Source organism: Vibrio sp. CB1-5 (assembly GCF_059412285.1).
Window position 1 is genome coordinate 1 of sequence record NZ_JBJHPB010000029.1, and the last position, 57,671, is coordinate 57,671.

The following is a 57,671-nucleotide window of genomic DNA, read 5'->3' on the forward strand; positions in this document are numbered from 1 at the left end:
TACGTACGGTTCTGTAAGAGGGATGAGGCGGTAACGCCTCACCCTACTTGATATGACTAACGTTCTATATCCTTCTAAACGTTTAATTTTTGTAAACTCCAACATAGAGTATTCAATCATTGGCTGATATAATGTTGTGATGCACATCAAATAATGATGGCGTGCAAAGTAGTGTGGGAAGCCCTACTTTCCCATATCGTCATGTCTCTTAGAGACTCTTTGTTTACCAATACAAACGGAAAAGTAATGAAAAGCAAATTGTATGCAGGCGCACTATGTGCGGCGACTCTCTTCACTACCCCGGCGTTTGCAGCCAACGAAGAACTTTACTTCTACAACTGGTCTGAATACATTCCTAGCGAAGTACTAGAAGACTTTACGAAAGAAACCGGCATTAAAGTCATCTATTCTACTTACGAATCCAATGAGAGCATGTATGCGAAATTAAAAACGCAAGGCTCTGGCTACGATCTCGTAGTTCCTTCTACCTATTTCGTGTCTAAGATGCGTAAAGAAGGCATGCTTCAAGAGATCGACAAAGAAAAGCTAGCTCACTACCAAGATCTGGATCCAAACTATCTAGACAAGCCTTTTGACCCAGACAACAAATTCTCGATTCCTTATATCTGGGGCGCAACCGGTATTGGTATCAATACAGACATGCTAGACCGCTCAGCAGTTAGTTCATGGGGTGACCTATGGGATCCTCAATGGGACGGTCAGTTGATGATGATGGATGACTCCCGTGAAGTATTCCATATCGCCCTAACCAAGCTTGGCTACTCGCCAAACACCACTAATCCAGACGAAATCAAAGCTGCATACGAAGAGCTTAGAAAGTTAGTTCCAAACGTATTGGTGTTCAACTCAGATTTCCCAGCTAACCCATACCTAGCAGGCGAAGTATCACTGGGTATGCTTTGGAATGGCTCAGCTTACATGGCTCGCCAAGAAGGCGCTTCTATCGAGATCGTATGGCCTGAAAAAGGCACGATCTTTTGGATGGATAGCCTAGCGATCCCTTCAGGTGCGAAAAATACAGAAGCCGCTCACAAGATGATTGACTTCCTACTTCGCCCAGAAAATGCTGCGAAAATTGCGGTGGAAATTGGTTACCCAACACCAGTGAAAACAGCTTATCCGCTACTGCCAAAAGAATTTGCCGAAGATCCAAACGTGTTCCCACCTCAAAAAGTGATGGACTCGGGTACTTGGCAAGATGAAGTTGGTGAAGCTGGCGCGCTTTACGAAGAATACTTCCAGAAGCTAAAAGTCGATAACTAATTTCTAGTATTGACTAAAGACAAAGCCCTCCTACTGGAGGGCTTTGTTATATCTAGTTTTCCTAAAAGTCGTCATCCCCTTGAAAAAGGGGATCTTCTATAGCGCGCTTTAGCCAACTTCAATGACTGTTACCACCCTGCACGCTTCGGGAGATCCTCGATGTCTCGAGGATGACGTAATGGTGGTATAGCACAATACACTACAGGTAATACGTAGTAGGTTTGGTTTTAAGCAGTATTACCTTGAGTCTGCAACTCTAAAATCTCTTTGACCAATTTCGGTACTTCAATACTCGCCTTTCCATAGCGCTTCTCTTCAAATTCACTCTGTACTGCGCTTGGCTCAAGATTAATCTCTATGGTATGAGCGCCATGCATTTTAGCGTCATGAACAAATCCCGCTGCTGGATATACAACACCAGATGTGCCAATGGAAATAAACAGATCAGCTTTCTCAATAGCAGCGTAGATATCCCCCATTCGAAGTGGCATCTCACCGAACCAGACAATATGCGGTCTCATTTGAGATGGAATTTGGCAGCAGTGGCACAAGTCGCCAGTCAGGATATCTTCTTTGGTGTCAATAACCTGCCCTGACTCCTCACAGCGTGATTTGAGCAGTTCACCGTGCATGTGAATGATGTTTTCGCTTCCGCCTCGCTCATGAAGGTTGTCAATATTTTGAGTGATAACAGTAACTGTGCCATCTAACTCTTTTTCAAGATTTCCTAACGCGATATGAGCGGCGTTAGGCAAGATGGACTCCTGTTGGAGCTTTCGGCGACGTTGATTATAAAAATTTTGAACAAGTTCTGGATTACGTACAAAACCTTCAGGAGTGGCCACGTCTTCAATTCGGTGGTTTTCCCAAAGTCCGTCTTGTGCACGGAATGTTTGAATACCTGATTCCGCAGAAATACCCGCACCGGTCAAAACAACGACATTTTTATAGGGAAACTTCATAGACCTTCCTTGTGCTGACTTATTGTTGTACCAATAAGAGTAACATGGAACGAATAACATCAATAGTTTTAGGGATTAGACCATGGTCTAATCCCTGCGTTATTTCAGTTACTTAGAAGTATTGGGATAAGACTAGTCTTCGTTTGTGGCTGAGATCTTATGAATCGCCAAGTCTGCGCCTTTGTATTCATCTTCTTCAGATAGACGCAAGCCTGTGACCTTATCAAGAATGCCATATACCAGACCGGCTCCAATCACAGCAACAACGATACCAGCAGCTGTGCCAACCAGTTGGGAGGCGAAGCTCACACCACCCAGACCGCCAAACGCCTGCTGACCAAATATGCCTGCTGCGATACCGCCCCAAGCGCCACAGAGCCCGTGTAAGGGCCATACACCCAATACATCATCGATTTGTGTTTTATTCTGTAGATAGGTGAATACCCAAACGAACAATGCGCCTGCAACACCACCAGTAATTAGAGCACCAATAGGATGCATCAAATCCGAACCAGCACAAACCGCCACTAAACCCGCTAACGGTCCATTATGGATAAAACCAGGGTCATTTCTGCCCGCAAACAGAGAAGCTAAGATGCCACCTACCATCGCCATCAGTGAATTCATTGCAACAAGACCACTAATGCCTTCGAGCGTTTGCGCAGACATCACGTTAAATCCAAACCAGCCAACACTTAGGATCCACGCCCCCAAAGCCAAGAAAGGAATATTAGAAGGCGCAAAGTTGGTGTGTTTACCAGCGCGAATACGTCCTTTTCGCATGCCAAGGAATATCACTGCAACCAAAGCAATCCATCCACCAACACCATGAACCACCACTGAACCAGCAAAATCATGGAAACCTACACCGAACGTTGACTCTAAAAGGTTCTGAAAACCAAAGTTACCATTCCAAATCATGCCTTCGAATAGCGGGTAGACAAGACCCACGGTAAAAAATGTCGCTAGCAGCACAGGGTAGAACCTTGCACGTTCTGCAATACCTCCGGAAACAATTGCGGGAATCGCCGCTGCAAACGTCAATAAGAAGAAGAATTTCACGAGCTCATAGCCATTTCCCTGCGACAAGGTTTCCGCATCCGCGAAAAATGTACCGCCGTAAGCAACCCAATAGCCAATAAAGAAATAGGCAATCGCAGAAACGCCAAAATCCGCTAGGATTTTCACTAGCGCGTTTACTTGGTTTTTATGCCTTACCGTCCCCACTTCTAAAAATGCAAACCCAGCGTGCATTAAGAACACCATAATGGCACCCAATAGTAAGAAAAGCGTATCAGAACTCTGAGTGAGTGTTTGTACTGCACCATGTACGTGCTCTACAGAGGGGGTCATAAGTCGATTACTCCTTTATCGTTTAGTTATGACACGCACCAAAAACGTGCCACATCTTCTTGCCTTACACCATTTTGGTGAGGGCGATTTTTACTGAACGACAGATACAGCAAAGAACGTTCCAAATTAACAGAAATAACAGAACTAAATTTAAGCCATTGATTAATAACAAACAATAATGGCGTTAATTTTGAAAAATTACGACGTAGAGCGCCTTTGTTGCACCACAGGAGGGAAGACGCACCAATTTGGAGTGCACTAATAAGTTGCAATTATGTTGCGAAAAATTTATCAGTCAATAAAAAAGGAGTTGTAGCTAACTACAACTCCTTTTCGATAGACCTACCAATATTTAAGGTAGATGCTTAATAGGCTCAGCGCTTTCACCAAACGTCATTGGTACGTTTTGCTTCAGTTTGTTCATGCCCGCAAACATACGAATAATCCAAACAACAATAGCGACTGACGCAAACAGCATACCTACATAAGGAATGAAATTAGCGATTTGATCGAGCCAAGTTGCCTGATACCAATAATGCGTAACGCCTTTGAGCAAGCCGTTAGAGGTTGCTACGGTGACGATTAACACGACAAAGAAGGTTAGATTGAGAAAGAAAGTTCTAATCAACCCATAGTAATGAGAGTTAATCACATCACTATCCTCACCTTTGTCCAAACGATAACCCGCATAGACAATAGCAATAACGCCTGAGATTAATAACGTAAAAGGCGTAAAGAGGCTAAGAATGTAAGCTATCCAAATACCTTTGTGTTGTTGGTGCATATCTTAGTGCTCTCCTTTAGCTTAGATCGCTTCGCGTCTTGCCATCAACGCCAGATGAAACGGACTCTTCTTTTGGCTTGGGGTTGTCCAACTCATGTTTGACTTCCTCATACCAAAGATCGTGATGCTCTTTTGCCCAGGTTTCATCAACTTCACCTGTTACCATACCTTCTAACGCCCCTTCCATCCCGAACAAGCCGATGTAAATATGGAAAATGAAACCACAGATCAGTATCAGTGCCGCCAGCATATGGATTAGGTTCGACCATTCCATATCGCGACGTGTTTGACCAAAAATAGGGAAATCAAGAATAAGACCACTGGCGGCGACAACAGCACCAACAATGATCAGCATCCAAAACAGAACCTTCTCACCCGCATTGGAGAAGCCAGCAGAGGGGTGACTGCCTTTGTGCTTGCCTGCCATACCGCCAAGTTTCATAAACCACTGTACATCCACCTTAGTGAAAATCGATTTACTCCACCACTTAAACAGCAAGGCAACCAGTAGCACTAAGAACATTGGCCCCATATAGTTATGATACTGCTTCGCCAAATAAACAGTCCAGCCCCATAAGTCTGTCGGCACATAAGGCTTCATAAAGTGCTTACCGTAGACCAGCATCAGGCCACTAAAAGCAAGCGTTAGAAAGACAAACGCCATACTCCAGTGAAGCGCTCTGTCCATTCGGCTCCATCTTTGCAGTTTACGCCCAGTTCTCGCGCCAGATAGCTTCATTGGACCACCAATGAAATACGCGAGCATCACTAGCGTAATACTGCCGAAAATGGCCACTGCACCCGCAGGAGACATCCACTTTTCTTTCAAGATATACCACGTTTCACCAGGCGTACTGATCAACACACCGTGTTCAGGAGACGCAGAGGTGGTTGTCCCCTCTACCCCTTCTTTCACCATGCGCCAATAGTCAGCACCAGCAAGCTGTGTCATCTCACCTTGAACAACTTTATTGCTTTTACTTTCTTCAGCATGAACGCCAAACGACATCACAAGAACCACTGCTGCCAACACTGGCAGCAGTAATTGGAAGACAGAGCCAAGCAAACCTTGTTGTTTAGACAAAATAGCCATCGCTCTCTCCATTAGCTTTTAGTCGCATCGTAAGCTAGGTCATTACCATCGGTCCAACCTGCATCTTTCGCACCGCGTTCAACCACACGTTGACGGAAGATATCCGATACTTTCGCTGCATCACCAGCGAGTAGAGCTTTGGTTGAACATAGCTCTGCACACATCGGTAGCTTACCTTCAGCAATACGGTTTGCGCCGTACTTAGCGCGTTCTTCTTCTGAATTGTCTTCAGTTTCAGGGCCGCCAGCACAGAACGTACATTTATCCATTTTACCGCGTTCACCGAATGCCGCTTGTTTCGGGAACTGAGGCGCACCAAACGGACACGCAAACAAGCAGTAGCCACAACCGATACAGAGATCTTTGTTGTGAAGCACAATGCCATCTTCTGTACGCTCAAAACAGTCCGCAGGACATACCGCCATACATGGCGCGTCGGTACAGTGCATACAAGCCACAGAGATCGAGTTTTCACCTGGAAGACCATCGTTCAAAGTAACCACACGACGACGCTGGATGCCCCATTGAAGCGCATCGTCATTTTCGTTTTTACATGCCGTGACACAGCCGTTACATTCAATACAACGTTTGGTGTCACATAGGAATTTCATATTAGCCATTAGGTGACTCCTTACGCTTTCTTGATGTTACAGAGAGTGACTTTGGTTTCCTGCATTTGAGTCACTGGGTCATAACCATAGGTGGTTGCCGTGTTAGCCGCTTCACCGATGACGTAAGGCACGGTACCCTCTGGATACTTATTGGTGAGGTCTTCACCTTGGAACTTACCGCCAAAATGGAATGGAATGAACGCCAAACCCGGTTTCACGCGAGGTGTCACCATTGCTTTCACCTTAATACGGCCTTTCTCTGCACCTTCAACCCAAACCATGTCCCCGTCTTTGAAGCCAATGTCATTCGCATCTTTCGGGTTCACCTCAACAAACATTTCACGTTGAAGTTCAGCTAGCCACGGGTTAGAACGAGTTTCTTCACCACCACCTTCGTACTCAACCAATCGACCTGACGTTAGAACGATTGGATATTCGCCGGAAACGTCTTTGTCTTGAATGGATTTGTACATGGTAGGAAGACGGTAGATCGACTCTTTGTCATCCCATGTTGGGTAATCTGCGACTAGATCACGTCTTGGCGTGTAAAGTGGCTCACGGTGCAAAGGCACTCGGTCTGGGAATGTCCAAACAATCGCACGCGCTTTGGCATTACCAAAAGGCATACAGCCATGCTTAATCGCTACGCGCTGAATACCGCCAGATAAGTCCGTCTTCCAGTTTTTACCTTCTGCAGCTGCTTTTTCTTCCGCAGTTAAGTCATCCCACCAACCCAATTGTTTGATGAGTTTATCGGTAAACTCTGGATAGCCATCTTCTAGTTCACAACCCAAGGAATAGCTATCTTCAGCAAGCAGACTATTGCCTTCGAACTCAACACCAAAACGAGCACGGAAGTTACCACCACCGTCAGCGACTGCTTTCGATGTATCATAAAGAATGTGAGTACCAGGGTGCTTCATCTCTGGTGTGCCCCAGCATGGCCAAGGTAGACCGTAGGTTTCACCATTGATTGGGCCACCTTCCGCTACTAGTGAAGTCTTGTGGAACGTATGCCAGTTTTGTTGGTGCGCTTTAATACGCTCTGGACTTTGGCCTGTGTAACCAATCGTCCACATGCCTTTGTTAAACTCACGAGTAATGTCTTCGATATTTGGCTGATTGTTTTCAACCGCAACATTTTTGAATAGCTCTTTCTCGAAACCTAACTTCTTAGTTAGAAGGTACATGATTTCGTGGTCAGGCTTAGAGTCGAACAGAGGCTCAACTACCTTGTCTCGCCATTGAAGCGAACGGTTCGATGCCGTAACAGAGCCGTAAGTTTCGAATTGCGTTGTTGCCGGAAGCAAATAGACGCCATCAGTACGGTTGTTCATTACCGCGGCATGTGTTGGATACGGGTCAACGATCACCATCATATCCAGCTTCTGCATGGCTTTTTGCATCTCTACGCCACGCGTTTGCGAGTTAACTGCGTGACCCCAGTAGAACATGGCACGAATGTTATCGTTCTGCTCGATGTTGTCTTTGTTCTCAAGAACACCATCTATCCAACGAGACACTGGAATGCCCATATTGTTCATTGGTTTTTTGCCACGATATTCATTTTGGTCAAAACGAGCTTTCACCCACTCGTAATCAAGATCCCACACCTTTGCCCAGTGTTTCCATGAGCCTTCCGCAAGACCATAGTAGCCAGGTAGAGTATGTGATAAAACGCCTAGGTCTGTTGCACCTTGAACGTTGTCGTGACCACGGAAGATGTTAGCACCACCGCCAGACTTACCGATGTTGCCCAGAGCAAGCTCGAGTACGCAGTAAGCACGTGTATTGTTGTTACCAGTGGTGTGCTGAGTACCACCCATACACCAAATAATACTGCCAGGTCGGTTTTCAGAAAGGATTTTCGCCGCTTTATAAACATCTGCTTCGCTAACGCCAGTGACGCGCTCCACTTCTTCTGGATTCCATTTCGCCACTTCAGCACGGATCTCATCCATACCGTAAACACGTTGGCGGATGAACTCTTGATCTTCCCATTTGTTTGCGAAGATATGCCACAACAAACCCCAGATAAACGCCACATCGGTACCAGGGCGCAGCGAGCAATAGTGGTTGGCTTTTGCAGCGGTGCGAGTACGACGAGGATCGGCTACAACAATCTGACAGCGGTTTTTCTCTTTTGCGATTAGGATGTGCTGCATAGCCACCGGGTGTGCTTCCGCGGGGTTTGAACCAATGAACAGCATCGACTTACAGTTGTGCATGTCATTGAACGAGTTAGTCATCGCTCCGTAACCCCAAGTGTTAGCAACACCGGATACTGTGGTCGAGTGACAAATACGTGCTTGGTGGTCAACGTTGTTCGTGCCCCAAAGCGATGCCATTTTACGGAACATATACGCTTGTTCGTTGTTGTGCTTCGCACTACCCAGCCAGTACACAGAATCTGGACCGGATTCTTTGCGGATCTCTAAAACCTTGTTACCAATCTCTTCAATCGCATCTTCCCAGCTAAGCTTCTTCCACTTACCGCCTTCGAGTTTCATTGGGTACTTAAGACGACGTTCACCATGACCATGCTCACGCAAGGCTGCGCCTTTCGCACAGTGACCACCAGCATTAAATGGATGGTCAAACGCTGGTTCTTGGCCAGTCCACACACCATTTTGTACTTCAGCATAAACGCCACAGCCCACTGAACAGTGAGAACAGATGGTGCGCTTAACTTCGGTCTTTGCATCCACAGGAACCGATTCAGCCTGTGCTTTTCTGATCATACCTGGTGCGAACGTATAGGCACCCGCAGCCAAACCACCAGCAGCGATGGATGAGTTACGCATAAATGCACGGCGGCTAAGGCCTAGCTTGTTTTCATTTTTGCTCACATTGTCGGAGCGTTTCGTTAATTTCATGCTTTGCTCCTACAGTGTGTCGTAATAGTCTTTAACGTGCTGCGTTTCACGATAACCGGTTTTCTTCTCGTTATCGGGTTTGGCTTCAACTAACTCAGTATTAGTCGTGGCATGCGCAGTACCTGAAATTACAGCGCCGGCGACAGCCGCAGTAGTCAGGCCTTTTAGTAGGTTTCGACGATTTTCGTTAAATTCACTTTTATCGTCACGTTTGGTTTGTTTACTCATAGTTTGCTCCCTGAGTGGATACCTATCCTTTGTGATGGCATCTCTCGTTAGCTGACATTACTTAGTGGTTATATTTTTTACATCTATCTTCATTTTCGTCTGCGTAGTGCCCGGGTTTTGCGCATAGCTCACCTGCTCTACATCGAAAAATGCTTGCATCAGTACCGCAACAGATGGATAAAACTGACCACTTAGTGCAGTTTCAATCTGACGGCACAAATCTGTGTACCAAGGGGAAAGATGATGGTTAAAGAAGGCTTTCGCTTCTTGCTCTTTCTGTTGGTCAATCAAGTGTGCTAACACTTCGCACACGGCTGAAATATGATCTTCTGGCTCTTTGACGGATTCTTCACGCTCTAGGCCTAAAAGACTAAGATCCTGTCGAAGTGCCGCCAGCGGCTTATCCATCAGAGAGCCCGTAAGATGCCAAGAAGCAAAAGGAATCACCTCGCCTTTGCCGACACCAATGAACAAATCTTGATACTCGTCTTCAAGCGCACTGACTTCAGCGACTTTTGCGGCTTCCGTTAAGCCTTGCCATGCACTGGTCATTTGATTGATGCCCGACTCGATCTCTAACGTTGATAGAAAATCAAGTAACTCACGCTCAGGCGCTCCGCGGCATAGCGTTGAAATGAGTAGGTAGATGTCACTTCTTAGCTGATTGTTATCGTTATCCATTGACATACTTTCCTAGTATTTAAGTTGTTGTTCTGGGTTTTCAGCCATGTTTTCAAACATGTCCACGACTCGACAATCTTCACACATCGCAATACGGCGCAGTGCTGCTTCATTGTCGAAGTGAGAGTGACCACGTAACTTATCTTGTAGCATAGTAATCATAGATTGCGGTGCAAATGGCTTACCACAGCTTAAACATTCCGCCGCTTTCTCTTCATGAAGCGCGACGACTTTAGTGCGTGCTTCTTTATCCCAGTTAATTTGTTGAGTCAGCGATAACGCAGATTCTGGACACGCTTTTTCACACATTCCGCACTGAACACAATCTTGCTCAACAAAATCTAGTGCAGGCCTATCACCTTTGTTGTAAAGCGCTTTAGTAGGGCAAACCGCTACACAGCCCATACACAAAGTACATTTGTCCGTATCACATTGAACCGTGCCATAAGGCGCTGTAGTTGGAAGTGGCTGAATGGTGTCGGTCACGCCTTGCTTGGCAGACAACACATCTAGAGAGTGGAACAGTCGTTGACGTTTGTTGCCCTCAACATCGCCAATACGAAGCTCAAGGTCGAGCTCAACTAATGTCGGCAACCCTTCGCGCAATGACTCAAGGTACAAGATATCGATGGTCTCACGTGCTAAACCTAGGTTTTCAAGAAGCTGCTGCGCCATGCCTACTTCACGATTAAGTACCGTTTGAATGGTTTCTGGCATATGACGACTTGCTGCGAACATGATTTGAGTCGCACCATTGGCCAACGCAGCGAACCAAGTATCAATGCCTACCGATGGTAGCTCTTCGACCACTACTGGAATCACATTGTCTGGCAACACCTTCAGCGCCATCACGTTGTAGCTTTCATGACGTGAGCTACAGATCAGAACAATGGCATTCTCCCCACCCTGCTGGTGATAATTTGCCAACGTACGTTCAATGAACTTTTGAGTTTCTTGTGGTGTTGGAAGCGCGTAGTGAATTGCCTCTGTAGGACATGCTGTCGCGCAAGTACCGACACCTTGGCAAAGGTAAGGGTTGATTTCGATCTTATGACCGATTTTGTCATTGCCTTGACTACTTAGCGCTCCAGCAGGACAAGCGTCTACACAGCGCTCACAACCCTTTACACCTCGTGAACTGTGGGCACACAAATCGGTATCGAGTCGAAAATACTTTGGTTTGTCGAACGTCCCCATTAAGCCCGGAATTTCTTCCAGTGCATCGGCTAGGGTTGGGTAACCACGACCAACTGGGTAGTAACCAGGTACAGGCACTTCTTCAGACATACAGCCGTTAAGAGAGTGATCCAAAACAATGTCGAAACAGTCTCGACCGATAGACACTTCCGCTAAATTGCTGTGCGTGTGTTTATTTTGGATGTGAACGCTAAAAGTACCTAAGAATCCTGTGATTTCGATGCTATCAGCATAGTAGAGGTTACTATGCTCAGAAGGCTCACCGTCAGTTGACAGTAGTGTGACCGAATGCATCGTCGTCAACTGCTCTGCGGTGCTGGTAATAATCGCCGTAGGCCCAACGATTAACGTGTCACCGTGGCTTTCGTAACTCACCGTTGGTGGTATTAAGTTTGATAACTCAACGGTGTTTTCAAAAGCAAAGCTTCGCGCGCGTCCGTTTTTAGATGTCGCTTGTTGTAATAGTTGTTTTATCATCGCTTGTTTCCAGTGTTGGAGTCTTTGCGCTCCGTTTTTTGGTTTTATATGAACCAATTACACTGGGTTGCAATTACTGTTCCAACTATAAATACGATAAAAACATCCTATTTATTAATATATTACCTCTCTTTTCCCTCAGATCTTTGAGGCTATTTGTCGCGTGAGACATTTTGTCTCATTCATTGAGAAACTAAAATGAGACAAAATGTACCTACTTTCTATGTGGTAAATTCTGTCTCAATATCAGCTTGTTAGGTAGGCTTTGTGTCAGGTTTTATCTCAGAAGTAGTTTCGTCGTCCGATTTGGTTTGGTGCTCTGTCCGAGAGCTTTCCACGGACGCGCTCGCAGCAGACTCACTAGCGTCGGACTCAACACCTTTGGTGCTATGCTCGGTATCACTCGATGCCAGTGCCGTTGGTTCCTGGAACTCTTCTCCAGTTTCCAACTTCTCATCAATATCTTTCACCCATCCCCTAAGCGTCTCCGCTACCTCTGTAGCGAGAGGTTTAACGGCTGAGTAGTCATGGTCATAATCATTTAAACCATCGACAACATTGAACTCTGGCTGCATAAAGAGCTTTCTAAGCGCGGCTTTTTTAACCGCTTTATCTACTTCAGTATTAGCAAGAAGCTGAGATATAGAGAGCTCGACCTCCTCTGACTCGACTGCGGTTTCTGTCTCGGCTTTAACCTCGGACTCTGATTCCAGCGAGTCTGTTGGAGCGTCGAGTACACAGTCATCTTCAGCGCCTGAGAGCTCTGCTTGCTCACCGTCAACAGACAAGATTTCTGTCTCAGTCTGCTGCTCAGACTGCTCCTCTAATTTACGCTGTGACCAACGTGATAGAAAACTATTTGCCACTTGAACGCCCCGCGCCTTTGCGTTTTTTACGTCTTACTTCGAGCAGTTCACCATGCCGACCTATGAACGCTTCCATCCACGCTTGAATTGGCAATGGAATGGGCTTAGATAGCACCAAGTAGTCACCGTCCATAAATGAACCAGCCACAGCCTGTGACGCTGTCACCACAATCGGCTTAAGACTAAGCTCATCGTGACTATCCAGCACAACGAATAGCATTGGATTCTGAGAGCTAAGGTTAAACCGGTAGTCAGTACGCTCATCTCGATAGAGCTCTAAGATGGCATGAGGTTTGCTGTTATCCGTGACTTCTAATTGAAAACCTTCAAGCTCGCGCTGGGTGCTTGTCCAGCGTCCTACTTGCTTTTCAACAATAGACAAGTCGATTTGTATCGGCCATTGATGCTCGTTTTTTTCAATAAGCTGAACATCAAAAGTAGAAGATTGGTTAGGAATGGATTCAGGAGTTTCTGACTGCATTTCATATCCCTAAATTAGCGTAAGTTATTTGCGCGCCAAAACTTTATTGGTAATAATCGTTTAAGCATTAGTGAAAACTAAGCAAATATCAAGCCAATAGCCAAGTGCTACTGCCAGACCAAAAGGATATACGCGTGGTTAAACCCAACATTATTAGAACAAGCGAAAATCCCCTTCAAACCATCGAAGTCGACGTGTACGACGAATATGGTGAAAAGCTTACTAAGCAGATCGCCTGCGAGCGCCCTCTTACCGTCATGCTGAACTGGAAAGAGATCGTGACCTTGATGACACTCGGCTCAAGGCCCGACTCTCTCGTATTGGGCTACTTAAAGAACCAAGGTTTTCTGTCTGACCCAGCAGCCATTGAATCATTAATTATCGACTGGGAAACCCATTCAGCGGCCGTGGTCACCCAAGAAAATACGGACTTTCTTGAAGAAGCCTTGAAGAAGAAAACCGTCACCTCAGGCTGCGGTCAAGGCACCATGTATGGCAACGTTATGAAGCAACTTGAAGGCTATCAAGTACCACAAACACCACTCAAGCAATCTCAAATTTACGCGACGCTCGAAGCCCTGACACATTACAACGACACTTACAAAAAAGCCGGAGCGGTTCATGGCTGCGCTATTTGTAAAGGTGACGAAGTCTTATCGTTTGTTGAAGATGTAGGCCGTCACAACGCGGTCGACACCCTTGCTGGTGAAATGTGGATCAATGAAGAAACGGGAGATGACAAAATCTTCTACACTACGGGACGATTAACCTCAGAGATGGTGATTAAAGTCGCACAGATGGGGATCCCAGTGTTGTTGTCTCGTTCTGGTGTGACTCAAATGGGGCTAGATCTCGCCAAACAGTTTGGGATTACGACTATCGCGCGTGCTAAAGGCTTACGCTTCCAAGTCTTTACCGGCGGTGAAAAAGTCGACTTTGATGTGAAAGGCAACAGCTAAGCTTGGTGCAAATCCATTTAACCAAACAGCCTCCTAATTTAGGAGGCTTTTTTAATAGGATTGTCATCCAATAAGAATCGCCTCACAGCCTTCACTCGTCTCCCCCAAACATTCAAATTACTCTGTGACGAAATACTCAACCATTACAGAGTCAACATGAATCTTATCGTCAATGTTCATAAAGGGGTCCGTAAGCTCGGATTTGAATGGGCAACACGCCAAGCATGGAAATGCGGCATGAAAGCCAACTTAGTCACACGTGTCGTAGGTGTTGCCAAAGGACAAGTCGTTTGTGTGATTGAAGGTGTGCGCGCTGAACTCTCTACCGAGATCAACAACCCACATCACAATGATGAAAAGCAAGGTCGATACGTATTTGTTGGTGGCGAACTGTGGGAGCCCAACAACCTACTTGCCCCAGCGTTTCCAAGTTTTATGTTTATGCATGTACGCAATCTAGGTAGCAAGCATAAGTATATGACGGATGATGAACTGCTGTTTAACTTAGCGTAATCCGAAAAATGGTCGCTCTATTTCTCAAATGTTTGATTGGTGCAGCGGCTGTCATGCTGATTGCCATCCTATCTAAAAGTAAGAACTTCTTTATTGCAGGGCTAGTACCTCTGTTTCCAAGTTTTGCTTTGATCGCCCATTACATCGTTGCAACCGAGCGAAATATGGAAGCACTTCGTATGACGGCGCTGTTTGGGCTTTATTCGCTTATGCCTTATGCGGCTTATTTGATTGCGGTTTATTACTTTAGTTATCACTTGTCGGTGTTGGGGACGCTGTTATTTGCGGTGTTGGTTTGGGTGATGTTTGCGTATTTGTTGTTGATGGTTTGGGTTCGGGGTGTGGCTGTGGGTTGATTTTAGTATACAAAAAAGCCCCGCTTCCGCGAGGCTTTCATCAAAGCAATCTTACCAATTACCCGTCAATCCCTTTCGATCTCAAGAACTCAGCATACGTGCCGCGGAAGTCATTGATCTTCCCGTCTTTGATCTCAAGAATACGAGTCGCTAGCGAGTCTACAAACACGCGGTCATGAGATACGAAGAATAACGTACCTTTGTACTGCTCAAGTGCATTATTTAGCGATTCGATAGACTCCATATCCATGTGGTTGGTTGGTTCATCCATCAGTAGCATGTTTGGCTTGTGCATCATGATCTTACCGAGAAGCATACGACCTTGCTCACCACCTGATAGCACTTTTACAGATTTTTTAATGTCATCTTGACCAAATAGCATACGACCTAGGAAGCTACGGATAACTTGCTCGTCATCGCCTTCTTGACGCCATTGACCCATCCAGTCCATTAAGTTCATGTCTTCTTCGAAGTCATGAGCATGATCCTGTGCGTAGTAACCGATGTTGCTGTTTTCAGACCACTTGTACTCACCAGTACGAGGTTCGAGTACACCAGCAAGTGTGTTTAGCAAAGTCGTTTTACCCACACCGTTTTCACCGATGATAGCAACACGCTCACCCACTTCGAAGATTGCGTTGAAGCCAGCAAACAGATCATTTTCGAAACCTTGGCTTAGGTTCTCAACGTTAAGTGCGTTACGGAATAGCTCTTTCTCTTGGTCAAAACGAATAAATGGGTTTTGACGGCTTGAAGGTTTCACTTCTTCTAGCTGGATCTTATCAATCTGTTTAGCACGAGATGTTGCCTGCTTCGCTTTAGATGCGTTTGCAGAGAAACGCGCTACGAAGGTGTTTAGCTCAGCAATCTGCGCTTTCTTCTTCGCATTGTCCGCCAATAGACGTTCACGGGCTTGTGAAGCCGCAACCATGTATTCATCATAGTTACCAGTAAACAGACGAAGCTCACCGTAATCCAAGTCAGCCATGTGCGTACACACTGAGTTTAGGAAGTGACGGTCGTGCGAGATGATGATCATGGTGCAGTTGCGTTGGTTTAGCGTTTCTTCTAGCCAACGAATCGTGTCCATATCCAAGTTGTTGGTTGGTTCGTCTAGCAGCATGATGTGCGGGTCAGCAAAAAGTACCTGAGCCAATAGCACACGCAGTTTCCAACCTGGAGCCACTTCGCTCATTAGACCAAAGTGCTGCTCTTCTGGAATACCTACTGCCAATAGTAGCTCGCCAGCTTTCGCTTCTGCCATGTATCCATCAAGTTCAGCAAACTGAACTTCTAGGTCTGCTACTTTCATGCCGTCTTCTTCGCTCATCTCTGCTAGCGAGTAAATACGGTCACGCTCTTGCTTGATTGCCCAAAGTTCTTTGTGACCCATGATAACAGTGTCAACAACCGTGAACTCTTCGTAAGCGAACTGGTCCTGATTTAGCTTAGCTACGCGTTCGTTCGGATCATAAGAGACGTTTCCGCTCGTAGGTTCCAACTCGCCGCTCAAAATCTTCATGAAAGTTGATTTACCACAGCCGTTTGCGCCGATAAGGCCATAACGGTTGCCTTCGCCAAACTTAATAGAGATGTTTTCAAACAGTGGTTTAGCACCAAACTGTTGAGTGATATTTGCGGTCGATAGCACGAGCGTTACCTATGTGAATGAACAAAACTGCGCAACCCTACAGTCTCTTGCTCCGAGATGCAAGTAAGAACCGCTTTATGGATAAAAACAGACGGTTTTTTCTGTTCTCTAGAGCAGAGCGCTAAGAGTCAAACTACACTAATAACAAATCAATAAGACTCAATCAGTTACGGGTGGGAAGCTGACAATGATAAAACAGACATTCTGGTTTTGGTTGATGGTGATAACGCTGAGCTTCCCGAGTCACGCGCGCTGGGATTATCAGGACGATACGCTACCCACAGCGTCGGAAGGTGCACTCTCTTTAGAGCAAGAAATTACAACCTTCCCAAAAGCGCTGTTTATGACGCCATCGGATATCAACAAAGTGCGGCGCCTACTCTCCTACACCTTAGATCAACAAGATCGCAGCATCATTGAGTTTAATGAAGCACTTGCGGTCTACAGAGATGAGCCAAGTGATGACCATTGGTTTAACGTTCAAAGTGATTATTTGACTTTAAACAGTTTAAGTTTGAGCAAACAGTCTCTATTAGAATTTGCCTCAGAAAAGACCTTTGCTCAACTAACTGGTTTTGGTCCTGATGGCGTCACACAGTTCAAACAGGAGTGGCTAATTACGCAGCTCAACGCAGAATACTTCCTGTTCTTTCAGCTTCGCAGTCTAAAAACTCTGATAAAAGAGATATTTATCTCCCCTGTCCCGGTCATTTGGGTTGGCGTGCAGGTCTTTGTCATCTATTCACTACTCATGTGGTGGTTAGCCAACCAACGTAGATTGTTTGATCAATTCAAAGCACATGTCTCAACCTCAATGAACAAGCCTCCTATATGGGTGCGCGTGATCTGGTATATAGGGCGTGCAAGCAACGCGATCGCCTGGTTAATTGCTATTACCGTCTCTTTGCGAGTACTCAGCAGTATCGAGGCGCTTTCTCAGCTTTACTACATAGAACTGTTTACCTGGTGGATATTAGGTGGCTCCATTGCCATCTCCTTTATCCTTGAGTTTGTGCAGCGCAATAGTCTTGCCACCAATAAAACCGTGGCTGCTCTGAGGTTGTCTACGGTTAGGCGCTATGTATGGAGCTTTATTGTCGTTGGCCTAGTTCTTCAAATTGCTTCACAGACACTTGGCAAAGGCACTATCTATTATTGGATAACCAGCGCTTTTTCTTTCTGGTTTGCACTTATTACCCTAAGCGTCATCATCATGTGGAAACAGGTGGTGTTCGAATCGTTAGATAAGATCTCTGAGAAACCGATTATTGTTGTCTGGGCTGCAGCGAGAAAAGATGTATTTATTCTCGGATGGATTGCTACCGCCATTGCGACTTTGTGGATCGCTTTGCATCATTTAAAAAATCGTCTCATTGGACTTTTGTCCCAGAACACAATGTTTAATCAAGCGCTCACCTATCTGTTCAAGATTGAAGTGGCAAAACAAACCAGCAACAGCGCCGACGAAAATCTTGTGCGCATTAAAGGGGATGCTGCTTTTGAATATGTCCTCCCTGGAGATGACAGTAGCCCTTTGGTTGACTATGCAAAACAAGAAATACAACAACTTTCCAAATACCTGCTCACCAACAGTCCAGCGATTTGTATTGTCACCGGAGAGCGCGGTATCGGTGCTACTCGTTTGCTTACTCAAATTCTTAGCAAAGTAAAGAACGCCGAGCCGGTTTACATCAATTGTCCAAGTTCCGGTTACAACGATTTGCTAATGCATTTGGCGGTAAGCCTAGGGTTAGAAGAAGAAACCAGCGAAGTGAAAATTCTTAGCCACCTCAGAAAAAGCAACACGCACTACTTAATCGCGATTGATAACTGCCAACGAATGGTGAAGCCTAAGGTGGGCGGATTAAACGACTTAATCCGATTCACCAATCTACTTCGCCGTTCCAAGCAAAGTCATCGCGCGGTATTTTCGATTGAAAAAGCCAGTTGGCGCTTTATCGACAGAGCGCGCGGAGAACGTTTGCTTTTCGACTGGGTGGCCTTTCTACCAAGGTGGAGCGAGGAACAAGTGTCGTCGCTTCTCGACAGTCGTATTAATCCCAATGTTAGCCACTCAGTGAGCTTTGAAGGGCTTGTCGTGCCAAAGCAGTGGGACAACGACAGTGAATCAGAAGAAGATCGCGCGAAACAAGGCTTCTATCGAATCTTGTGGCATTACTCAGATGGCAATCCAACGGTAGCGCTACGATTTTTCCGTTTCTCGTTGAATCGAAACAAAGAAACGAAGCAAGTTGCGGTGCGACTCTTCCACGCTCCCGAATCCGAGGAACTCGATAAAATGCCCAAACCTATGTTGGCTATATTGCGCTCCATCGTCCAGCTTGAATCCGCTTCGCCAGAAGATGTCTCGGATTGTACACAGCTCACTATCTCTGAAGTCATTGGTTCTCTCAGGTATTTCCAGAGCAGAGGCTATATTGAATGGCGCGAAGATAAGGCAAGGATTTCCGACCATTGGTTTAGACATATCACCAACGTATTAGACCGTCAGCATTTACTGGTTAAGTGAGCCGTTTAGTGATGAACAGAATGATAATAAAGCGTTTACTCTTGCTGCCTTTGGCTTTGGTTGCATCCTTAACTTGGGCAAGTGAAGAGATCCCATCAGTGGATAGTATTACTCAATTTGCCTCGCTCATTCGCTGGTCGGGTGTGCTGGCGAGTATTCTTATCGTAATGGCGACATGGCTACTGATTAAGTTCATGAACTCTATGGTAGAGAGCATTGGAGGCCAGTTTGTTCAATATCGAATGCTACTGCAAAAGCTTCAATCCTTCCTACAGTTCTTCATTTATATGACAGCGGGCATTGTCGTTTTCATGCTCAGCTTTCGAATAAACGACCACATACTCGCCCTGATTGGTGGGACACTGGCAGTGTCTGTTGGTTTCGCGATGAAAGATCTCGCCGCCTCTTTTATTGCCGGACTAACGGTCATGATAGACAGGCCATTCCAAGTTGGTGACCGCGTCACATTCGAAGGCAATTATGGTGATATATTGACGATAGGTCTGCGCTCCGTACGGATGAGAACTCTAAATGATGACATCATCACCATCCCAAACAACAAGTTCTTAAACGAAGTTACCGTCAGTGGTAACTATGGCGCACTAGACATGCAGGTTGTGATTCCATTTTATGTAGGAATGAACGAAGACATCGTGCTGGCACGTAACTTAATTCAAGAAGCCGCGTCATCAAGTCGTTATATTCACCTCCCCAAACCCGTCACTGTGCTCGTCAAACAGACCATTACCGATAACTATCTGGCGATCCAGCTAACTTGCAAAGCCTATGTGGTGGATACCGCGTATGAAAAGTTATTCGAAACCGATATCACGCTTCGAGTTATGAGCGAATTTCAAAAGCATGGTATCCATCCGCCCCAAATAGCTGTTAAGAATGGTTAATCGTTTTATAGACAAATGCGCAGATCAGCGCCCCCTCATGTAAACACTTTAGTGTCAAAATGAGGGTTCGCGGTTAATACTTCTATACTCGCGATCTGATCGAGTTCAACTAATCGCTCACCGCTTTGCTGGCTAAGCTTAATGCACTCGGCCTTAACGTCATTGCGAGCGGTATCGAGCGCTGTACCCTCTATTTTCTCACCATTTTTCATCAACAACCTTATCGGATATCGATGCATGCAAGCGATTTCTACATAGTCGTAATCACTACAGCGAATCATTAAAACTCCTTGTTTAAGAGAAACTGACTTAGTCATTGCTTCAAAAGGCTTGGCCAGTTTTGATCGGCGCTAGCAATGTTGCCTGGAATATCCTGCTGCCATGTGCTTTGCACTGACTTACTATAATTAAGATACAGCTTATCGTCGTGAATATACCACGCATTAGGGTCGATTTTCGCCGTATAGCCTTTACTCACTGCCCAGGCGCGGTAACCACCGTACTGAGGTGCGTAGCGGTCTGGATTGGCAGTGAACAGTTCTTGGTTTTGCTTGGATGAGAAGTACCAGGTCGCGTCATCCCATTCATAGGTATAGTCATTATCACCTTTGACAGGTTTGCCTTGTGTAAAGTAAGCCACCGGATCATAACCGCGAATCGCTTTACCAAATAAGTCGCTATATACAGGCTCGAGAGCATACGCATTAGTGGCCAATGTCAGCCAAAGACATAGAGAAGCAAACAGTTTGAATAGTGGCATAGTCTCTCCTTGTTTTGAATACGTAACAGCATAAGTAGACAGGACGAGATAGGATTATCTTTCAGCCAAAACGGAATTTCTCTGCGTACTGTTAAGTCGAGAATAAGGGCCCATCTCAGGAGGTAGTTATGAATTGGTTTTATATACTCGCGCTCACCATATCGAGCACTGCATTTGCAGGCGGCAACACAGGCGGCACCCCAACCGTTCCCTGCTGGGTGAATGGAGATTATCAAGGCAATATGTTGATCACCAAATGCTGGGATATGGGTGGTTTACCTAATAAAAAGCGGTCAACGGAAAACTAAGTCACGCTCTTTGTGGCAATGACTCGTGGTGCTCACGCTCCAAGCGGCCCAGTTAAAAACAATAAAATTTGTCGTTTTCACAAAAACATCAAGTTGATACCTAGTGGTGCGCTACCTACTATTCCACGCACGTAACGCTGCAATCATTACCCTTGCATTCAGCGTCGTTATAAAACTTTGGAGTAGTTGACTTGAACAAGTTATCACACATGAATGTCGAAAAACTGGGTAAAGAACGTTTTAAGCGTGAGCACGATCTGTTGATGCTAAACCGTGTTACCGACCGCGAATTCGAATCTAGAATGGCCATCTGGGATGCGCTTTCTCTCGCGAGCGCACCACTTGGTGAAGCCAAGCAGTTTATCGAAAATACCTTCAATAAACTTCAAAATGACATTATCCAAGCGCGCAAAGAATTCACTATGAGCTTCAGTGATTTTGAAGTCATGGCGACTGAGGAGATTAACTACATTCGCGTCAATGTCGCTGATACCAAGTCTCAGAAAATTTGGTATGCCCTAATTACAGTAATGGTGCTTGGCACCGTTGCTATTTGTATGCAGTAAGCTATTAGTATTAATCTATTGCTACAGATAAAAAACGCGAGGCTCACCTCGCGTTTTCTTTATGCACTCACCAACAGGTGATGGTCAGTTTTGTTCGGCAAATACAAAGTAAACTGACTGCCTTCCCCTTCCACTGACTGTACCTTTATCTCACCGCCGGTTTGACTCAAGATACTTTGCGATACAGATAACCCAAGTCCGGTGCCGTCACGTTTTGTAGTAAAAAATGGGTCAAAAATACGCTTTAGATTTCGCTTCGAGATACCACAGCCCTCATCAATCACATGAATCAGCGCACCCACGCTCTCATTGCCTTCTATCCAATCTTCGGTGAGTACAGTAAGGCGGCCCTTACCATTCATTGCATGGATCGCGTTCATTTGTAAGTTCACCAATATTTGCAGCAGTTGATGACGATTCACCTCAACTGGGGTTTTGGCGTGCAAATCCACCACAAACTCTACATCGCGCTTTTTTGAACCCGTTCGAACTAAGGTTACACTTTCATCTACGATGGGATTGACATGCTGCCAAGTAATTTCATCTTGAACGCCACCCTGACGGCTGTATTGCAAAAGGCTTCTTGTGATATTTCTGATGCGGTCAATCTGCGCCAAAATGGCGTCAACTTCTTCTTCGACACGATCAATATCTGAGCCAAGCTCAAACTTGATAAGTTCGACGTTACCTAAAATAACGGCAGTCGGATTATTGATCTCATGCGCAATACCCGCGGTCAGTTCACCTAGCGCCGCCAACTTCTCATTGATTACGAGCTTATCCCGAGTTTGGTTAAGAAGTTGAATGTGCAGCTCTAACTGCTCGGTTTTCTCTTTGAGACTAGCAGTACGAGAGTGAACCTTACCCTCAAGCTCATGAGCGGCTTCTTGGATTTGTTCATTTCGATATTGAAGCTGATTGAGCATATTGTCGAACTGAGTTGCAAGCTGACTTAGCTCGTGCTTTGAGTTCAAGCCCAGCTCACCAATACGTTCTTCATCCTTGCCAAGCTGCACCATTTTTACAACACGGTGAATTTGCTCAATAGGTCGGAAGAGATCTCTTGCACCTCGATACACAATGAACCCAGAAATGAGCAATAACGACAAAATGATGGCGGTAATTTCACCTAAATTGGTGATATAGGTTTTAATCAAAGGCCATACCAAATATCCGGTGTAGGTTATACCTACTGTGTCGCCATGCCAATCCACGATTGGATTGTAACCTGCGATATACCAAGCGTCGTAAACGAACGCTTTATCAATCCAAACCTCACCACGTTCAAGTACGGCCTCCCTGACCTCCTCTGACACAACCGTACCTAACGCTCGCCGGCCTTCGTAGGAGTCTTCCATAATAACGTTGGTCGCAATCCGCAGGTCATCAAGAAATAGCGTCACCGTACCTTTGTAGCTATTGCTAGAGTAAATCGTGCTCTTTATCTCATCGACGAGCACCAAGTTATTATTCATTAGCACGCCACCATCAAGATAACCTAGCAATTTGCTGTTGGCGTCATACACAGCGGTGACAGTCCGACTTATCAAAGACCGAGTCTCATTAATATGCTTAGATTGATGCCATACTTCAGCATGATCAGACAAAATCGGGTCTATAGTATTGGCTTGCGTTCGGGTGAGTACATCAAAGAAACTCTTTTGACTCGCCATCTGAGAGTAATCTTTTGGATTATCGACTTGTTGCTCAGATATCCAACGTAAATAATCAAGGCCATAACGCTCTCGCTGGGAACTGACCCACGAATCAAACTCATCATGGGTTTGGAGATAGTCTAAACGGGTACGAAACTCATAAGAAGAAGCAAACGCGTCTAGATGGTCGTACTGCCGTGTCTGCAAGTTTTGAATCTTGTCCTCAACAATATTTAGGCGCTCCGCTACATCAACCAACGCGCTTTGCCACGTGTAATGCACAGACCAATAAGCGGTGATGCCAAACAGAGCAATCAAGGTCAAAAATATTGGCGCTGACGTGAGAAACAACAAGCGATATCGCACCATAGAAGTGATACGGTAACGCCACTTGCTGATAAAGCGGTTTTCTCTATTCATCTAGGTCGTTCTCGTCCCACTCTTTGTACTTGCGCTCCAAGGTCTTGCGTGCGACGCCAAGATCGCGCGAAGCCGCTGATTTGTTACCCGAATGAAAATCCACCACCTGTTGAATATGAGACTTCTCAACATCTTTTAATGACCAAGAGTTTGGATAACCAAAATCGCCTTCAACAACCTCGTTGGTGCTTGGCATGGTGGTGAGGTCATTGACCGACATCGTGATTGAAGTATTCACTGAGCCACCTTTCATTTCGGTGAAATGATGGGCTGGCGGTTTGTTTAGCAAAATACAGCGCTCTAGCATATTTTTAAGCTCTCGCACGTTGCCGGGCCAGTCGTAGTCCTGCATCGCATGCATATCTTCGTGCGCCCATTTCGGTTCAACAACACCCAGCTCTCGCGACAATTGGCGAGTAAAAAATGGGACAAGATCAGATAGATCGGCAAGACGCTGTCTTAGTGCTGGCACATCGATCTTAAGTACGTTTAGTCGATAGAAAAGGTCTTCACGAAACTCTCCGCTGGCCACTTGCTCACGTAAGTTTCGGTTAGTTGCTGCAACAACGCGAACATCAATACTGATCTCTTTCTCAGTACCAACGGGTCTGACGGTGCGCTGCTCCAACACCCTCAGTAGTGATGCCTGCATTGCCAATGGCATCTCTCCAATCTCATCAAGGAATAGTGTCCCCCCACTTGCCACGCGAAACAGACCCTCTCGGCTTTTTTTCGCGCCAGTAAAAGCGCCCGCTGCATGCCCAAACAACTCACTTTCCAATAGCTCGGGCGCTAAAGCTCCGCAGTTCACAGCGACAAATGGCCCCTGCCTTTGACTGGCAGTATGAATGCCTCTTGCGACAAGCTCCTTACCCGTACCCGACTCCCCTTCAATCAATACTGACGCACGTGATGGGGCATATTGGGTAATTAGTTGCTTTAGCTGTTTGGTTTTCTCTGAGCTACCAATTAAGTCTTTGCTAACACGGCGGCTAATATCATGGCTAAGTGCCAAATTCATTCTTTCCGTCAAACGCTTATCCATACAGCGTTTAACCGCTTGTAGCATTTGCTCCAGATTGAAAGGCTTTAATATAAAATCAGACGCCCCAAGCTTTAACGCGCTAATCGCGACGTCTAAGTCAGCATAGCCCGTCATAAATATCACATCCGCTTTTCGCTCTTGATCGCTAAACGCTTCTTTCCACTCAATACCGGAGCGGCCAGGAAGATTGATATCAAGGATGATCAGATCATAGTGATTCTGGATACGAAGGTTTTCTGCTTCTTCCACACTATTCGCAGTGTCAACATGGCCAAAGCCTTTACTAAGCGCCTTTTTAAGTACGGTTTGCATGCCAACTTCATCATCGACAACAAGCACCGAGAAAGCCAAATAAGGCGAAGATTGTTGGTTGGGGACATCAGAGGTTTGAAATAAAGTCATAAAGCGTTGTTATTGTTCCTATTTGAGACAGAGTGTACCAATCTATTGCAAAACATCATGGGTAAAAGTGCGACATTTTGTCCCAGCTCAAATTAATTGTAGTTTACCCTATGAAATTTTTAGCAAAATGTCGCACTTTGCCTCTTTTTTCCTATGGAAATTGTGGCATTGTCTTTGCTTAAGGATAGGGCTCGCAAAGAGCACATGGTTTTACGATAAAAACAACAATGGACAACACTATGACCACCTCTCTATCAATTGCCTCTCGTTTTAAGGCTCCACAATTAATAGTAACTGCAGTATCTATGGCAACACTGTCTGTTTCGGCTTATGCAGACAATGGCGAACAATCCCGAGTTCGCCTAGCTACCACCACAAGTACGTATCACTCAGGACTTCTCGACTACCTATTGCCGGAATTTACCCAAGAGACCGGCTACCAAGTGGATATCATCGCTGCGGGTACAGGAAAATCGCTCAAAATGGGTGAAAATGGTGATGTGGATGTCGTGATGACCCACGCTCCCAAAGCAGAAGCGAGCTTTGTCGAGTCAGGCTTTGGCATTGAACCTCGCAGCGTGATGTATAACGATTTTGTTATTGTAGGTCCAGAGAAAGATCCAGCAGACGTTCACGACCAAAAAAGCATTGAAGAAGTCTTTGATCATATTGCCAAAACCAATGCCATTTTCATTTCACGCGGTGATGACTCAGGCACACACAAAAAAGAGCTGCAGATTTGGAAGCAAACGAAGATTCAACCAGACTTTGGCGGCTATCGCTCTGTAGGTCAAGGAATGGGGCCAACACTTAATATGGCGTCAGAAATGCAAGGCTACACTATGACCGACCGTGGTACTTGGCTCGCTTATCAAGCTAAACTTGATTTAACCGTCCTCTTCCAAGGTGATAAGCAATTGTTCAACCCTTACCAGGTTATCGTCGTCAACCCAGAGCGTTACCCTGCCCTCAATACTAAGGGTGCTCGTGCACTCAGCGATTGGTTAGTGTCAGAAAAGGGCCAAACGATGATCAACAACTACCGAAAAATGGGCGAGCAGCTGTTTGTCGCTGATGCTGAGAAAAACAACAGTTAATGAGCATTACCGAAACAACAATGGAGGCGCTGAGCCTCCTATTTAGCCTAGACAGAGACCTGTGGCGCATTGTGGCCGTCTCGTTTAGTGTATCCATCTCTGCAGTGTCTCTCGTCGTGCTGCCTGCGATAATTGCTTCTTACTTTTTGGCTTACACCAACTTTCCGGGTAAGTGGTTTTTGTTATCTCTGGTTAATACCATGCAAGCCATCCCAACGGTGGTGATCGGTCTTTTACTGTACATGCTGCTATCACGTTCAGGGCCACTGGGTGATTGGGAAATGCTGTTTACGCAGCGAGCTATGATCGTTGGACAGATCTTAATTTGTTTCCCTGTTTTGGTCTCTATGATGCACGGCGCCCTGCAAAGTACTGACAAACGCGCACTTGAAACGTCCGTCACGCTTGGCGTATCACGTTTTCGCACCCTCATGACCTTGATTTGGGAATCGCGTTTTCCACTTATGGCTGCGGTCGTTGCCGGATTTTCACGCATCGTGACCGAAGTGGGCTGCTCAATGATGGTAGGCGGCAATATTATGGGACTCACAAGAAACATCCCAACGGCTATCGCGATGGAAAGTCATAAAGGCGCATTTGCTCAAGGTGTTGCTCTTGGCATCGTCCTTCTCGTATTGGCTCTAGTACTCAACTTCCTACTGTCTTCGATGCGAGGTAAAGGCGTACTTCGAACCTAGACAATTCTATACATATACATGCCTGAATTTGCCTCTCAGGAAAAGCGTCAGTTTTTGATACCCAAACTATAATTAACCCAAGACACTGCTTAAGGGACAACAATGACAATACAAATAAAAGCAAAGCAGGTTTCGATGCGGTTTAAAGACCGTGTTCTTTTTCATATTCCTAGCCTCACTATTGGTCCTAATGAAGCTTTGTACCTTAAAGGTGATAACGGCGTTGGTAAAACCACTTTACTAAAAATTCTTGCCGGACTTCTTAAGCCGACTTCCGGAACTATTGAACCACGCAGTCAGTCAATGGTTTCACGACTTTTTAGTGGCTCAGGCCGCAAGGATGTCATCTACCTTCATCAGTCTCCCTACTTATTTGATGGTACCGTCTATCAGAACGTTGTCTATGGTATCAAGCACAAACGCATCGACATTCACGATAAGCGCGCTGAAGTCATTTCCGCGTTGCGACTCGTTGGTTTAGAGACGCTAGCGGATGAGCATGTATCTGTATTGTCTGGCGGCGAAAAACAGCGAGTTGCTATGGCAAGGGCGTGGGTATTAAAACCGTCTATATTATTGATGGATGAACCTAGCGCCTCTCTCGATCAGGAGTCTATTGAGCGCTTAGTTTTTATGGCGCAAGACCTATTAGAACACGGTTCAAGCATTGTGGTGACCAGCCATCAAACCAACGCCCTCACCCGCTTGTGTCGAAAACAATGGTGGATTAAAGACTGCACCTTGATAGAATCACCGCTGCTTCAAATCATCGATAAAAAACAAAAAGATAAAGAGAGTATTTATGTTGCATCCAACTCAGACTAGTTGGGTTATTCTTGCTGGTGGACAAGCTTCTCGCATGGGAGGCAATGACAAAGGGTTAATTGAGTTCAATGGGAAGCCACTTATTGAACATGTGATCGAACGCCTTAGCGCGCAAACCGATGACATCACAATCAATGCCAACCGCAACCAAGAGCGTTATCAACAATACGCACCAGTTATCAGCGACTCGTATCCTGATTATCCCGGTCCTTTAGGTGGCATTCATGCCGGACTGAAAGATTCGAATTCAGATTGGGTTGGTTTTGTACCTTGTGACAGTCCATTTATTGATGCTACGGTCGTCGAGCGATTTTGCCAATCCGTGACAGAGCAATCCGACATCCTAGTTGCTCACGACGGCGATTTTCATCAACCTGTTTTCACTATGTTTCATAAGCGGGTGCTTCCAAAACTAGAGGCCTTTTTGGAACGTGGCGATCGCAAAATTATCTTGCTCTATAAAGAGTGCCACACCGACTATGTCGATTTCTCAGACAGTCCCGAGTGTTTTGTGAACCTCAATACGCCAGAAGAATTGGCGAATCTTGCGACATCAAACGATCATCATTAAAGAGCGCACTATGACCATTAAGTCTATCAACAATGTTCCCCTTCTCGGTTTTGCAGCCTACAGTGGTACCGGTAAAACCACGTTACTTGAAGCCTTGTTGCCAAAGCTAACAGAAACTGGCCTGCGCATCGGTGTGTTAAAACACGCTCACCACAATTTTGATGTCGATAAGCCAGGTAAAGACAGTTACCGCTTGAGAAAAGCAGGGGCGAACCAGATGCTGATTTCATCTCGCTACCGTCACGCACTTATGACTGAAACACCGGACTCTGAAGCGGGTTTTGAACACTTACTATCGCGATTTGACCATCAAGCTCTCGATCTTATTTTGGTCGAAGGCTGTAAAAATATCGCTTTTCCAAAGATTGAGTTGAACCGCCAGGAAGTTGGAAAACCTTGGCTACATCCAAGTGATGACAATATTATCGCAATAGCGTCTGATAGTGAGCTTGATGTAACGATCCCAACCATGAGCATCAATGATCTCGATGCCATCAAACAGTTCATCTTAGATTATGTGACATCGCGGAATGCTAGTTCACCGGCCGCTGCCTGCTGCGATACACTCTCTCCTGCATTTCTATCTGTTGTGCAAGGACAGCAAAAGATACTAGAAGCCATTTCTCCTATTGATGCGACGGAAACTATCGTACTGGAACGCGCCTACGGTCGCGTACTGGCGGAAGATATCAGCTCACCTATCAATGTTCCGGCTTACACCAACTCGGCAATGGATGGTTACGCTATTCGTGGCGAAGACATAGCTCATGAGCAGTTTCATGTGGTCGCGAGCATTATGGCTGGACACGGTTACGACAAAACTCTGACTCAAGGCCAAGCCGCCCAAATTATGACAGGCGCACCTATGCCAGAAGGCGCTGATACCGTGGTCATGCGCGAGCAGGCGATTGTAGATGGTGAACGTGTTGGTTTCGCGAATGCCTCAATTAAACAGGGGCAAAATGTCCGTCAAGCAGGTGAAGATTTGGCGGAAGGCCAGTCTGTGTTTACCAGCGGAACATTGGTTCAATCTCCAGAGATGGGTATGATTGCTTCTTTAGGTATGAATACCGTAAGCGTAAGACGTTCACTTCGCGTTGCCGTGTTCTCGACCGGCGATGAAGTACAAGCGCCAGGCACGCCGCTTAACGCTAATTCCATTTATGACTCGAACCGCTACACCATTATGGCCATGCTTCAAAAGCTTGGTTGTGAGATTGTTGATCTGGGTATCTTAGAAGATAACGAAGCCATTATGGAGCAGGCCATTGTTGAAGCGAGCAAAAGTGCTGATCTTATTATCACATCTGGTGGCGTCTCGGTGGGTGATGCCGACTTCATCAAAAATGTTTTAGAGAAACGTGGCAGTGTTGATTTCTGGCGTATTAATATGCGTCCGGGCCGCCCGCTTGCATTTGGTGACATCAGCGACGTGCCATTCTTTGGCCTTCCCGGTAATCCTGTTGCGGTCATGGTCTCGTTCATCAACTTTGTAGAGCCAGCCATTAAGAAAATGCAAGGTACACTGAACTTTGAACCACTCAAGGTGCCAGCTATCGCAACAGAATCGCTACGTTCACGTCAGGGTCGTACAGAATTCAGCCGTGGTGTCTACGAAGTTGATAGCCTGACTGGGCAATTGAGCGTTAAAACGACAGGCAAGCAAGGCTCTGGAATTCTGCGTTCAATGAGTGAAGCAAACTGTCTGATCGAAATCGCTCCGCATATCGATACAGTAAAACCCGGTGAAAGCGTGACAATCATCCCGCTTCAAGGCAGAATCTAGCGCTTAGATTTGTCAGGCATCAAATACAATAGGTAATACCATGGCTCGTACCATCATCTACGAATACAAAAACGAAGAGAAAACACTCACGTTTTCTTATCAGCAGCACCGTAATATCCATGAAGCGGTAGCAGAAGCAGAAGGGATCGACCTGACAGAGTTCCTTAAAATGGAACAGCAAATCGAAGCCATTTCTGACACCAAGGCGGTTCGCAACTATCGCGACAATCACTTTAAAAAGCTCGGTTTTGGCAAGATCACGCTCAAACCAAAAGAGAATTTTGGTGTTGGCAAAAAGCCGATGTAAACGCCCCCTAATCGAACATACCCAAACACCGAGCTTTCGCTCGGTGTTTTTTCACTCGTCATAAATCCTTCACGACACGTTCAGTTTCACCACCGCTAACAGGCTAACGAGGTGTTCGATTCTAGCCAACCTCCACCCAACCCACCTTTAAGCATGACAAGTTAGTAAGTCGCTCTCAGATTATTTGTGTCAATAGCTAAAAAACTGTAGATCTAATGGAACTTGTGGCGCAAAAAGGCAACTAAGTTCTCATTGAATCGCTACTATGCGTTAAATGTTGAACGACTACCGGACCACGATGATTAGAAACTCTGTTACTTTCGCTCTAGCTGCAAGTTTACTTTTAACTATGTCTGGCTGCGCCACTCATAACGAGTTCGCGTCGGAAGCAGATCTTCACTACCATAACCAGCAAGCGCGTGATTTTTGCAAACAACTTAACGACGGAGCGGAGTATTATCAGTGCTTTGATCGATACATATTAAAAGCGTCATCAGTCACCGTACACAAGTTGAATGCCACCCAGCGCTCACTGCAAAGAGCAATTGAAACCCGTTCAAGTTAATATTTAGAGCCTGGTTAGACCGCAGGCTCCTCCATCAACAACTTCACGCCCAGCCCAATCAAAACGACGCCCGTCGTCGCCTCCATCCATTTCGTAAATTTCGAGTTTTTTAACAGAGACTTAGCCGAATTTAACATCCCAGACAAACCGCACTGCCAAATCATCGCTATGACAAAATGGATTGCCGCCATCAACATCGACTGTGCAAATGGAGAGTATTCCGGGTTAATGAATTGTGGGAGAAAAGCAAGATAAAACACGGCGGTTTTGGGATTCAGAACATTAGAGAGAAAGCCCTCTCGTAGAGAACGTTTACCGGAAATTTTATTCACGACCGACTGCTCGACGGCCATTGCAGATGCCTTCCTAAGTGAGCGTAAACTAGAAAGCCCCAGCCAAATTAGATAGGCCGCACCAATTGCTTTAACGACGGAAAACAGCTCTGCAGATTGAGTTAAAACAACTGAAATACCGAGTGCGGAAAAGGTTGCGTGGACAAATAATCCTAAGCAAATCCCTAAGCTCGTTACAGCGCCATCTTGGAATCCACCACGTGTTGTGTTTCGAATCACCAGCGCAGTGTCCAGCCCGGGTGTTAATGTGAGGATCGTGATCGCGACAATAAACGCTTCGAAGTTTTGAATGTGCATAGTAAACAGCTGTGTTCTAGGGCAATCCTCTGATTCTGCTTCAAATCACCGTAAAAAGCGAATGTCTTTTGAGCGTCGTATAGCATTAACCTTTTCGCAACCCATTGTTAATGTTAACGTATAGCCTTCGTTCACACGATAGGTCACAGACATGGAATACTACAATAAACTGGTTGAACACTATAATACGATTGCTAATTTTGGGCACCTTTCGGCTATTTGTGGCTGGGATGCCGCGGCGATGATGCCCTCAGGTGGTAATCAAGCTCGCTCGGAAGCGATGGCTCAGCTTTCGTTGCACATTCACCAACTCTCTACCGCACCACAGCTCGGTGAATGGTTTGACAAAGCCGAATCCGACTCCCTTGATGACATGCAACGAGCCAGTCTTTCTGAAATGAAACGACAATGGCGTTTGACAACCGTAGTGCCTGAAGATCTTGTTAAAGCGAAGTCACTAGCTGGCTCTAAGTGTGAGCACGCATGGCGCACTCAGCGGGGTGAAAATGACTGGAACGGCTTTTGTGCGAACTTCGAAGAAGTTGTGAACCTATCTCAGCAAGAAGCTCAAATTCGGGCAGAACAAGGCGGTCTAACGCCTTATGATGCAATGCTTGATATTTATGAGCCTGGGGTGAACTCTGCCCAGCTTGACACTCTGTTCGGTGATCTTATCTCCTGGCTACCTGAGCTCACCCAGCAAGTCATTGAAAAGCAAAACACAGAGTCGGTTTACGTGACGGACGAACGCTACGCCACCTCAGAGCAAAATGCACTCGGATTAGAGGTCATGAAACTGCTCAAGTTTGATTTTGATCATGGTCGTCTAGATATCAGCTCACACCCATTCTGTGGAGGTGTACCGCAAGATGTGCGCATTACGACTCGGTACGATGAAACTGACTTTGTTCAATCGCTAATGGGTATTGTTCACGAAACTGGCCACGCTCGCTACGAACAAGGCTTACCAACGGCTTTCTCTGGCTTGCCAGTTGGTGAAGCGCGCTCAATGGGCATTCATGAATCTCAATCACTGTTTTTTGAAATGCAGTTAGGTCGAAGTGACGGTTTTATTCACCATCTGTCACCTTTGGCACAAAAGCATTTTGCTTCCAATGACGCAAAGGTATTTGAAGCAAGTAACTTGCAAAAAATCTACACTCGAGTTCAGCCGGGCTATATCCGCGTTGATGCTGATGAGCTAACCTACCCTGCTCACGTGATCCTACGCTATGAAATTGAACGTGATCTTATGAACGGCAAGATTTCATACAAAGATATCCCTGAACTATGGGATCAAAAAATGCAGCAATACCTGGGTTTGTCGACGAAAGGCAACTACAAAGATGGCTGTATGCAAGACATTCACTGGACAGATGGCGCCTTCGGTTACTTCCCGTCTTACACGCTTGGCGCGATGTATGCGGCTCAGTTTATGGCTGCGATGAAGCAAACCGTTAATGTCGATGAAGCGATTAACAGCGGTAACCTAAACCCAATTTTCACCTGGTTAAGTGACAATATTTGGTCAAAGGGCAGCTCACTGTCGACTGAAGAGCTTGTTAAACAAGCAACGGGAGAGACGTTAAATGCACAGCACTTTCAGTCTCACTTAATCAATCGATATTTATAGTAGAAACGATACGCAGGTGTCGAAATACGTCTGCGTATAAATCTCTTTAACACCACGGCAAGTATTACCAATACCAATAACTAAAGCCTCTATATTCCTAGTATTTATTGTTTCGCACAACAATTAAGCTATCGATTAATAAAACCCATTAAAGGGTTGGATCAATTGATGACAAGTATATGATTTACCTGAACCTTTAATTTATATGGAAATATTCCCGTGCGAAAACTTCTTATTATATTAGCAGCGTCGTGTGCTAGTTTTCAGTCTCATGGATTTTGGAGTCTTGGTCTAAATGGTAGCATGACAGATGTAAATGGTGTCGCCAGCCACGGCTATGGTATTCATGGTGGCTTTCACATCTCCCCATACTTAGGATTTGAGCTTGGTTACAAAAAACTAGGTGAAGACCACTCCTCCGGGGTTGAGGTTTCCTATGACTCACTTTCTTTTCTCGTACAGCCTAACTATCGGCTGTCTCTGTTTAATGTATATGCTAATTTGGGTACACATGTTTATGAGGGAGAGTCAGACCTTCAAGCTCAGTTTGTCTATGGTATTGGAGCAGAATTACCCATCTCAAATCAATTTACGTTGAGCACTGAATACAACTTCTATAATGTTGGTGCAACAGATATTGAAGCTTTAACTTTTAAAGCAAACTATTACTTTTAGGGTGTATGTTCGATGAAGATTAAAACACAACATAAACACCTATTCGGTAGTGCAATCGTATTATCTTTTTCCACTACGATGCTGCTTGGATGCTTGGGTATTACTGAGGAGACAGAAGGCGTTGTAGAACCAGAAGAGTTGGTGAATTTACTCACTAGCTCAAATAAAGCAGTCAATGGAAATCCGGGGTTGTGGGGTAACGATGCAAATACAACAGTGCGTTTTGATACCAGCTCGGATATTCCTGTCTACTTCGTCAGCAATGGTGGAGGAATGGTACCGGATGTTATTCAAGAATCAGTTAACGTAATGAGTAATCAACTTGGTGTTCGATTTTCAGAATTTGTTGTTCTTGATGAAGATCTAAGTCAGTATCGAGACAACAACTATCCAAACCAAAACGTCGGAAACTACCGTTTTAGCAAAGGCGCATTTCAATCAAAACATGGCATCAATGGAGGTATCGTATTTGCTATCGATACAGCATTCTATTCTCACCAATATTCGTTCAGTCCATCGACTATGTGTGCTAACGCAAGTCATGCGCCCTATGATGGTGGGATGGCTATCGACATCGACTACAATACGCAAACCTACCAGTCAGCTACATTGCTGTGGGTAAACCTGGGTAACCGCCAATGTAGCTGGGATAAAGCCATTGTACTGCATGAAATGGCGCACGTTTTGGGACTGTTCCAACACTTTGAATACTATGGCTCTTGGAATACGACCTCCATGGCTGTACTAAAACTCCTTTATAGAAACCACCCTGGTACACCTTTCCATTCCTTATCCATGTAGGTCGATATTTACAACAAAGGCGACATTTCTGTCGCCTTTGTACATCTTAACCACGTTAGGTAGCGCTTAGAAAATATGAAGCGTTGCGTTAATGGTAAAGCTGTCTAAATCTTTATCGTTTGAGAACGACGTCTTAATGCCGTTGAAACGCTGCCAGCTCGCACCCACAGAAAGCATGTCTGTTACGAAGTACTCAGCACCTACGCCGTACATAAAGTCAGTGCCGCTGTCGCTACCATTTAGGTTGCCTTTGTAGTCTGCGTTGTAGTAGTGGAAGCCACCTTTTGCGTAGATTTGGATTGGACCGATATCGATACTTGGCTTAAGTGCCGCATACCAAGAGCCTAACTCAGCATAGCCCGTGCTACCGTTGCTTGCGGCCATATCGTAGTTACCGTGCTTCCAGTAACCACCTTCAATACCGATAATAGGTAGGATACCCGTACCTACATGGAAACCCATTGGCGTGTCGCTGTTACCATTGTAGTCTCCACGACCTGCTGAAACACCACCATACAACCAAGCATCTGCGAATGCAGACGTTGAGGCACCAACAAGCGCAAGCGCTAAAAGTGTCTTTTTCATTTGTAACCTTCTTGTTTAATAGAATGCGGCGAATCCAATCAAAGCCACCGCGGAGCTTTATATATCACACACTATATCTTTTGAGAAACTCATCCGTTTTAATTTTTGGTAAAACCTGAAGGTTTCTCAGAGACATAGTTCAAAATTCTTGCAGTAAATCCACTAAATTGCCGTCAACAGGCATCGATAGCGTTCAGCACTCGTTTATCCGAAACTGGGTATGGTGTACCAAGTTGTTGAGCGAAATAACTGACACGCAGCTCTTCGAGCATCCAGCGGATCTCTTTTACGTTTTCGGGTATTTTCATGCCTTTCGGGATCTTGTTAAGCAGCTCTTTGTAATCCTGCGTGACTGATTCCACTTTTAGCATGTGCATTCGGTCGCGATTTGGATCAATCGGTAACTTTTCCATGCGTTTTTCGATGGCTTTAAGGTAACGAAGAATATCTGGTAGACGTTTCCAGCCACACTCCGTTGCAAAGCCTTTGAAGATCAATCCTTCAACCTGCGCTTTAACATCCGAAAGCGCAAAGGCCATCGTCAAATCAACGCGGCCCTTAAGCTTTTTATTGATGTTAAACGCCGTGGTAAGAATGGTTTCGACCTGCTTAGCAATGTCAACTACCGTGTCGCCCAACTCACCTCGTACATGCTCTTTGAGCTGTTCGAACTTATCAGCATCCCAGACAAGACCACCCTGTCCTTCTATCAGCTTATCGATACCGCACGCTATACAGTCATCGATTAAGTCTAACACTTTACCGTAAGGGTTAAAATACAAACCGAGTTTAGATTTGTTCGGTAAGTTGGTGTGCAAGTATTTAATCGGTGAAGGTACATTAAGCAGCAGAAGTCGGCGCTGACCTTCTTTCATCACCTGCTCTTGTTCTACCTCTGTCTCGAATAGCTTAATCTCAACACTGTCTTTGTTATCAACAAGCGCTGGGTACGCTTTGACATCAAAACCACCACGTTTCTGAGAATACACTTTTGGCAACTCGCCAAAACTCCACGTATGCAGACCTTGCTGTTCGATATCATCATCAGCCACTTTAGACAGTGTTGCTTGGACCTTATCCTTCAAACTTTCTTTCAGCTCGTAGAGATCACGATTCTCTTTCAGCTTACGATTACGATGATCCACCGCGCGGAATGTAATGCGCAGGTGTTCAGGTAACTGGTCAAGTTTCCAATCATCACGAAGCACTTCAACACCCGTCATTCGACGTAGCTCTTTTTCCAGCGAATCGAGTAGCGGTGTTTCCATCGGCGTAGCGCGCGCGAGGAAGGCATCGGCATAGTTTGGTGCCGGTACAAAGTTCTTACGCAGTGTTTTTGGTAGCGCTTTGATAAGACTGACTATCAATTCATGACGCAAACCTGGGATCTGCCAATCAAAACCATCTTGGTCAATCTGGTTTAAGATTGGGAGCGGAATATGTACTGTCACACCGTCGTTATCTTCGCCCGGCTCAAACTGGTAGCTTAACTTCAGTTTGAAGCCACCTTGGTGCCAAAAGTTCGGATAGTCTAAGTCCGTGACGTGACTTGCATCGCCCTTAAACAGCATCTCTTTTTCAAAGTTGAGTAGCTCTTTATTTTGCTGACTTGCCTTCTTCCACCAAGTATCAAAGTGTTTGCCGGAAACGACTTCTGTGCCGACACGCTGATCGTAGAATTCGAACAGCTCATCATCATCGACCAAGATGTCGCGGCGACGTGATTTATGCTCTAGTTCTTCAACTTCTTGAAGCAGTTTACGGTTCTGCTTAAAGAATGCGTGCTTGGTTTCCCAATCGCCTTCTACTAATGCACTACGAACAAACAATTCACGACTGATTACTGGATCGATAGCACCATAGCTGACTAAGCGCTTAGGGACGATCGGTACTCCGTAAAGCATCACTTTTTCATGTGCCATTACTGCAGCGCGTTTTTTTGACCAATGGGGTTCACTGTAACTACGCTTGATTAAATGCTTAGCGAGTGGCTCAATCCATTCCGGTTGGATTTTAGCGATGACACGACCCCAAAGCTTTGATGTTTCCACCAGCTCGGCCGACATGATCCATTTTGGTTGCTTCTTAAACAAACCTGAAGCAGGGAAAATATGAAAACGAGCGTTACGTGCACCCTGATACTCATTTTTCTCTTGGTCTTTGACACCAATGTGAGAAAGAAGACCAACGAGAAGTGCACTGTGAACGGCTTGGTAGCTGCCCGGCTCTTGGTTAAGCTTGGCATCCATTTCACGCATCGCTTGATGAATTTGGAAATAAACGTCCTGCCACTCACGAACACGTAAGTAGTTCAGGTAGTCCTGTTTACACTGCTTGCGGAACTGATTTCCTGAAAGCGCTTTTTGCTGCTTTTGGATGTAGTCCCACACGTTAACAAACGTTAAGAAGTCCGACTCTTTGTCAAAGAAGCGTCGATGTTTGTCGTCCGAAGATTGCTGTTTGTCACTTGGACGTTCGCGAGGGTCTTGAATAGACAGTGCGGATGCAATCACCATCACTTCTTTCAAACAACCCAGGCGCGGCGCTTCGATCACCATGCGAGCAAGACGAGGGTCAATCGGAAGACGTGCTAACTGACGACCAATTGCCGTTAAACGTTTTCTTGGATCTTTGGCTTTATCGTTAATAGCACCTAGCTCTTCAAGAAGACGCACACCATCTTGGATGTTGCGTTTGTCTGGCGCTTCAACGAATGGAAACGCTTCAATGTCGCCAAGACCGAGGGCTGTCATTTGAAGAATAACCGATGCCAAGTTAGTTCGTAGGATCTCTGGATCGGTAAACTCTGGACGTGACTCGAAGTCTTCCTCAGAGTACAAACGAATACAGATACCTTCTTCAACACGACCACAACGACCTTTACGCTGGTTTGCGCTCGCTTGCGATACCGGTTCAATAGGCAGACGCTGAACCTTAGTACGATAGCTATAACGACTGATACGCGCAGTACCCGGATCGATAACGTATTTTATACCAGGTACAGTCAATGACGTCTCAGCGACGTTGGTGGCGAGAACTATACGACGACCTGCATGAGGCTGGAAGATTTTATTTTGCTCACCAGCCGAGAGGCGCGCATACAAAGGCACGACTTCAGTATCACGAAGGTTACGTTTACTCAACGCATCCGCGGTATCACGAATTTCACGTTCACCGTTCATGAAGATTAGGATGTCGCCCAAACCTTCGTCACACAGTTCATCAACCGCTTCAAAGATACCCTCTAGCTGATCACGATCGGTATCGTCATCACCACGCAACGGACGATAGCGCGTTTCAACAGGATAAGTACGACCCGATACCTCAATAATTGGTGCATCGTTAAAGTGCTTTGAAAAGCGCTCTGGGTCGATAGTTGCAGAAGTGATGATCACTTTTAAATCGGGACGCTTTGGCAGCAATTCACGCAAGTAACCAAGAATAAAATCGATGTTTAGACTGCGCTCGTGCGCTTCATCAATAATAATGGTGTCGTATTGATTTAGGAAACGGTCGTGCTGGATCTCAGCCAGTAAGATACCGTCTGTCATCAACTTAATTTGAGTGTTATCAGAGATTTGGTCGTTGAATCGTACTTTATAACCAACAAACTCGCCCAAAGAGGTTTCCATCTCTTCAGCGATACGGTTCGCTACCGAGCGTGCAGCAAGTCGTCTTGGCTGCGTATGGCCAATTAAGCCAAATTTACCACGCCCAAGCTCTGAACATATTTTTGGCAGCTGAGTCGTTTTACCTGACCCCGTTTCACCGGCAACGATAACCACTTGGTTTTCTTCAATTGCTTTGGCAATGTCATCTTTCTTTTGACTGACCGGAAGCAGTTCTGGGTACTCGATGTGTTTTGATTGATTAGCGCGCAGCTCGGCTTCCATCATCGATTTTGCGATATCTACGGCGATTTCATCGAATACGGCGGCTTGAGCCTCAGGCTTCTTAATTTTTGCTGCGCCAGCAATACGTTTACTCAGGCGAAAACGGTCTCGAATCATGCAGTCTTTTAATGCTTTTTTCAGTGACTGCGCGTTGTTCGCTTGAGCCATGGCTGGCTGATTTGATTGTTGTGAGGAAGTCAAAACATTCCCTGCTATTTTTCTTATTTAAAACTGGCGCGATTGTAGCATAGCTACCAACCTTGGGTTAACTGACACGCCAACAAAAAAGCTCCGCTTTCGCGGAGCTTTCGTAACAGTTTTTGATTTGGTATCAAGGTTCAGTCTATCAACAATATTCAGCTTAGAAGTGATATTGCAGATAAACCGTGCTGTAGTTACTACCGCCTTTGATTCGACCAAACTGAGAAGACGCTTCAAAGATAGCACTACGGTGGTGTAGAGAATAACCTAACCACAAATCTTCAAGCTCTGGTTTACGAATTAAAGAACCAATGCTGAGATCGTAAGAGATATCGATGTAGTTCATCAAGTGACTTGCACGCTTCTCTTTCTTATCCATCTCTTGCTGCTCGATATAGGTGATGTTGTCGATGTACGACAGACCGTTACCCACACCTAAGCGCATTTTAATTGGCCATTCAATGGTGTAGTAGGCTTTAATCAGAGTGACAAACTCTGTTGCGCCGTTCTGCACTTCTGAGCTCCAGTGATGTGCGATACCTGGGCTTAGGTAGATGTCCAGTGGTAGACCAAACAACTCGTCGGTCAAAGGATGACCATAGAACACCGATGACACTTGGTTGTTATACGGGTCACGCTTGCCTTTAAAAGTCAGGATATCCCCCATGTCTGATGGAGACGCCCAACCATGAGCGACTCGAACATAAGGCTTAGTGCTGATATCACGGCTTACTTGTTTCGCTTTAGAGGTACTCTTTTTCTTCTCATTGAAAAAGCCAACACCCACGAACACTTCACCTTCAAAGCGCTCTTTGATAACCGATGAGTGGTAGGCCTGGTTATCCAACATACGAATGTTAGTAGAGCCCAACAGGTACAAGTTCGATGTAACATGATAACGAGCGTCCACACCCATCGCATAATCCACGCCGCCACCTAGGCTATCAACCGTGTCTCGGTACGTACCGTAGTATTGCGTGTTAAAATCCGCATCTTTAAAACGTAGCGTTACGTTTGGACGAACTTCTAAATCGCCATAATCTAACAAACCTTGAAGTCTAAAGTTGGCGTGAAATCGGTCTTCTCCATCCGTCATCAGTTCTGCATCATAGTGCCAAACTTGATCAAAGTTATAACGCATTTGCAAACCGTAGTCTGCTGTGTCACCACCCACTGCGTTTTGTTCATCTGCCGGTATGTCGATATGTCGCATACGCGTGATCGCATTGAACTCTAATTGTTTATCATCCGTTTTATAGAGGTGAGCACCGGCCATGGTACCGTCAAGAAAGACATAGTCGTTCTTAAAGAACATCATCGGAATAAAGGTACTAACAGCTGTGTCGCTCCCTTTAGTATCAAAAGGAACGCTGGCTGTTCGCCACATTGCTGCAATACCCCACTCCGCTTCTTGCGCTTGCGTTTCGGCTTGAACTACAGGGGATGTAATCAATGCTGCCGTAGTCGCTAGCGCGAGATTTTTCTTAATCATGTCTTGCAGTTTCTCCAACTGGAATTGTTATCAATCGGTAAATCGAATTCAGGGCACGTATATTGGTTAGCAAATCACTCGAGAGCTCTGGCTACGTTGTAAGGTCTTTGCCAGTTTTTCAACTACGGAGCCTACCAACGCTATCTCTCAAGTGAAGAGTTGTTATATTATGTTGTTATTACACTTAATGTGTCACTAAACTGTGATTGTTGAATATAGACCAATAAATAACCAACAGTTATCAAAGGCATAGTTTCCACTATTTAGACCTATCGTGAAAGTAGAAAAATTAAAAAATATCCTCAATGATTTGCCAAAAGACCAAGATATTCAAATTGTCACCGGAGAAAAGTGGCTTCCTGAGCAATTGATCAGTACCGCGCTCGATAACAACCTGTTATTTCTAGAGTTTGATAACGCCCCTGATGAAGGGGAACAAGCGGTTGAGGCTCGAGGATTTGTTGAGCACGAAGTGGCGTTGCTTCGCCAGCGACTTGGTCAAATCGTTGAACAAAGTGACGACCAGTCTCAATTATTAGACGCACTCACAGGATTTTTTGTTGTCGGGCACGAAGTTACAAGCGCGGAGTTCATTGAAATGCTAGAGCAGATGGAACCGAATGACGAAACCCTGGCTCATGACGCCTGATGACATTATTGAAAAGGTGATTAGATCTGTATGACGACACTGCCCTCTCTATTAGCTGGTCCGGTTCTACGCCGCACTAACCGAAAAGAATTTACACTATGGTTTGCAAGTTCGGTCGAACCAAGTTCACTTAAGCTTCATCTATGGGCGGAACAATGTCGTTCGTATTCGTTTCCTGAATCGCAATGTGTGCGGCTCAGTCCAAAACTATGGTTGGTCAATTTTACTATTGAGCACCTACTGCCGACCCAAGACAACATCGACTACGATATTGTCGAAGCTGAAACCGGGCTTTCTGTTCTACCAGAAGATATTCGCTACGCAGAACATCCTCATATCAAGGTTCAGCTCACCGATACGGCTGACCATATCTTGCATGGTTCGTGTCGAAACCCACATCATCCAAGCGCTGATAGCTTAGTGATGCTCGACGATCGAGTCAGCCGCGCCATCGCACAAAAACAAGACACGGACACACCCGATTTACTGCTACTCACTGGAGATCAAATATACGCAGACCATATTGCAGGGCCCACCCTAGCAAGTATTCAGAAAGTCATAGAGCTATTGGCGCTCCCTAATGAGCAATTTGAGGAAAGTTCACTTGCCGATAGCGGTGCATTACACAGTGGCAAAATTGCACTCTACGATCGTGATAAATTACTTCCACGCTACCAAGATTCGACAAGCCGCTTTAAAAACTTCCTAAATCAACAGCAGACCGCCATCTTCAGCTCGCGTGATTGCGAAAACCACCTGATCAGTTTTTCAGAGTTCATTGCAATGTATCTTCTCAATTGGTCTCCCGAGCTATGGAAAGCGATCAACTTTGACGCTCTAGAACCTGAAGTCATTGCCGCCGAACACAAGGAGACATGGGCGAAGGAGAAGGAAATCCTTCTAGATTTTGTGAAAGGCTTGCCTAAAGTAAGACGCTTGCTCGCGCACATTCCGACCTACATGATTTTTGACGATCATGATGTCACAGATGACTGGAACTTAACGGTTGGATGGGAAAAAGCAGCGTATGAACACCCGTTTTCCAAGCAAATCATTGGCAACGCACTGTTTAGTTACCTACTCTGCCAGGCATGGGGAAACAATCCAACGCAGATGGAAGCTGACTGGAGCGATAAACTCGCGACTTTTTTCTCAGGAGTGACAAGCGATAGCTCAACGATATTGTGCCTTAACCAAAACCTCCATAAAGACTTTGTCACGGCATTGCTGCGCTATGAAAAGTGGCACTACACGTTGGATTCTCATCCTAAAGTTGTGGTACTCGATACCAGAACCCGCCGCTGGCGCTCAGAATCGAAAATGAACAAGCCATCCGGCCTCATGGATTGGGAAGCAATGGTGGAATTTCAACAAGAGCTGCTAGGACTGGATTCCGTTGTGGTGGTGTCGCCTGCACCTATGTTTGGGGTTAAGTTCATAGAGACATTGCAGGCAACGGCGACGAAACTCGGTAACCCACTCATCATCGATGCTGAGAACTGGATGGCGCACCCAGGAAGCGCCAATACATTGCTATCAATTTTTACCCACAGCAAAACACCTGAGAACTTCGTCATTCTCTCCGGCGATGTTCACTATTCGTTTGTCTATGACGTGAAGCTGCGATTCAAACAGAGTGATTCGCATATCTATCAAATCACCTGCAGTGGCATAAAAAACGAGTTTCCAGAGCCTTTACTCACCGTATGCGATTGGCTCGATAAGTGGCTGTACACACCTCGTTCACCACTCAACTGGTTTACCAAACGTAAACGCCTTAAAGTGTTTAAGCGAAAACCACAACCGAGCGAGCACAATCGATTAGTCAATCGAAGTGGTATCGGCCTGGTTAAACTCGACCCTTTTGGCAAGCCCGCTCACATTTCCGTGCTCCACGGTGACGGCAGTCAAACAGAGTTTCCTGAAACTTATTCTGAAGACTAAACTCTAAATACTTATCACTTTGCTTATGATCCAACTTGTGATCCGTAGTTGCGGTCACCATGTAATTACTGAAGTGACTACACTCATTTAGTGAATTGAAGTCATTATCGTCATTCAGCCAATAGTCAGGTACGCCTATGTTTAATGCCATCACCTCTCTTTTCAAACAGCTTATCGAAGGAGACGATCTGTCTAAAACGCACGGTGTCAGCCCAAACTTAGCCATTGCATCACTGCTTTGTGAAGTGTCAAAAGCAGATTACCAAGTCGATGAAGAGGAAGAAGCTGCTAAACGTCAGCTAGTGGTTCGTTTACTTGGAATAGAAGACAGCGAAGCTGAGGGGCTTCTCACACAAGCGACCGAGCAGACACAAAACTCGGCGTCGCTTTATGATTTTACGTCTAGCTTGCGCGAACTTGGCCAGGAAAAACGCTTCGAGCTTATCAAAGCGATGTGGGAAGTGGCCAACGCCGATGGGGTTATCGACCCGTTGGAAGATGCCGTAATCCGAAAAGTCGCAGAGCTTCTCTATGTTGACCACAGTGAGTTCATTAGAGCCAAAATTCAAGTGGTCGACAAGTAACCAATAAAACTGAAACCCGTAACAAAAAGCCCCAAGATGAAGCATCTTTGGGGCTAAAAATCTGGGATCTATAGGTTAGACTTTACAGCAGCTTACAGCATAGTGAGAGCAAGTTTCGCCAAGTTGTATGCATCAACAAAACCTGAGTGCTGTCGCCCTTCCCACTCAATCCCCTTCTGCTCTTGTGCAGCTTTGTGGCCGATACGTTTGTCCTTCAAGCGATTTTGAATACGGTACAACGTGGCTAGATTGACGAACTCATTAAAAGGCATGTCTATACCTTTAGACTCACATTCAAGCCTCAAGATTTCGTCATCACGCCCCCAAGAAGCGTAAATCTTATTAGTTCCACCGAAGTTCTTCACCATCGATTTAATAACGGATTCTAACGGGCGACCTTGTTTCTCTACTTTGCGCGGTGTAATACCCGTCAGTTCAGTACAAAATAGTGAAACTTCATCCTGCTCTGGCTTTACATAATACTGAGCTCGCTTAACGACCTCTTGTTTGACCAGATCGATCTCCGCTAAACCCACTTCAATGATTTCACCGGTTGTGCCAACGCCATCGACGTTCCAGCAGCACATTTCAAGATCAAAGCAAACGACTCGGTTGTAATTCATAGCGACACAGTAAACAGTTATTAACACGGCGAAATTGTAGCGTATTCAAATCAAAAGCTCGACCATCGATCTACTGATTGCTCTTTATTCAAGCAACATTCGCTCTATTTCGTCCGTTGGCCTTACTAATGTACAACTGCTCATCCGCACGATTGATAAGCTGCTCTATGGTCTCACCCCGATACACTGCCGCGCCCACACTCAGCGAACATCTAAAGTTAGGGTCAATCGTATCCCAGCTCAGAGTTGCGATCTCCTGACACATTCGGCTCAGATAGTGATGAAGTGTCCCATAGTCAATACAGCGGCTTATTAGGGCAAATTCGTCCCCACCAAGACGAAATAGCATATCGTCAGGGTAGATCTTCTCTTTAATGTAAACTGCTACTTGCATTAGGATTTCATCACCAACTACATGGCCGTATTGATCATTAATGCGTTTGAAGTTGTCGATATCAATAATCACCAAAGAAAAAGGTTTATGACAAGAAATATGATATTCGGTCAATCGGTTAAATGCTCGACGATTGTAGACTTCGGTAAGAGGATCTCGCTCAACTAAATATTGTAGATCTTTCGTTCGACGATTCACGATAACGGTGAGCCTACGCTGTTCACGGAGCATCAGGTATACGACATACGAAAGAAGAATCGAAATGAGCAGCCCGCCAGTACCAACGAAGAACAATATTAGTTTGTCGGTTTTTGAAATCACAGCATCGTGTTTGAACTGAATTTTCCACTGTCTATCGTAAAGATCGATGACAATGTCTTTTGTCGGACTATCGAGCAGAGGCCACTGGTCATTCTGATACAAAATAGGGTCATCTTCGGCATCAAAACCTAGGTCAACCACCCGCACGCCGATATCTTTGCCAATAGATGTTCTAGCAACGATCTGCTTAAAATAGGCGGTAATGCGGATAACACCGATGACAACGCCTCGCAGGGAATCTGAGCCAGCTTCAAATACCGGTACGTAAACCAGCATGCCTTGTTTGGGAATCGAACGATCAAAGCCATCTTGCAGCAAGCGAATCTTATCTGAGAGGCTTGGCTCACCAGTCACACGAGTGTTGCGAATCACTCTTCGAACCCTTTCACGGGACGAGTAATAACCCAAAGCTCGTAAATTACCTTCGTTCACTGGGTAAATGTCACTCGCAACATACATCGGCTCATCATCTTCCAGAATATAACCCTCTACTCGCGGTTTATCTTTAGGAACCGTGTAGATTTGATAGCTTGGAAAACGCTCTCTCACCCGCGCTGTATGAGTATCATATTGCTCGGGATAGACTTTTTTCATCCACTGCATTGCAATCAAACTTTGCGAACCATCGACCAATGGTGCGGCGAAACTAGCAAAGTTATCCCATGCCGACGGCTGGGTTGCGTGATAAAAGCTCGCACCCGCGCCGATAAAACTAATATCAAGCATCACCAGTTCCTTGATGTTTTCTGCTTGATTGTCCGTTAAAAATTCAAAGTTTGATTCGGCAAGCTGTTGTTGCCCCCGATAAACGATGTGAGTGATAAATATTGTAAGAATTAACCCTAATATAAAAATTAGTGACGCATAGCGTTTAACGCCACGGTCTTCTTTTTTTAAGCCTGCAACCATCTTTTGTCCTGACTTACTAATTATTGTCAGTTTTCTCATTTATGATACTCATATCCAACTGACGCATCATATGTATTGCTACTTTATTATTTTAGTGATAGCCAGAATGATTCTACACGCCCATCGATTTACAAGAAGTTGAGGCGTCGATTTATAAAACGCAGATCACTATATTTCACAAAAACACCATTATCTGCAGATTGAACGTTCAAAAAACTCACTTTGTAATGACAAATCTGCGAAAGCGTCGCGTTAAGAGCCTTGATTATGCTAGACTTCGCCCCAAAATTAATGACTAACGACTGACACATAGAGAACCCCCTATGAACTTCGATCTAAATGCTATTCCACAGACTTTCGATATGCTGCACGCTGGCCTTGCTGCCTCAAGCGTTTTACTACTCGCGATCGCCGTTTCTCGTAAGAGCAAAGTTGTCGAGAAAGTAGTTGAAAAACCAGTAGAGAAGATTGTCGAAGTTGAAAAGCCAGTAGAAAAAATCGTAGAAGTTGAAAAAGTAGTTGAAGTAGAAAAAGTAGTTGAGAAGGTTGTCGAAGTTGAGTCGAAGCTAGCAACAGCCTCTACTGATTCTGCAATGCAATTGCTATCACTCATGCAGCAAGAGGCTCGCATGGTCGACTTCCTACAAGAAGACCTTACATCATTCTCAGACGAAGAAGTTGGCGCTGCTGCACGTGTTGTTCACTCAGGCGGTAAAAAAGTCATCACTGAATACTTTGAGCTTTCTCCTATCCGTAATGAAGAAGAGGAGACTCGTATTTCAATTGAAGAAGGCTTTGACCCACAAGCAGTTCGCCTAACAGGTAATGTAACCGGCAACGCGCCATTTAACGGTACACTTGTTCACAAAGGCTGGAAAGCAGATAAAGTGACGCTTCCAAAACTGTCTGAGAACTACAACGCATCAATCATCGCACCGGCAGAGGTAGAGCTATAATGGAGCCTTCAGTGCACACTCAAGATCAACAGAAATCTCAAGATCAACAGATTGCTAAATACAGTGTGGGTATCGACCTTGGTACCACCCACTGTGTTATGTCGTTTATCGACACTCAAAATGAAGACGCGCAAGTTGAAGTCGTGTCTATTCCACAATTAACGGCACCTGGTACCGTAGAATCATACAAACAACTAGGTTCTTTTTTATATCAGCCACACGAACATGAGATGGGTCAAGGCTCTCGCACCCTTCCTTGGACGAGCGAGCCGAAAGCTCTAGTCGGTGCTGTCGCTCGTAACTTAGGTTCAAAGACACCCATTCGCCTAGTAGCAAGTGCTAAGTCTTGGCTATGCCACGGCGGCGTTAACCGTCGTGACAGCTTCCTACCGCAAGGTAGTCCAGAAGAAGTCAGCAAAGTTTCTCCGCTTCGCGCAACTGAGCTGTACCTTGAGCACCTAAAAGATGCTTGGAACCACATGCACCCAGAACATAGCCTGGAGCAACAAGATGTGACCATCACGGTACCGGCCTCTTTTGACCCAGCTGCACGTGACCTTACCGCAGAAGCGGCACGCAACGTCGGTCTTGCTCACCTGACTCTACTGGAAGAGCCACAAGCGGCACTTTACAGCTGGATTGACAACAGTGATGACAAATGGCGCGACGAAGTTAACGTCGGTGACGTCGTTCTCGTAGTCGATGTGGGTGGTGGTACGACCGACCTTTCTTTGGTTGCAGTGACGGAGCAAGACGGTAATCTTAATCTAGAGCGTGTTGCTGTTGGTGAGCATATTCTGCTTGGCGGCGACAACATGGATCTTGCCCTTGCCTACCGCTTAAAGATGAAGCTCGCGCAAGATGGCAAAGAGCTTCAGCCTTGGCAGGTTCAGGCGATGACTCACGCTTGTCGTGACGCCAAAGAAGCGCTACTTAACGATGCTGAGCTTCAATCGGTACCAATCGTCGTTCCAAGCCGTGGTTCAAAACTGCTGGGAGCAACGTTAAAAACTGAACTCACCCAGCAAGAAGTTCAACAAACATTGGTTGACGGCTTCTTCCCACAAGTGGCGGTCAATGAGCACCCAGTGCAACGTGCTCGCGGCGCTCTAACTCAAATGGGTCTGCCTTACGCACAAGACGCTGCAATTACACGTCACATCGCCGCGTTTTTGAGCCGTCAAAGCAGCGCAGCAGATAACGCATTTGCTGGCATGCCGGGTATGGAAGCACCTGCCGAGTTTATTAAGCCAACAGCACTACTATTTAACGGTGGTGTGCTTAAATCGAAGCTACTTTCTGATCGACTGTTCAACACCATCAATGCATGGTTAGAAACAGCGAATGCTGACAAAGCAAAAATGCTTTCTGGCCTTGATCTTGACCTTGCTGTTGCCAGTGGCGCAGCCTATTACGGCAGCGTTCGTCGCGGTCAAGGTGTACGTATTCGAGGTGGTATTGCCTCTAGCTACTACATCGGAATCGAAAGTGCGATGCCAGCCATTCCAGGCATGGCGCCGCCAATGGAAGCACTATGTGTTGCTCCATTTGGTATGGAAGAAGGCAGTAGTGTCCAAGTTCCAAGCCAGGAGTTTGGTCTCGTTATCGGTCAGCCAGTGCACTTCCAATTCTTTGGTTCGACTACGCGCCGTGAAGACGAAGCGGGGGTTCACCTAGATTACTGGAAACCGGAAGAGCTAGAAGAGCTTCCAGAAATTCAAGTAACACTGCCAGTTTCTGAAGGCCGCAGCATTGGAGACGTAGTGCCAGTTACCCTATCATCACGCGTCACAGAACTTGGTACACTTTACCTAGAAGCCATTGCAGCAGACAACGGTCAAAAGTGGCATGTAGAGTTCGACGTTCGCGAAGACGTGTAATCACAAAACTAAACGGCACCTCTGGTGCCGTTTTTTATCTCCAATATCTGCGCTATTAGCTTTATAAGTATTCTAAATGGAGCGTGTTATGGCATCCGCACAATATTTGGTCGGCATTGATTTAGGTACAACCAACACGGTTGTGGCATTCTGTGAAATTCAAGACGACCTCTCAAACTCCCCCGTTGAACTGTTCGAAATTGACCAATTGGTTGGCCCTGGCGAAGTGGTTCGTAAACCTCTTCTGCCCTCATTTCGCTATCACCCAGCCAAACAGCAAGTTTCTGAGGCCGACTTAACCCTCCCTTGGGAGCATCAACCTGTTGCCGGCGATATCAATAACATTATCGTTGGTGAGTGGGCTCGTGAGCTCGGCGCTAAAGTCGAAGGTCGACAAGTCTCCAGTGCAAAAAGTTGGCTATCACACACAGCCGTGGACAGAGAAGATGACATTCTCCCTTGGGCGGGTGCTCAAGATGTAGAGAAAGTGTCGCCAGTCATTGCCAGCGCAAGCTATTTAAATCATATCCGCCAAGCTTGGAACCACAGACACCATTACAACAAGTTAGAAGACCAAGATGTTGTCATCACGGTTCCCGCTTCTTTTGATGAAACAGCTCGCAAACTGACGCTGCAAGCGGCGAAGCTTGCTGGGTTGCCAAAGGTTCATCTACTCGAAGAGCCACAAGCAGTATGCTACGACTGGTACGCACGCCATAAAGAAAGTGCATCGCAAGAACTTGCTCAAGTACCTCTTATACTCGTATGCGATGTAGGGGGTGGTACCACTGACCTTAGCCTAATTGAAGCTAAACACCATGACGACGAGTTAGAGCTTAACCGAATTGGCGTTGGTGAACATCTAATGCTGGGTGGCGACAACTTGGATTTGGCACTCGCCCACATGGCTGAACAGAGGTTCAATGAGTCGAAAAAACTCAATGCCGCAAGCCTCACTAAACTTATTCAGCAGACTCGCAAAGCCAAGGAAGCATTACTTTCTTCTAATGCCCCCGAAGAAATGAAGATCACCATGCTCGGCAGTGGTTCGCGCCTAATTGGCGGAACCAAGAGTGTGGCACTTAGTCAACAAGAAGTGCATCAGATCGCTCTAGAAGGCTTTTTCCCTAAAACAGATTTTGGTACCCGACCAGACAAGAAGCGCAGCGCCGTGGTTGAGTTTGGCCTGCCTTATGTAGCTGACCCTGCCGTTAGTAAGCATGTTTCTGAGTTTCTTCACCTTCACCAAGAAGTGGCGAAGGAAGCGCTTGGAAGCGACGCCGAGCCCGCAATCCCTGTCGGTTTGCTGCTAAACGGTGGCGTTTTTAACAGTGATTTAGTCACTCGCCGACTCGTTGATATTGTTGAAAACTGGAAAGGTGCTCCAATATCCCTACTTTCTAACCCTCATCCGGATTGGTCTGTCGCACTTGGTGCTGTGGCGTTCGCTAAGGCGAGACGCGGCGCGCAGCTTAAAATTGGTGGTGGTAGTGCCCGTTCCTATTTCTTGCACCTCCAAGAGAAAAATAAGCTTGGTCAAGCGCTGTGTTTATTAGCGAAAGGAACCGATGAAGGCCAAGAGATCCGTCTAACGGGCCGACGCTTTGCACTGACGCTTGGTGAACCAGTAAGATTTAACTTACTAACATCAACGCATGATGTGTTCGGTGATCAACAGAAAGTGCAGAATGGTCTGATGGTCAATATCGACCCAGATCAATTTACACCGTTGCCGCCTTACATCAGTACGTTACAGGGTAGCGCCGCAAAACTCCAAGCGAATCAAAAAGAGCGTGTAGAAGTACAGCTAGCGTGTCAGCTCACTGAGGTTGGTACCTTAAAAGTCGAATGTGTCAGCGCTGAAGAAGAGCAGCAGCGATGGGAACTTGAGTTTGAAGTACGCAATCAGCAAGGTGCGCAGGAAACGGTGAAGGCTCATCCTGGATTAGATACGAGTAAAGAGTTGGTCTCTCGCTTATACAGTGGCAACAAAAATAGTGCTGACAGTAAAGAGATCAAACTTCTGTCCAAAACACTGGAGAAAAACCTAGGTAAGAAAGACGAATGGGACTTTCATACCCTTCGCTCTTTGGTCGACAGCTTCTCTCTTGGTAGAAAACGTCGCCGCCGCTCTGAACAACACGAGAAAAACTGGCTGCGCCTGACGGGTTTTTGTATGCGCCCAGGTTTTGGAGATGCAACCGACTCTTGGCGTATGGAGCAGATTTGGGGTTTATACCAACAAGGTATTCAGTTTCAAAACGCACAAGGCTGGAGTGATTGGTGGACATTTTGGCGACGTGTCTCTGGTGGTCTTAATGAAGAGCAGCAAGAAGTGATTCTCGGTGACATTGCCAAGTACCTTCATCCGGGAGCAATGAAAAATGCCAAGACCTTCCAAGGTGCAAAAGACAAGGGTTACGAAGCTATGGTAAGGCTTTCCGCCAGTCTAGAAAACTTGTATGTCGACGACAAGGTGCTCCTAGCGAACTGGTATCTGAGTAAAGCCATCAACCAATCTCAGTTCGAGCAAGCTCACTGGTGGGCATTGGGTCGCCTCGCTTCTCGTACTCCTCTGTACGGCAGCCAGCATAATGTGATTCCTCGCGAGCAAATTGAACAATGGCTACCTAAGTTATTAGAACAAAACTGGCTTAAAGAGCCGATGGTTGCCTTTGCTTGTGTACTCATGTGTCGTAAAACCGGCGATCGCTCGTTGGATATATCTGATGACTACCGAGAGCAAGTGTCAATTAAGCTGAAATCTTCCAAGGCGCCATCGAGCTGGCTTGAGTTAGTTTCAGAGGTCAAAGCATTGTCTGAAGCAGACTCTAAAAAGCTGTTTGGTGATGCGCTACCTGCTGGACTTCATTTACTTAAAGAGTAGCGAAATATGTATCTCGCCATTTTGCTTTAGGAATAACTGATATTCCAAGCAAAATACGAGACTTGGGTGTACATTGCCCGCCGAAAACATTTATAAAACAGGCGGGCTAATAATGAAAAAAATCGTCGTTGAGTTTCAACCTTTAGGGATTGGCGATTGGGTACAAGTGAAAGTCACCGCGGAAGTGGCTAGAGTGCTTGCCAAAGAGTACACCGAATACGGTTGGCCTGTGAGGGTTTATAGCTACCTCTACAGTGGAAACAATAACGGGCTCAAATGAGCTCGTTTTTTTATTTTTTACAATACCTTACGTATTTTATTAGTCTATCCTTTATCTGATAAGCGTTGTTAACTACACCAACGTTCACGCTTCATTTGTACAAGGATGGATAATGAAACCACCGGTAATCACCACTCTTTTACTCACTTCAGTCATTTCGTCAGCGAGTATCGCGGACAACTATACCGCGAACGACAAAATAACAAGCGACGATGAATGGCAGTTCTTACTGGTATTCCCTATGATTTGGGCGCCGAGTATCTCTGGTACAGCAGGTGATACAGATGGTCGCACTAATATCGATATTCCGTTCTCTGATATCGTCAGTAACCTAAATTTTGGCATCATGGGCGATTTCTACGCACAAAAGAACCGATGGCTTTTTGGGTTTCGTACCAACTACCTTCATATCAAAAGCGACACTAGCGCCACGTACACCCCCAAACTGCCAATCTTTCCAGAAATAAGTGCCAACGTTGATGTGGATGCAACAATGTCACTCAATGACTTTTTTGGTGGCTATGAGGTAACGAATGGATTAGTACTGCTCACTGGAGTTCGCCATACTTACAGCAGTTTTAATGTTGGAATCAACATCAACGGCTCCCCTATTACACCTATTGAATCAACAGAGCATCAGTTTGATTGGCTGGTTGGGCTCAAGTACGCGCATTATTTTAATCAAGACTGGGGATTAAGCCTAACCGTAGATACCAATATCGCTGGCGACAATGACGTAAATCGAGGTCTGAATTTAGCTGGGATTTATAGGCTTAGCGAACTTAATAATATTTGGTTTGGTTACCGGTACTTAAACCTTAAAAATGAATCTGGCCCTACTACGGTCGATGTGACGCAGCAAGGGCCAATGGTAGGCTGGGCATTCAGCTTTTAAGTGTCCTAAGTTTTATCTGCAAACTTGTCGCTAGATCAACATGCAGCCAAAGCTCTTCTATGTCTTGAACACGGAAATAAACAATCATAGTGCTCCTAAGTGTTATCTCATGACGACGATGTCACAAGCCAAACTATCATTCTTGGAGCTCTATGATTTACCTATCTGCGCCACCTCATCACAAAGCCAATATGTTTCCAGCTAAAACTGAGATCCCTTTCCACATATTGGTTCCTAACTACGTAACTACTAAATTAACCAGCGGTCTAGCGCAATGCTATCTTCTACCCAGAGCTCATTTCTGTAAAAATCGATAAGGAACATAGCGCTATAGAACGTGCTTACCGCCAAATACGATTCGATATCAAAGAAGACGTCTATTACTTCGACGCCATCATTTGTCCTTTAAATTGAAGTACTTTCCATTGACGAGTCTCAATAAAGAACGCCGCCACAACCATGTACACCGCCACCAATGCGAGCAGCCCTAAACGTATCCACATCTTTTCATCTATCACACCTGAACTCATCAATGTGGTGCCAATTAGCACCAGCGCTGTATTGAGTGCCGTAGCGTAGATAGGTGCCTTGGCGGATTCAGTGTACATTTTCTGCCCAATAAGAATCGCTAACAACGCAATGAATAGCGTGTAAAAACCGATGTTTGGCACCAAGGCAAGAAACCCAAACACAATGATGGCTATTACCCCACCAATGGCATTGCTAATCAAAAGAAACATACTTAACTTCACTGACTTCTCGCCAGTGATCATCAGCGACAACAAGGCGATGAATATCATCGACAGCAAAGCTTCGGAAATCTGGAATACAAAAAAGACGCATACCACGGGAAAGGAAATAATCAGGGCGCGCACCGCCGAAAACCAACGAAACGAATCCGACAATTCAACTGCTTTATGGCTTTGATACGTCTCCTCATACTCAGGAAGGTAGACATGCATAACTGCGAAAATAACGACTGATATCGCACCAGATAAACTCAGCCCTACGGCTAAGAAGATGGTTGTTCCTGTGCTTTGAATAGCCATAAATGGCAACATCAACGTCGACATCAGTAGGATGGTCGCGAACAAGTTCCATTTCGGATTAAGGAACAGGTAGTAACCCAACAGCATCAAAGCTGCGACACAGAGCAACATCGGAATTGGATACTGCGCAAACCCAACACTCAGCGCCACACCAATGGCCACGGTAACGATCATAGCTAGCAGCAGCTCATAGACAATATCAATGTGCAGTACACGTTTTTCAAACAAAAATTTCGCTGTAAAAATCGGCGCAACAAAGGCTAGAGGCCAATCTATCCACGCTGCCAAAAACGTCGCTACAGCGACGCCAATGGTGAAGCGCAAGATACGATTCTGAGTAGCATCAGAGAGCCCAGAAGTTGCAACGTTCTGCGCTTCATTAGTGGAACTATCTGACATAAGACATCCAACTTACTAGACGGATCCAAACTTTACCCAGAAGATTAAAGATTCCGTTGTCACTGGTATACACGACCACATCAGCTTGGCCGCCGATTCTCAGTAAGCCAGTTGTATCTGTAGTATCAAACTCGATACTCACTGGCAGCATTTGAGTTTGTCTCAACCAGCCGGTCTGATTGTTGGCTTGTGCCAATTTACCCGCTTGATTGCTTTGCCCCCAATCAACACCCCAATCGACGCTAGAAATACGTCCCTTTACTACCTTACCTGGCGCAAAATCCAAGGCGATTTCCACCTCGTTCCCTGGTTGGATATTCCCTAGACTGTTCTCACGAAAGTACGCTTCTATCCAGATACTGTCAGTAGAAACAAACGTCATGATAGGTTGACCCGCACTGGCATAAAAACCCTCAGAAAGACTAAAGTTTGATACCCCACCATTGGTCGGCGCGCGTACGACAGTGCGCTCAAGATCGAGCTGCGCTTTTTCTAACGCCAATAGTGCTGCTTTGATTTGGCTATTTTCTTCACCTTCAGCGCCCAATTGGCGATTAGCACGTTCTAGATCGGCTTGAGCATTCGCGACGTTAGCCCTCGCTGTCGCGAGATTGGCGCGAGCTTTGTCCGCTTCAGAATCAGACACCACACCTTTTTCTGCTAGCCCCAAAACGCGTCGAGTTTGTAATTCAACATTATCACGTTCAACCACCGCACTAGTGAGTTTCGCCTGAGCCGAGGCAATACTCGCGGTCTGTGCACCGACATTCTGTCCCGCAATTTCCAGATCTTGTTCAGCTTTCTTGACCGCAATCTCATAATCCACTGGATTTAGAGAAACCAAGATATCGCCCTCAGAAACCAACTGATTTGGTCGCACTTGGATATCAATGACTTGCCCTGACACTTGGGGTTTAACCGGCACGACATAACCTTGAACTCGGGCGTTATCTGTTGAAGGAACAATTCTGTCAGAAACAATGCTCACACCAAGGCTAACCGCAATGGCGATGATGAGACCGTTGGTCACTTTCTTGACTTTGTTCTGTTTAGCGTTCGCTTGCTCACTATGCAACCCTTTTTGCTCGGCGTTATCCGTGGATGAGATAGCTGGTTCGCCTTTGTCACTCATTATGTCGCCCCTGTTAACAATTCTTCAACTTTCGTTTATTTAGGTATAGACTAAATAAGCAGAGTTTAAAAACTAATTGCTATATAAATTAGTATTTTAGAGCTATCGATCATGCATTCAGTTTTCATTCTCAATCATTGACAATGTTAACGGGCTAGATATCTAAAAGTTGCCATTTCACGCCAAGTGGCTAAGCTAAAAACAACGCTTTTCAAGAGTCTGAATCATGCCTACACCCCAAGAGCCCGATAATCGACTGATCAAATCGAGTTATGCTCGTATCTTGCTCGAATTATTTCGTGAATACGGAGAAGATCCACACCAAGCGATCCGTGACTCAGGATTGCCACCTGATCTGTTTGATTTAGACCAAGAGTTTTTGCCCCAAGAGCCCGTAAAACGACTGTTGTATTTACTTGGCAATCAACTTGGAATGACCAACTTTGGCGACTTGGTAAGAACCGCCATCAAGCAAAAATCACTACCAAAGCTGTTAGGGCAATTCTCTGAGTGCAGCACAGTGAGAGACGCCTTGAAGCACTCGCATGATGTGTTTGCTTATGACGCCACCAACGTTAGCGTTGGACTTGAAACCGTGCACGGAAGAACCTGGTATTGGTGTAAGCGGGAGAATGATGGCAGTGACCCGTTTATTTGGTCTGAAGTCTGGGCTATGTTGTATGCGATTGAGCTAGTGCGAGCGCTAACCAAGAGTCAATGGACGCCAAAACAGCTTAAAATCCAGATTGATGAAATCGAGCTTTACCAAGCGATCATTGGCAAATCGACTCAATACATCGTCAGTAATGATCGTATCGAGTGGTTAATCGAAGATGAGATTTTAAATCAGCAGCCCAACATCACAGCCAAAGATACTGAAACCCAAGCGCCACTAGTCACCTGGCATGCCAACTTTACAGACCAAGTTTTTACCGCACTACTACCCTATGTACGAGAACATAACTTAACACTCGAAAACACGGCAAAACTCCTTAAGCTGTCGCCGCGAACATTGCAAAGACGCCTCAAAGAAGAACGCACCAATTTTCGTCATATCAAAGACAACTTAGTTTTTACCGTTGCCGTCGACATGATGGGTGAGGAGTTGTCTCTTACTCATATTGCCAGTCAACTGGGATTCTCTGATATTTCCCACTTCTCGCGCTCGTTTAAACGCATTAGCGGCCTAACCCCCAAGCTCTACCAAAAAACGGTGTTGAACCTGAACCACAACCATCGAGCTCAATAAGCGAACATGGCAATCCATTACCAACTGTTACACATCGAGAATGAAAACTATAATTAGGACATATACATAACCGACTCATGCTGGTAGCGTGTCGGCGGTATTGAATAATGAGTTTTAGAGGTTGTCCCTGTGCGTATGCTTGCTTGGTTTTTTGCTGTTGTTTCTGTGAGTTCTTATGCCAATGATTGGAGCTGGCAAGACCTAGCGCAGGAAATAGATGCACCAAGCTACAGCAATCATTTTAAAGACTACGATATTAGAGCACGCTACGATCTGATGATGATTGTCGACTATCAAAATAGCCATGATGAGGAAAGATCAGCGCGAGAAGATGATTACCATCAAGCCCTGATTCGCTTTGCTGAGAAAGGCGTTAACATCCTTGAGCTGATTGAGGAACAAAAACAAATAGACGACGATCATTCAGACTGGAACATGAAAGTAAACAATGATCTGATTGGAAAGCAAGGTCGACTCCCAGGCTTTATCGTTCCACTGGAATTCGACAACTTAACAGTCACTGAATTTATCTTAGTTCCCACTGCTGGTGCCTGTATCCACACCCCGCCCCCACCAGCGAATCAAATGGTCGTCGTTAGCTTTCCGCAAGGTGTGCAGTTCAGAGGGTTGTATACCCCGGTTTGGGTGGAAGGAACGCTGGCTCAACAAACCAACTCGTCTAATATTGAGCTGTCAGACGGTGCCACGGATGTGACCACCGCCTATACAATGGAAGCTCAGTCAGTAGAAGTGTACGAATAGAAACCTAAGCGAACTTATT

At 45.6% G+C, this 57,671-nt stretch carries 52 protein-coding genes (1 of these 52 running past the window's edge); 27 read left to right on the forward strand and 25 right to left on the reverse strand.

The features are described from left to right. Positions 1–246: 246 nt before the first annotated feature. The gene (locus tag ACJB0T_RS17855; protein ID WP_479290188.1) at positions 247–1,284 is read left to right on the forward strand and encodes an extracellular solute-binding protein; all 1,038 of its coding nucleotides are present in this window, start codon (positions 247–249) and stop codon (positions 1,282–1,284) included. 227 nt (positions 1,285–1,511) lie between these two features. Here the strand turns inward: ACJB0T_RS17855 and cobB are convergent, their stop codons facing one another. The 11 genes from cobB to ACJB0T_RS17910 all read right to left on the reverse strand — a co-directional run bounded on the left by cobB (position 1,512) and on the right by ACJB0T_RS17910 (position 12,893). Further along, positions 1,512–2,246, reverse strand: coding sequence for a Sir2 family NAD+-dependent deacetylase (cobB, locus tag ACJB0T_RS17860; protein ID WP_479290189.1), 735 nt, complete (start codon positions 2,244–2,246; stop codon positions 1,512–1,514). Positions 2,247–2,378: 132 nt separating this feature from the next. Beyond that, complete coding sequence (locus ACJB0T_RS17865; protein ID WP_479290191.1) at positions 2,379–3,599, reverse strand: ammonium transporter; 1,221 nt, start codon at positions 3,597–3,599, stop codon at positions 2,379–2,381. Between the two features lie 352 nt (positions 3,600–3,951). Beyond that, a complete protein-coding gene (locus tag ACJB0T_RS17870) occupies positions 3,952–4,383 on the reverse strand; it encodes a hypothetical protein (protein WP_479290192.1) in 432 nt (143 codons plus the stop codon). Positions 4,384–4,399: 16 nt separating this feature from the next. Then, the gene (locus tag ACJB0T_RS17875; RefSeq protein ID WP_112460188.1) at positions 4,400–5,476 is read right to left on the reverse strand and encodes a formate dehydrogenase subunit gamma; all 1,077 of its coding nucleotides are present in this window, start codon (positions 5,474–5,476) and stop codon (positions 4,400–4,402) included. 11 nt (positions 5,477–5,487) lie between these two features. Beyond that, on the reverse strand, positions 5,488–6,096 hold the full coding sequence (fdh3B, locus tag ACJB0T_RS17880) for a formate dehydrogenase FDH3 subunit beta (protein ID WP_042501521.1): 609 nt from the start codon (positions 6,094–6,096) through the stop codon (positions 5,488–5,490). An 11-nt stretch (positions 6,097–6,107) separates the two neighbouring features. After that, on the reverse strand, positions 6,108–8,963 hold the full coding sequence (locus ACJB0T_RS17885; protein WP_479290195.1) for a formate dehydrogenase subunit alpha: 2,856 nt from the start codon (positions 8,961–8,963) through the stop codon (positions 6,108–6,110). Between the two features lie 9 nt (positions 8,964–8,972). Beyond that, the gene (locus ACJB0T_RS17890) at positions 8,973–9,191 is read right to left on the reverse strand and encodes a twin-arginine translocation signal domain-containing protein (protein WP_042501519.1); all 219 of its coding nucleotides are present in this window, start codon (positions 9,189–9,191) and stop codon (positions 8,973–8,975) included. A 57-nt stretch (positions 9,192–9,248) separates the two neighbouring features. Then, positions 9,249–9,872, reverse strand: coding sequence for a TorD/DmsD family molecular chaperone (locus ACJB0T_RS17895; RefSeq protein WP_479290197.1), 624 nt, complete (start codon positions 9,870–9,872; stop codon positions 9,249–9,251). A 12-nt stretch (positions 9,873–9,884) separates the two neighbouring features. Beyond that, positions 9,885–11,546 (reverse strand): 4Fe-4S dicluster domain-containing protein, encoded by a 1,662-nt coding sequence (locus tag ACJB0T_RS17900; RefSeq protein ID WP_479290199.1) that lies wholly within the window; start codon positions 11,544–11,546, stop codon positions 9,885–9,887. A gap of 254 nt (positions 11,547–11,800) precedes the next feature. After that, positions 11,801–12,412, reverse strand: a complete 612-nt coding sequence (locus ACJB0T_RS17905; protein WP_479290201.1) for a DUF3306 domain-containing protein — start codon at positions 12,410–12,412, stop codon at positions 11,801–11,803. After that, on the reverse strand, positions 12,402–12,893 hold the full coding sequence (locus ACJB0T_RS17910; RefSeq protein WP_479290202.1) for a DUF3305 domain-containing protein: 492 nt from the start codon (positions 12,891–12,893) through the stop codon (positions 12,402–12,404). Before ACJB0T_RS17910 ends, ACJB0T_RS17905 begins: the two co-directional genes overlap by 11 nt. 134 nt (positions 12,894–13,027) lie before the next feature. Between ACJB0T_RS17910 and ACJB0T_RS17915 the strand changes: the two genes are divergently transcribed. The 3 genes from ACJB0T_RS17915 (at position 13,028) to ACJB0T_RS17925 (ending at position 14,721) form a co-directional block, all read left to right on the forward strand. After that, positions 13,028–13,852: a formate dehydrogenase accessory sulfurtransferase FdhD gene (locus ACJB0T_RS17915; RefSeq protein WP_479290204.1), complete on the forward strand. Its 825-nt coding sequence runs from the start codon at positions 13,028–13,030 to the stop codon at positions 13,850–13,852. A gap of 156 nt (positions 13,853–14,008) precedes the next feature. After that, positions 14,009–14,365 (forward strand): acyl-CoA synthetase, encoded by a 357-nt coding sequence (locus ACJB0T_RS17920; RefSeq protein ID WP_479290206.1) that lies wholly within the window; start codon positions 14,009–14,011, stop codon positions 14,363–14,365. A gap of 8 nt (positions 14,366–14,373) precedes the next feature. Then, positions 14,374–14,721: a GlpM family protein gene (locus ACJB0T_RS17925; RefSeq protein WP_479290211.1), complete on the forward strand. Its 348-nt coding sequence runs from the start codon at positions 14,374–14,376 to the stop codon at positions 14,719–14,721. A 58-nt stretch (positions 14,722–14,779) separates the two neighbouring features. On the opposite strand, the gene ACJB0T_RS17930 is transcribed toward ACJB0T_RS17925, so the two are convergent. Continuing rightward, the gene (locus tag ACJB0T_RS17930) at positions 14,780–16,372 is read right to left on the reverse strand and encodes an ABC-F family ATPase (protein ID WP_479290212.1); all 1,593 of its coding nucleotides are present in this window, start codon (positions 16,370–16,372) and stop codon (positions 14,780–14,782) included. Positions 16,373–16,559: 187 nt separating this feature from the next. On the opposite strand from ACJB0T_RS17930, the gene ACJB0T_RS17935 reads away from it, so the two are divergent. Continuing rightward, positions 16,560–18,902 carry an ATP-binding protein gene (locus ACJB0T_RS17935; protein WP_479290216.1) on the forward strand — a complete coding sequence of 781 codons (2,343 nt, stop codon included), beginning with the start codon at positions 16,560–16,562 and terminating at the stop codon, positions 18,900–18,902. A 20-nt stretch (positions 18,903–18,922) separates the two neighbouring features. Then, on the forward strand, positions 18,923–19,804 hold the full coding sequence (locus ACJB0T_RS17940; protein WP_479292256.1) for a mechanosensitive ion channel family protein: 882 nt from the start codon (positions 18,923–18,925) through the stop codon (positions 19,802–19,804). Positions 19,805–19,839: 35 nt separating this feature from the next. Here ACJB0T_RS17940 and ACJB0T_RS17945 read toward each other — a convergent pair whose 3' ends face one another. Both ACJB0T_RS17945 and ACJB0T_RS17950 read right to left on the reverse strand, forming a co-directional pair. Continuing rightward, the gene (locus tag ACJB0T_RS17945; RefSeq protein ID WP_479290218.1) at positions 19,840–20,085 is read right to left on the reverse strand and encodes a Rho-binding antiterminator; all 246 of its coding nucleotides are present in this window, start codon (positions 20,083–20,085) and stop codon (positions 19,840–19,842) included. Positions 20,086–20,117: 32 nt separating this feature from the next. After that, on the reverse strand, positions 20,118–20,564 hold the full coding sequence (locus ACJB0T_RS17950; RefSeq protein WP_479290221.1) for a YHS domain-containing (seleno)protein: 447 nt from the start codon (positions 20,562–20,564) through the stop codon (positions 20,118–20,120). A gap of 128 nt (positions 20,565–20,692) precedes the next feature. Here ACJB0T_RS17950 and ACJB0T_RS17955 point away from each other — a divergent pair, with 128 nt between their 5' ends. Together ACJB0T_RS17955 and ACJB0T_RS17960 are read left to right on the forward strand one after the other, a co-directional pair. After that, positions 20,693–20,872 carry a hypothetical protein gene (locus ACJB0T_RS17955; RefSeq protein ID WP_479290223.1) on the forward strand — a complete coding sequence of 60 codons (180 nt, stop codon included), beginning with the start codon at positions 20,693–20,695 and terminating at the stop codon, positions 20,870–20,872. A 191-nt stretch (positions 20,873–21,063) separates the two neighbouring features. Next, positions 21,064–21,438, forward strand: coding sequence for a thiamine-phosphate diphosphorylase (locus ACJB0T_RS17960; protein ID WP_479290225.1), 375 nt, complete (start codon positions 21,064–21,066; stop codon positions 21,436–21,438). Positions 21,439–21,497: 59 nt separating this feature from the next. Here the strand turns inward: ACJB0T_RS17960 and ACJB0T_RS17965 are convergent, their stop codons facing one another. Both ACJB0T_RS17965 and ACJB0T_RS17970 read right to left on the reverse strand, forming a co-directional pair. Further along, a complete protein-coding gene (locus tag ACJB0T_RS17965; protein ID WP_479290227.1) occupies positions 21,498–23,513 on the reverse strand; it encodes a sensor histidine kinase in 2,016 nt (671 codons plus the stop codon). Further along, positions 23,506–24,960, reverse strand: coding sequence for a sigma-54-dependent transcriptional regulator (locus tag ACJB0T_RS17970; RefSeq protein ID WP_479290229.1), 1,455 nt, complete (start codon positions 24,958–24,960; stop codon positions 23,506–23,508). The genes ACJB0T_RS17965 and ACJB0T_RS17970 overlap by 8 nt, the downstream gene beginning before the upstream one ends. Positions 24,961–25,199: 239 nt before the next feature. Between ACJB0T_RS17970 and ACJB0T_RS17975 the strand changes: the two genes are divergently transcribed. The 6 genes from ACJB0T_RS17975 to ACJB0T_RS18000 all read left to right on the forward strand — a co-directional run bounded on the left by ACJB0T_RS17975 (position 25,200) and on the right by ACJB0T_RS18000 (position 30,244). Further along, on the forward strand, positions 25,200–26,057 hold the full coding sequence (locus ACJB0T_RS17975; RefSeq protein ID WP_479290231.1) for an ABC transporter substrate-binding protein: 858 nt from the start codon (positions 25,200–25,202) through the stop codon (positions 26,055–26,057). Next, positions 26,057–26,755: an ABC transporter permease gene (locus ACJB0T_RS17980; protein ID WP_479290233.1), complete on the forward strand. Its 699-nt coding sequence runs from the start codon at positions 26,057–26,059 to the stop codon at positions 26,753–26,755. Before ACJB0T_RS17975 ends, ACJB0T_RS17980 begins: the two co-directional genes overlap by 1 nt. 102 nt (positions 26,756–26,857) lie before the next feature. Continuing rightward, positions 26,858–27,580 (forward strand): energy-coupling factor ABC transporter ATP-binding protein, encoded by a 723-nt coding sequence (locus ACJB0T_RS17985; protein ID WP_479290235.1) that lies wholly within the window; start codon positions 26,858–26,860, stop codon positions 27,578–27,580. Beyond that, the gene (gene mobA, locus ACJB0T_RS17990) at positions 27,558–28,151 is read left to right on the forward strand and encodes a molybdenum cofactor guanylyltransferase MobA (RefSeq protein ID WP_479290237.1); all 594 of its coding nucleotides are present in this window, start codon (positions 27,558–27,560) and stop codon (positions 28,149–28,151) included. The genes ACJB0T_RS17985 and mobA overlap by 23 nt, the downstream gene beginning before the upstream one ends. A 16-nt stretch (positions 28,152–28,167) precedes the next feature. After that, positions 28,168–29,937 (forward strand): bifunctional molybdopterin-guanine dinucleotide biosynthesis adaptor protein MobB/molybdopterin molybdotransferase MoeA, encoded by a 1,770-nt coding sequence (locus ACJB0T_RS17995; RefSeq protein WP_479292258.1) that lies wholly within the window; start codon positions 28,168–28,170, stop codon positions 29,935–29,937. Positions 29,938–29,977: 40 nt separating this feature from the next. Then, positions 29,978–30,244, forward strand: coding sequence for a DUF2960 domain-containing protein (locus ACJB0T_RS18000; RefSeq protein ID WP_042501483.1), 267 nt, complete (start codon positions 29,978–29,980; stop codon positions 30,242–30,244). 579 nt (positions 30,245–30,823) lie between these two features. On the opposite strand, the gene ACJB0T_RS18005 is transcribed toward ACJB0T_RS18000, so the two are convergent. After that, positions 30,824–31,459, reverse strand: a complete 636-nt coding sequence (locus ACJB0T_RS18005) for a LysE family translocator (RefSeq protein WP_479290239.1) — start codon at positions 31,457–31,459, stop codon at positions 30,824–30,826. A gap of 151 nt (positions 31,460–31,610) precedes the next feature. Between ACJB0T_RS18005 and ACJB0T_RS18010 the strand changes: the two genes are divergently transcribed. The 3 genes from ACJB0T_RS18010 (at position 31,611) to ACJB0T_RS18020 (ending at position 34,568) form a co-directional block, all read left to right on the forward strand. After that, complete coding sequence (locus tag ACJB0T_RS18010) at positions 31,611–33,092, forward strand: carboxypeptidase M32 (protein WP_479290241.1); 1,482 nt, start codon at positions 31,611–31,613, stop codon at positions 33,090–33,092. Positions 33,093–33,311: 219 nt separating this feature from the next. Continuing rightward, positions 33,312–33,767, forward strand: coding sequence for an outer membrane beta-barrel protein (locus ACJB0T_RS18015; protein ID WP_479290242.1), 456 nt, complete (start codon positions 33,312–33,314; stop codon positions 33,765–33,767). 12 nt (positions 33,768–33,779) lie between these two features. Next, positions 33,780–34,568 carry a hypothetical protein gene (locus tag ACJB0T_RS18020; protein WP_479290244.1) on the forward strand — a complete coding sequence of 263 codons (789 nt, stop codon included), beginning with the start codon at positions 33,780–33,782 and terminating at the stop codon, positions 34,566–34,568. A 66-nt stretch (positions 34,569–34,634) separates the two neighbouring features. Here ACJB0T_RS18020 and ACJB0T_RS18025 read toward each other — a convergent pair whose 3' ends face one another. The 3 genes from ACJB0T_RS18025 to ACJB0T_RS18035 form a co-directional block, all read right to left on the reverse strand. Beyond that, complete coding sequence (locus ACJB0T_RS18025) at positions 34,635–35,153, reverse strand: porin family protein (protein ID WP_479290245.1); 519 nt, start codon at positions 35,151–35,153, stop codon at positions 34,635–34,637. Between the two features lie 173 nt (positions 35,154–35,326). Next, positions 35,327–39,214, reverse strand: a complete 3,888-nt coding sequence (gene hrpA, locus ACJB0T_RS18030) for an ATP-dependent RNA helicase HrpA (protein ID WP_479292260.1) — start codon at positions 39,212–39,214, stop codon at positions 35,327–35,329. Positions 39,215–39,407: 193 nt separating this feature from the next. Next, complete coding sequence (locus ACJB0T_RS18035; RefSeq protein WP_479290246.1) at positions 39,408–40,739, reverse strand: MipA/OmpV family protein; 1,332 nt, start codon at positions 40,737–40,739, stop codon at positions 39,408–39,410. Positions 40,740–41,013: 274 nt separating this feature from the next. On the opposite strand from ACJB0T_RS18035, the gene ACJB0T_RS18040 reads away from it, so the two are divergent. The 3 genes from ACJB0T_RS18040 (at position 41,014) to ACJB0T_RS18050 (ending at position 43,916) form a co-directional block, all read left to right on the forward strand. After that, positions 41,014–41,388: a VC1380 family protein gene (locus tag ACJB0T_RS18040; RefSeq protein ID WP_479290248.1), complete on the forward strand. Its 375-nt coding sequence runs from the start codon at positions 41,014–41,016 to the stop codon at positions 41,386–41,388. A gap of 30 nt (positions 41,389–41,418) precedes the next feature. Then, entirely contained in the window at positions 41,419–43,332 is a 1,914-nt protein-coding gene (locus tag ACJB0T_RS18045; protein WP_479290251.1) for an alkaline phosphatase D family protein, read from the forward strand. 137 nt (positions 43,333–43,469) lie between these two features. Further along, on the forward strand, positions 43,470–43,916 hold the full coding sequence (locus ACJB0T_RS18050) for a tellurite resistance TerB family protein (RefSeq protein ID WP_446648488.1): 447 nt from the start codon (positions 43,470–43,472) through the stop codon (positions 43,914–43,916). Between the two features lie 92 nt (positions 43,917–44,008). On the opposite strand, the gene ACJB0T_RS18055 is transcribed toward ACJB0T_RS18050, so the two are convergent. Both ACJB0T_RS18055 and ACJB0T_RS18060 read right to left on the reverse strand, forming a co-directional pair. Then, complete coding sequence (locus ACJB0T_RS18055; RefSeq protein WP_353496225.1) at positions 44,009–44,539, reverse strand: 3'-5' exonuclease; 531 nt, start codon at positions 44,537–44,539, stop codon at positions 44,009–44,011. Between the two features lie 88 nt (positions 44,540–44,627). After that, positions 44,628–46,202 (reverse strand): sensor domain-containing diguanylate cyclase, encoded by a 1,575-nt coding sequence (locus ACJB0T_RS18060; RefSeq protein WP_479290253.1) that lies wholly within the window; start codon positions 46,200–46,202, stop codon positions 44,628–44,630. A gap of 284 nt (positions 46,203–46,486) precedes the next feature. Here ACJB0T_RS18060 and ACJB0T_RS18065 point away from each other — a divergent pair, with 284 nt between their 5' ends. From ACJB0T_RS18065 to ACJB0T_RS18085, 5 genes are all read left to right on the forward strand, one after another. After that, entirely contained in the window at positions 46,487–47,119 is a 633-nt protein-coding gene (locus ACJB0T_RS18065) for a DUF2760 domain-containing protein (protein WP_042501458.1), read from the forward strand. Then, entirely contained in the window at positions 47,119–48,999 is a 1,881-nt protein-coding gene (locus ACJB0T_RS18070; protein ID WP_479290255.1) for an Hsp70 family protein, read from the forward strand. Before ACJB0T_RS18065 ends, ACJB0T_RS18070 begins: the two co-directional genes overlap by 1 nt. Positions 49,000–49,087: 88 nt before the next feature. Next, the gene (locus ACJB0T_RS18075; protein ID WP_479290259.1) at positions 49,088–51,886 is read left to right on the forward strand and encodes an Hsp70 family protein; all 2,799 of its coding nucleotides are present in this window, start codon (positions 49,088–49,090) and stop codon (positions 51,884–51,886) included. 112 nt (positions 51,887–51,998) lie between these two features. Further along, positions 51,999–52,166: a hypothetical protein gene (locus ACJB0T_RS18080; protein ID WP_446648483.1), complete on the forward strand. Its 168-nt coding sequence runs from the start codon at positions 51,999–52,001 to the stop codon at positions 52,164–52,166. A 112-nt stretch (positions 52,167–52,278) separates the two neighbouring features. Further along, the gene (locus tag ACJB0T_RS18085) at positions 52,279–53,061 is read left to right on the forward strand and encodes a hypothetical protein (RefSeq protein WP_479290262.1); all 783 of its coding nucleotides are present in this window, start codon (positions 52,279–52,281) and stop codon (positions 53,059–53,061) included. A 380-nt stretch (positions 53,062–53,441) separates the two neighbouring features. On the opposite strand, the gene ACJB0T_RS18090 is transcribed toward ACJB0T_RS18085, so the two are convergent. Next, positions 53,442–54,509 (reverse strand): DUF2955 domain-containing protein, encoded by a 1,068-nt coding sequence (locus tag ACJB0T_RS18090; RefSeq protein WP_479290264.1) that lies wholly within the window; start codon positions 54,507–54,509, stop codon positions 53,442–53,444. Further along, positions 54,499–55,641: an HlyD family secretion protein gene (locus ACJB0T_RS18095; RefSeq protein WP_479290266.1), complete on the reverse strand. Its 1,143-nt coding sequence runs from the start codon at positions 55,639–55,641 to the stop codon at positions 54,499–54,501. Before ACJB0T_RS18095 ends, ACJB0T_RS18090 begins: the two co-directional genes overlap by 11 nt. Positions 55,642–55,867: 226 nt before the next feature. Between ACJB0T_RS18095 and ACJB0T_RS18100 the strand changes: the two genes are divergently transcribed. Both ACJB0T_RS18100 and ACJB0T_RS18105 read left to right on the forward strand, forming a co-directional pair. Further along, positions 55,868–56,890, forward strand: coding sequence for a helix-turn-helix domain-containing protein (locus ACJB0T_RS18100; protein WP_479290267.1), 1,023 nt, complete (start codon positions 55,868–55,870; stop codon positions 56,888–56,890). 135 nt (positions 56,891–57,025) lie between these two features. Next, positions 57,026–57,652, forward strand: a complete 627-nt coding sequence (locus ACJB0T_RS18105) for a DUF3299 domain-containing protein (protein ID WP_479290269.1) — start codon at positions 57,026–57,028, stop codon at positions 57,650–57,652. Positions 57,653–57,666: 14 nt separating this feature from the next. On the opposite strand, the gene ACJB0T_RS18110 is transcribed toward ACJB0T_RS18105, so the two are convergent. After that, a protein-coding gene (locus tag ACJB0T_RS18110; RefSeq protein ID WP_479290271.1) for a hypothetical protein crosses the window boundary here: on the reverse strand, positions 57,667–57,671 show its 3' end. 1,048 nt of this gene lie beyond the right edge of the window; the window shows 5 of its 1,053 coding nt (coding positions 1,049–1,053); its start codon lies beyond the right edge, outside the window; it ends in the stop codon at positions 57,667–57,669.

Bases quoted from the DNA above. Each gene is read 5' to 3' on its own strand.
- fdh3B (WP_042501521.1), bottom strand. From the start codon at position 6,096: ATGGCTAATATGAAATTCCTATGTGACACCAAACGTTGTATTGAATGT.
- ACJB0T_RS18020 (WP_479290244.1), top strand. From the start codon at position 33,780: ATGAAGATTAAAACACAACATAAACACCTATTCGGTAGTGCAATCGTA.
- ACJB0T_RS17895 (WP_479290197.1), bottom strand. From the start codon at position 9,872: ATGGATAACGATAACAATCAGCTAAGAAGTGACATCTACCTACTCATT.
- ACJB0T_RS18055 (WP_353496225.1), bottom strand. From the start codon at position 44,539: ATGAATTACAACCGAGTCGTTTGCTTTGATCTTGAAATGTGCTGCTGG.
- ACJB0T_RS18060 (WP_479290253.1), bottom strand. From the start codon at position 46,202: ATGAGAAAACTGACAATAATTAGTAAGTCAGGACAAAAGATGGTTGCA.
- ACJB0T_RS17885 (WP_479290195.1), bottom strand. From the start codon at position 8,963: ATGAAATTAACGAAACGCTCCGACAATGTGAGCAAAAATGAAAACAAG.
- ACJB0T_RS17900 (WP_479290199.1), bottom strand. From the start codon at position 11,546: ATGATAAAACAACTATTACAACAAGCGACATCTAAAAACGGACGCGCG.
- ACJB0T_RS17920 (WP_479290206.1), top strand. From the start codon at position 14,009: ATGAATCTTATCGTCAATGTTCATAAAGGGGTCCGTAAGCTCGGATTT.
- hrpA (WP_479292260.1), bottom strand. From the start codon at position 39,214: ATGGCTCAAGCGAACAACGCGCAGTCACTGAAAAAAGCATTAAAAGAC.
- ACJB0T_RS18010 (WP_479290241.1), top strand. From the start codon at position 31,611: ATGGAATACTACAATAAACTGGTTGAACACTATAATACGATTGCTAAT.
- ACJB0T_RS18050 (WP_446648488.1), top strand. From the start codon at position 43,470: ATGTTTAATGCCATCACCTCTCTTTTCAAACAGCTTATCGAAGGAGAC.
- ACJB0T_RS18080 (WP_446648483.1), top strand. From the start codon at position 51,999: ATGAAAAAAATCGTCGTTGAGTTTCAACCTTTAGGGATTGGCGATTGG.
- ACJB0T_RS18005 (WP_479290239.1), bottom strand. From the start codon at position 31,459: ATGCACATTCAAAACTTCGAAGCGTTTATTGTCGCGATCACGATCCTC.
- ACJB0T_RS18085 (WP_479290262.1), top strand. From the start codon at position 52,279: ATGAAACCACCGGTAATCACCACTCTTTTACTCACTTCAGTCATTTCG.
- ACJB0T_RS17935 (WP_479290216.1), top strand. From the start codon at position 16,560: ATGATAAAACAGACATTCTGGTTTTGGTTGATGGTGATAACGCTGAGC.
- ACJB0T_RS17925 (WP_479290211.1), top strand. From the start codon at position 14,374: ATGGTCGCTCTATTTCTCAAATGTTTGATTGGTGCAGCGGCTGTCATG.
- ACJB0T_RS17910 (WP_479290202.1), bottom strand. From the start codon at position 12,893: ATGCAGTCAGAAACTCCTGAATCCATTCCTAACCAATCTTCTACTTTT.
- ACJB0T_RS17870 (WP_479290192.1), bottom strand. From the start codon at position 4,383: ATGCACCAACAACACAAAGGTATTTGGATAGCTTACATTCTTAGCCTC.
- ACJB0T_RS18090 (WP_479290264.1), bottom strand. From the start codon at position 54,509: ATGTCAGATAGTTCCACTAATGAAGCGCAGAACGTTGCAACTTCTGGG.
- ACJB0T_RS17985 (WP_479290235.1), top strand. From the start codon at position 26,858: ATGACAATACAAATAAAAGCAAAGCAGGTTTCGATGCGGTTTAAAGAC.
- ACJB0T_RS17855 (WP_479290188.1), top strand. From the start codon at position 247: ATGAAAAGCAAATTGTATGCAGGCGCACTATGTGCGGCGACTCTCTTC.
- ACJB0T_RS18000 (WP_042501483.1), top strand. From the start codon at position 29,978: ATGGCTCGTACCATCATCTACGAATACAAAAACGAAGAGAAAACACTC.
- ACJB0T_RS17975 (WP_479290231.1), top strand. From the start codon at position 25,200: ATGACCACCTCTCTATCAATTGCCTCTCGTTTTAAGGCTCCACAATTA.
- ACJB0T_RS17875 (WP_112460188.1), bottom strand. From the start codon at position 5,476: ATGGCTATTTTGTCTAAACAACAAGGTTTGCTTGGCTCTGTCTTCCAA.
- ACJB0T_RS17890 (WP_042501519.1), bottom strand. From the start codon at position 9,191: ATGAGTAAACAAACCAAACGTGACGATAAAAGTGAATTTAACGAAAAT.
- ACJB0T_RS18105 (WP_479290269.1), top strand. From the start codon at position 57,026: ATGCTTGCTTGGTTTTTTGCTGTTGTTTCTGTGAGTTCTTATGCCAAT.
- ACJB0T_RS18100 (WP_479290267.1), top strand. From the start codon at position 55,868: ATGCCTACACCCCAAGAGCCCGATAATCGACTGATCAAATCGAGTTAT.
- ACJB0T_RS17945 (WP_479290218.1), bottom strand. From the start codon at position 20,085: ATGATTCGCTGTAGTGATTACGACTATGTAGAAATCGCTTGCATGCAT.
- ACJB0T_RS18045 (WP_479290251.1), top strand. From the start codon at position 41,419: ATGACGACACTGCCCTCTCTATTAGCTGGTCCGGTTCTACGCCGCACT.
- ACJB0T_RS17965 (WP_479290227.1), bottom strand. From the start codon at position 23,513: ATGAATAGAGAAAACCGCTTTATCAGCAAGTGGCGTTACCGTATCACT.
- ACJB0T_RS17970 (WP_479290229.1), bottom strand. From the start codon at position 24,960: ATGACTTTATTTCAAACCTCTGATGTCCCCAACCAACAATCTTCGCCT.
- ACJB0T_RS18095 (WP_479290266.1), bottom strand. From the start codon at position 55,641: ATGAGTGACAAAGGCGAACCAGCTATCTCATCCACGGATAACGCCGAG.
- ACJB0T_RS17865 (WP_479290191.1), bottom strand. From the start codon at position 3,599: ATGACCCCCTCTGTAGAGCACGTACATGGTGCAGTACAAACACTCACT.
- ACJB0T_RS18070 (WP_479290255.1), top strand. From the start codon at position 47,119: ATGGAGCCTTCAGTGCACACTCAAGATCAACAGAAATCTCAAGATCAA.
- ACJB0T_RS18075 (WP_479290259.1), top strand. From the start codon at position 49,088: ATGGCATCCGCACAATATTTGGTCGGCATTGATTTAGGTACAACCAAC.
- ACJB0T_RS17940 (WP_479292256.1), top strand. From the start codon at position 18,923: ATGATAATAAAGCGTTTACTCTTGCTGCCTTTGGCTTTGGTTGCATCC.
- ACJB0T_RS18035 (WP_479290246.1), bottom strand. From the start codon at position 40,739: ATGATTAAGAAAAATCTCGCGCTAGCGACTACGGCAGCATTGATTACA.
- ACJB0T_RS17980 (WP_479290233.1), top strand. From the start codon at position 26,057: ATGAGCATTACCGAAACAACAATGGAGGCGCTGAGCCTCCTATTTAGC.
- cobB (WP_479290189.1), bottom strand. From the start codon at position 2,246: ATGAAGTTTCCCTATAAAAATGTCGTTGTTTTGACCGGTGCGGGTATT.
- ACJB0T_RS17950 (WP_479290221.1), bottom strand. From the start codon at position 20,564: ATGCCACTATTCAAACTGTTTGCTTCTCTATGTCTTTGGCTGACATTG.
- ACJB0T_RS17955 (WP_479290223.1), top strand. From the start codon at position 20,693: ATGAATTGGTTTTATATACTCGCGCTCACCATATCGAGCACTGCATTT.
- ACJB0T_RS18065 (WP_042501458.1), top strand. From the start codon at position 46,487: ATGAACTTCGATCTAAATGCTATTCCACAGACTTTCGATATGCTGCAC.
- mobA (WP_479290237.1), top strand. From the start codon at position 27,558: ATGTTGCATCCAACTCAGACTAGTTGGGTTATTCTTGCTGGTGGACAA.
- ACJB0T_RS18025 (WP_479290245.1), bottom strand. From the start codon at position 35,153: ATGAAAAAGACACTTTTAGCGCTTGCGCTTGTTGGTGCCTCAACGTCT.